Genomic DNA, 57,671 nt, shown 5'->3' on the forward strand with positions numbered 1-57,671 from the left:
GTCGGCGCGCATCCTGCTCGCGGGCGTCGGCGGTATCACCGAATCGGACATCACCCTGGCGGAGGCCTCGAAGGCCGTCGTCATCGGCTTCAACGTGCGGGCCCACAAGGAAGCGCGCGAGTCGGCCGAGCGGAACGGCGTCGAGATCCGCTACTACAACATCATCTACGACCTCGTGGATGACATTAAGTCGACCCTCTCGGGCATGCTGCCGCCGACCCTTCGCGAGGAGCGTCTCGGCGAGGCCCAGATCCTGCAGATCTTCGACGTCTCGAAGGTCGGCAAGATCGCCGGTTGCCGCATCACCGACGGTGTGGTCCAGCGTGGGGCGCATGTCCGACTGATTCGCGACAGCGTGGTCATCCACGAGGGCAAGCTCGCCCAGCTGAAGCGCTTGAAGGACGACGCGAAGGAAGTCACCGCCGGCTACGAGTGCGGTATGTCCTTCGAGAACTTCCAGGATATGCGGGCCGGCGACACCATCGAATGCTACCGGGTCGAGGAGATCCGCCGCACGCTCTGAGCGGTTGATTCGCTTCCGAATACCAGCGGGGTCGCGACGAGGTCGCGGCCCCGTCGTGCATTTTGGAGCCCGCACGCGTTTCTTCCGCGGAAAGACGACGCGGAAACTGACGCGACGGGCCTATATCCCGGACGGCGAACTGCGCTAAGAGGGTCGCCTTCGACGTCCGCTTCGTTTCAGCCGGCTCGGCGTTTCCGTGCGGCGGCACCTCGATGTTCCGTTTCAGCGACGCATCGTCCGCGGCTTCCGGCGCGCCGGTGTCGAACCGTTTCGACGAGAAGACGATCAGAACCCGACATGGCCCAGAGACAGACCCCCACCGGACCCTCGCAGCGCCAGCAGCGCGTCGCCGAGCTGATCCGCCACGCCATCGCCGAGGTTCTCCAGCGCGGCGATATCCAGGACCCGGTGCTGAGCGCCCACGTCATCACCGTGCCGGAGGTGCGGATGTCACCGGACCTGAAGCTCGCCACCGCCTACATCATGCCGCTCGGCGGCCTCGACGAGGCGCCGGTCCTGGCCGCGCTGGCCCGCAACAAGAAGGCGCTGCGCCAGGAGGTCGCCCGACGGGTGAACCTCAAATACGCCCCCGACCTGCGCTTCCTGCGCGACGAGACCTTCGACGAGGCCGACCGGATCGACGCCCTGCTGCGGACTGATAAGGTGCGCCGAGACCTCGAATCGCCGGATGCGGAGAAGGACGACGGCGCCTCGGACCCCGATGCCGCCTGACGCGCAGCGCGCTTGAGCGGTGCAGGGTCTCCGGCCCGCGGCGGCGGAGACACCGAACAGCGAACCCCGACCGGGACGGATGACGGCGCAGGACGTGCCGCCCGCCCCCTATGATCATTGACCGAGGACCCCCATGATCAACGAACCGACCGTCGAGCGCACCGAGGGCTCAGCGCTGCCGAATCCGGCGGACCGGCCCGTGGCCGCCGAGGGCCGGCGACCGCCGCGGGGCGCGCCGCGTCCCGATCGGCCGAAGCGCCGCGACGTCAACGGCTGGGTGATCCTCGACAAGGGCGTCGGCATGACCTCGACCCACGCGGTCGCGGTGGTGAAGCGCGCCTTCAACGCCAAGAAGGCGGGCCATGCCGGCACCCTCGACCCCCTGGCCTCCGGCATCCTGCCGATCGCCCTGGGCGAGGCGACCAAGACGGTTCCGTTCGTGATGGACGGGCGCAAGGCCTACATCTTCACCGTGACCTGGGGCATCGAGACCGACACCGACGATGCCGAGGGCCGGCCGGTGGCCACCAGCGAGGCGCGCCCGACCCGGGAGGCCGTCGCGGCGGCGCTGCCGACCTTCATCGGCGCCATCGAGCAGGTGCCGCCGCGCTACTCGGCGATCAAGATCGCGGGCGAGCGCGCCTACGACCTCGCCCGCGACGGCGAGGAGGTCGTGCTGGTGGCCCGCCCGGTCCAGATCGACCATCTGGCGGTGGTGGAGCACAGCCCCGAGCGCACGGTGATCGAGGCCGCCTGCGGCAAGGGCACCTATGTCCGCGCCATCGCCCGCGACCTCGGCCGCCTGCTCGGCTGCTACGGCCACGTCTCGGCCCTGCGCCGCACCCGGGTCGGCCCCTTCACGGAAGCGGATGCCTGCCAGGTCGCCGCCCTCGAGGAAGCCGGGCCGGACGGCAATGCCGGCCATCTCCATCCGGTCGAGACCGCCCTCGATGCGGTCCCGTCGGTGCCGGTCTCCCGCGACATGGCCCTGCGCCTGATGCGCGGCCAGCCGGTGATCCTGCGCGGGCGGGACGCCCCGGTGGAGGGCAAGGCCTTCGCCACCTGCGGCGGCATCCTCGTGGCGGTGGGCGACGTCGAGCGCGGCGAACTGGTGCCGCACCGGGTGTTCCACCTCGGCGGAACGGCCAACCGCCCGGCCTGAGCAGGGCGTTCGCCCCCTCCCCCCGGAGAGGGTGACCGCGGGCGCGCACAGCAGCGGCACGCGCAGGCCCCCTCCTTCGTCCGGCGACCGCCCCGCGCCGCCGGTCCCCGTCACCGCCCCCGAGCGCGGAACCCGAAGGGACGCGCCACAGGCGTGCCATCCCGGGCTCCGCCGCGCGGCCCCGGGCCGACGTGACGCGGCTCCGTCGTCCAACCAGAGCGACCGCCCCCCCGCAGGACGGGGGGTGCCGTCGCGTCGTGTCGAGTCGTTGCGCGCGGCGCCCTCCATGAGCCGCGTTCCGGGCCTTCGATCTCCGACGCGCCGCCCGTGGTCGCTGCGGCTTCGGCAGGCACGCACCGCACCGGCACCCGTCTCTCCAGTTCAGGGCGCGCACCGGTGTCGGACTGCTCCAATCCATCGAAACATTTTAGCCTGAGAGTCTCATGCCGAGACAGTCTAGGCCGGTGGTTTAACACCCTTTTCAATGGCAAGGCCCCCATGATCGTCGGCCTGCTCCGCGATCGCGCGCCCGCGGACAGCATGGCCCGCAATGAGGATCCGAGCGCCGATCCATTGGAGAACCATCATGTACGTGAGCGAAATGTCCGCGCGGTCCAGTTCCGTCCTCTCGCTGCTGCGGGAGCTCGGACGGCCTCCCTCGGCGCAGCCGGCCTCCGGTGATGCCAACGACCTGATCAAGACGGCCCAGGGCCTGTCACCCGCTCCGGGCCCTGCCGCCCGACAAGCCTCGGGCGCCGCGGTCATCTTCAACGTCACCCAAGCGGAGCGGGACGCGGCAGCGCAGAGGGCGAAAGAACCTCGCTCCATCATCATCGCTATCGGTCAGAGCCAAGTCGCCGAGCGGTTTGACAACTGGGGGGCCGTGGAAGACCGTATCCGTAGCGACCGCACAATGACCGACAAGGAGAAAAATCTACAACTTGCAGCGATCAAGGATGAGCCGGAGAATGATAGATATCGAAGTGAATTCGCTCAATCAGATTTCTACATTGCCCTTCTATCTGGTGAATTCAAGCGCGCGATGGACGCTGCTGTCGAGACAGATCGCGCGAATGACATGGCAGAGGCTGCAGAATTCTTTAAGACTTACATTTCCGGGCCGCCGGTCCTCAGTCTCTCACGCAACGCCGATGCCTGATAGCCGCGGACGAAAGGCATTTTAAGACATCAGATCCTGCGCGGCGTGCGCGCAGGATCTGCCAAGCTTACGAAATTACGACCATCGCTGATGCGCTTAATGAATAAGATGTCGTTTGCCGTGATCGCCGTGGGCGGGACCCCCGACAACCAGGCCTCCGACCCACCGCCGACCTGAAGCCGCGCAGACCTCGAGGCATCGAGAACATCGACCGTCAGGATTGAAGGGCCGCGCGCGACGGTATCGGCGCCGCCCGGGCCGTCCCACATGAGATCGATGCCGCCACCGGCGACGGAGCGGAAGGCGGCCGCGTCGAGCGCGGCGGACAGCTTTCGTCAGCCCAGGCTGCGGGATCAGGGGTCCCTGGATCGCCCTGTCCCGCGTCCCTGATGTCATCGCCCCCCGTCGGACCGCCGCTTCCAGGCCAGGCCAGCCCGCGAACCGGACGTCCCGAAGGCGGTCGATCTGCGCAGCCGGGACGGTCGCGAACGCCGCCGCGCTCCGGTCCTCGCAGGGGACCACGATGTCGTGCGAGTCCCGCCCCTGCCGTTCCCCGTCCCGGCGCCGCGCGAACCGTCGGGCTGGAGGCGTCACCCGCGCAGGCGGCCCGCGGGATGCGGGGCAAGTCCGCGACGATGTCGGCAACAATCCGGGGGGCTGCGCACTAAACGCGCTCCGCGTGCTTGGGACAAACCGGTGAGTCAGGCCTCCGCCCGCACACGCAGCCGGTGCCAGCAGGTGCAGAGATAGCCTTTGTGGTTCCAGACATCGTCCGGCAACGCCGGCTGCGTTTGGCCGGCGGCATCCCAGGCGCGGACGGCGAGCTCGTGTTCGCCTGGCGGCAGATCCAGGTCCACGCTCCAGAAGGTCCAGGCGAACGGCGCATCCGTCTCGTGCTCGAGGTCGGCCTGCCTCCAGGACCGGCCTCCATTCCCGGAGACATCGACACGGACAATGGCCCTGTCGCCACTCACCGCGTAGCCGCGGACCCGGTTCGGCCCGGCCTTGAGGGTGGCGCCGCGGTCCGGCTCGCAGATCGCCGCGTTCAGCGGCATCGTGTCGATGGTGTGCCCCCGAGTGGGGTCCGCGCTCTCCGCGGTCACGTCGGGCGGGTACAGCTTGTAATCGTCGGCCTGAATCGGGTTGTCGGACGGGTGGCGCTGCACCGCGAGGCGGCGGAGCCATTTGGGGCTGCGCACGCCGGCAAAGCCCGGCACGACGGCGCGGACCGGGAAGCCGTGCTCGGGCAGCAGAGGCGCGCCGTTCATGGCGTGGGCGAGCAAGGTCTCGGGCGCCATGGCCTTGGCGAGGGGGATCGAGGCTCCGTAGGGGCGCCCCTCGACGCGGTCGTGGCTCTCGAAGGCCACATGGAGACCGGCGTCGCCCGTGACCCCGAACGCGCGCAGAACGTCGCCGAGCCGGACGCCGGTCCACGCCGCCGTTCCGATGGCCCCGGCATCCCAAGGATCGCCGGAGACCGGGGCAACCGCACGCAGGTCGGCGCGACGATTCCCGGCGCACTGCATCGTGGCCGTGACCGTGACTTCCGGGAAGCGGATCTGCAGGTCGTGCAGCGACAGCTCGCCCGTGACACCGTCTCCGCCATCGACGGTGAGCCTCCAGGTTTCCGGTTCGAGATCCGGCAGGTCGCCATGCGAGCGGACATAGAAGTCCTCCGCCGGGGTCCGGTAGGCGGCGCGGAGGCGGCCGAGGGGCGGTTCGGCATTGTAGGGCTGGTCGCCATGGACGATCAGGCGAGCCTTTCGCTCAGAGGGGCTCGACATCGCGGCTTCCGTTCGGGTGAGGACACGGACGTGAACGCGCCGGCGGCGGTAAGGCTCAATCGCGGACCCGGGGGATGACGCCGCGCGCGGAGCGGCGTCGCGCGCCATCGCCCCGGGGCCGACGAACGGACGGTCCGGAAACGCGCAGGGCCTCGTCGGGATACCCGGTCGGGGTCGCAAGCCGTCCCGCGCCGGGTCGAGCGGATCGGGTGCCGTTCCCGGCGCAGGGCCAAGTGAGGGTCAAGTCAGGGTCAAGTCAGGGCCATCGGTCGGCCCGCGCGGCGCGCCCCGCCTCACGCGCCCCGGATCGGCAGCCCCGTCTCGATCACCCGGGCCCAGAGCGAGGCGCCGTAGGGCGCGGCGGCGTCGTTGAAGTCGTAGTCGGGGTGGTGCAGGCCGGCGCTGTCGCCGTTGCCGAGGAAGATGTAGGCGCCGGGGCGGTGGGCGAGCATGTAGGAGAAATCCTCCGCCGCCATCATGGGCGCCACGGCCCGCTCGATCCCGGCCTCGCCGACGAGCTCCGCCGCCACGTCGGCGATGAAGTCCGTCTCCGCCGGATGGTTCTCGGTGATGGGATAGCCGCTGTTGAATTCGATGGTGCCCGTGGCGCCGAAGCCCCGCGGCACGTGGGTGACGATCGCGCTGATCCGGTCCTGGACCAGGGCCCGCATCGGCTTCGAGAGCGCCCGCATGGTGCCCCGCAGGACCACGCATTGGGGCAGCACGTTGAAGGCCTCCCCCGCCTCCAGGGCGCAGACCGAGACCACCGCGCTCTCCAGGGGATCGACGGTGCGCGACACCACGGATTGCAGGGCCGTGATCACGTGGCTGGCCACCAGCACGCTGTCGATGGCGTTGTGCGGCTGGGCGGCGTGGCCGCCCCGTCCCGTGATGGTGATGGTGAAGCGGTCCGTGGAGGCCATGATCGGGCCCGGCCGGATGGCGAAGGTGCCCAGCGCCTGGCCCGGGATGTTGTGCATGCCGTAGACGGTCTCGACGCCGAAGCGCTCCATCATGCCGTCGCGGACCATGGCCTCGCCGCCGCCGCCGCCCTCCTCGGCCGGCTGGAAGATCAGCACCGCCGTGCCGTCGAAGTCCCGGGTCTCGGCGAGGTACTTCGCCGCCCCGAGCAGCATCGCGGTGTGCCCGTCATGCCCGCAGGCATGCATCTTTCCCGGCACCGTGGAGCGGTAGGGCAGGTCGCGCGCCTCCTGGATCGGCAGGGCATCCATGTCGGCGCGCAGGCCGATGGCCCGGTTCGAGCCGTGGGCGCGGCCCCGGATCACGCCGACGACGCCGGTGCGGCCGATGCCGGTGGCGACCGTGTCGCAGCCGAAGGCCCGCAGCTTGTCGGCGACGAAGCCGGCGGTGCGGTGGACGTCGTATTGCAGCTCGGGATGCGCGTGGAGATCCTGGCGCCAGGCGGCGATCTCGTCCGCGAAGGCGGCGATCCGGTCGAGGACGGGCATGGACAGCGACTTTCGAGAGGCGACGGCTCTCAAGGGGGGACGCGCCGGGGTTGCGACGCCGTTCACCCAGCAAACAAGAGGCCAGGAATGCGGTCAACGCTTCCCGCGTCGCGAAGGCGCCCCTTCGGGGTCGCGCTCCCCCTGCCGCGGTGTCGCGCCGGTCAAGCCCTTGCCGGTCAGGCTTTCGCCGCCCAAGCCCTTGCCGGCCAAGCCCTGCCGGCCGCTGGCGAGGTCGTCGAGGATCGGGCAGTCGGGCCGGGCGTCGCCGCCGCAATGGGCGGCGAGGTCCTCCAGGGTGCGGGCCATGCCGTCCAGGGCGTCGATCCGGCGCCGCAGGTCCGCCACGTGGTCGAGGGCGAGGCGCCGCACCTGGGCGCTCGCCCGCGAGCGGTCGTGCCAGAGGGCGAGGAGCGCCCGGATGTCCTCCATGGTGAAGCCGAGGTCGCGGGCCCGGCGCACGAAGCGCAGGGCGTGGAGGTCGGCGCCGGTGTAGAGGCGGTAGCCCGCGGCCGTCCGGCCGGCCGGCGCCAGCAGGCCGGTCTCCTCGTAGTAGCGGATCATCTTGGCCGAGACGCCGGTGGCGCGGGCGGCCTCGCCGATGGTGATCGCCCCCGCGCTCATGCCCCAGCCCCCGGGGTCGCCGCCCCCGGAATCGTCACCCTGCCGCCGGCCCGGCGCAGGCGCAGGGCGTTGGCGAGGACGAAGACGCTCGACAGCGCCATGGCGCCGGCGGCGAGGACCGGCGAGAGCAGCGGCCCGCCGACGGCGTGGAGCAGCCCCGCCGCCACCGGGATCAGCGCGACGTTGTAGGCGAAGGCCCAGAACAGGTTCTGGCGGATGTTGCGCATCACCGCGGCCGAGAGCCGGAGGGCGCTGACCAGGCCCGAGAGGGCGCCCGACATCAGCACCACGTCGGCGGCGTCCACCGCGATGTCGGTGCCGGTGCCGATGGCGATCCCGACATCGGCCTCGGCCAGGGCCGGCGCGTCGTTGATGCCGTCGCCCACGAAGGCCACCGCGCCGTGGCGGGCGCGCAGGGCCTGCACCGCCGCGACCTTGCCGCCGGGCAGGATCTCGGCCGCGACCGACGCGATGCCGAGGGTGCGGGCCACGGCCTCCGCGGCCGCCTGCCCGTCCCCGGTGACCATCGCCACCACGAGGCCGCGGGCGCGCAGGGCCGCCACGGCGTCCGCCGCGCCGGGCTTGATCGGGTCCGCCACGGCCATCACGGCGGCGAGGCGCCCGTCGAGGGCGACGTAGAGGGGGCTGCGGCCGTCCCGGGCGAGGCGGTCGGCCTCGGTCTCCAGGGCCCCGGCGGCGATGCCGCGGCGATCAAGGAAGCGCTTGGCCCCCACCACGACCGTGCGGCCCTCCACCGTGCCGGCGATGCCGTAGCCGGGCTCCGCCGCGAAGTCCGTCACCGATCCGAGGGCCAGGCCGCGCGCCGCGGCCCCCGCCACGAGGCTGCGGGCGACGGGGTGCTCGGAGCGGGATTCGAGGCTCGCGGCCAGGCGCAGGGCCTCGTCCGCCGCGATGCCCGGCGCGGCGACGAGGTCGGTGAGGGTCGGGCGGCCGAGGGTCAGCGTTCCGGTCTTGTCGAGGGCGACGACCCGGACCGCGCACAGGCGCTGGAGCGCGCCGCCGTTGCGGAACAGCACGCCGAGCTCCGCCGCCCGGCCGGTGCCGACCATGATGGAGGTCGGGGTCGCGAGGCCCATGGCGCAGGGGCAGGCGATGATGAGCACCGCGATGGCGTTGACCAGCGCGAGGCCGAGGGCGGGGGCGTCGGCGGAACTCGGGCCGAAGGCGAGCCAGCCCGCGAAGGTCGCCGCCGCGGCGGCGATGACCGCGGGCACGAACCAGCCCGTGACCCGGTCGACCAGGGCCTGGATCGGCAGCTTGGCGCCCTGCGCCGCCTCGACCATACGGACGATCCGGGCGAGCACGGTCTCGGCTCCGACGGAATCTACCCGCAGGTCGAAGCTGCCATGGGTGTTGAGGGTGCCGCCCACCGCCCCGTCGCCGGGCGCCTTGGCCACCGGCACCGGCTCGCCGGTGATCATGCTCTCGTCGACGTAGCTCGCCCCGGAGACCAGGGTGCCGTCGGCGGCCACCCGCTCGCCCGGGCGGACCCGGACCACGTCCCCGCGCCGGAGGCTGGCCTGGGCCACCTCCGTCTCGACGCCGTCGCGGATCACCCGCGCGGTGGCGGGGCTGAGGCCGACCAGGCGCGCGATGGCCGCGCCCGTCCGCCCCCTGGCCCGCGCCTCGAGGGTCCGGCCGAGGAGGATCAGCGTGACGATGAGGGTCGCGGCCTCGAAGTAGAGATGGGCCGTCCCGGGCGGGAGCAGCTCCGGCGCCAGGACCGCGACCAGGGAATAGAGGTAGGCGGCGCCGGACCCGAGGGCCACGAGGGCGTTCATGTCCGGATGGCCGCGGACCAGGGCGGGCAGGCCCTGGCGGAAGAAGCGGGCCCCGGGTCCGGCGAGCACCAGGGTGGCGAGTCCGGCCTGGATCCAGCCGGCCCCGGCGCCGAGCGCGCCGTGAACCGCGTGGCCGAAGCCCGGGACGAGGTGGCCGCCCATGTCGAGGAGGACGACGGGCGCCGACAGGACGGCCGCTGCGACGAGGTCGCGGCGCAGGCCCGCCCCCTCCCGCGCCTGGCGGGCCTCCCGGGCCGCGACCGGTGCCTCGCCCGGGGCCTGCGGCTGGTAGCCCGCCTTCACGACCGCGGCCTCCAGGTCCCGGCGCGCCACCAGCCCCTCGGGGTGGCGGATCTCGGCGCGACCGGTGGCGAGGTTGACAGCGACCGCCGTGACGTCCGGGACGGCGCCCAGCGCGCGCTCCACCCGGCCGACGCAGGAGGCGCAGGACAGCCCGGCGATCTCCAGGGCCGTGACGGTCTCCGGCACCCCGTAGCCCGCCCGGGCGACGGCCTCCACCGCCGCGGCGCCCGGCCCGGGCAGACGCAGCTCGGCCCAACCGGTGGCGAGGTTGACCGAGACCTCCTGGGCCCCGGGCAGCGCCCGGAGCGCCCGCTCGACCCGCCCGACGCAGGAGGCGCAGGACAGCCCCTCCACCGGAAAGCCGAGGCGCCGGCCGGGCGTGGGAATCGCGGAATCGAGGAGCGGGCGCTTGTCCATGTCCCCCATGTGGGGGTTCCCATGGTGGGAAGGTCAAGGGGGTGGGTGGCGGCCGCCCGGCGCGCCCCCCGCGCGTCGCGCCGCGGCGGCGCGACGGACGGACGCTAGGCCGACACGGGAGGGGACACGTTCAGGTCCCGGTACCAGGCGTCCATGCGATCCACCCTGAGCGCCTGCGCGTTCGTGCCGGCCGCCCCGCGCAGTTCGCCCCGAAGCCGGTTCGGGGCGACGCCGTAGAAAGCCTCGGTATTATGCAGCAACCTAACCCAAAAGCGCTGAGGTGAGCACGAGCGCCCGAAATTTAGAGACCCGTGTTCATCCGCACTGCGTCTCAAAGCGTGACCGTATAAGCACATAACTCCAGAGAGTCGGATTTTACGCTTTCTGTTAACCGCCCATTCCATCCGAGGGGATTGGCTTAGCCGTTCACACAAGGTGTCTTATCGGCATCGTGATGCGGCACCTGTGAACTTTGGGGAGAAGTTTCTCGTTGTGTGTGCGCGGTATGGCATTTACGACAAGGAGCGTTCCTGTTTTGTTCTCGAACCAAGAGGCCACCATGCTCGTTAAGTGCACGAAGATAGCCGACGGCCCAGGGCCTTCCGAGGCCGTCGTTAGCATCGTAACGGTCAATGGCCCTAGCGAGGAAGTGGCTTTGTCAAGCCGCCACTTTCAAAACGGGACCATTAACGTGGGCGCTCCTTTAAATGTGCAGAAGGGGCAGTATCTTATTGAACTTCCTCGCGAGTCGGCCTCTGGTCGCTGGCGTATATGGATCCCTGAGTCAGAGGTTGTCTCAGACAGGGTTCTGCAGACTGCGTAAAACCAAATAGTCGGTGGGCGCCAAATGATCCTTACAGATAGAGAGATTGAAACGGCGCTTAAGAGTGGTCAGATCATCATATCGCCGCAGCCAAATTTGGATGCGGCACTAAGCTCAACTACGCTTGATCTCACCTTATCTGACCGATTTGCAACCTGGAAAAGCATGCCAGGAACAACTATACACCCCGGTCAGCCGGGGTATTCTTATATAAACTTGCAATAAATGCAGGACAAAGTTCAGCAGAATAGCTTTACTCTTAAGCCAGGCGGCTTTGTACTCGGCTGGACGCTTGAAGAAGTTGAGCTGCCCTTTAAATCCCGTATCGCGGCGCGAGTAGAGGGCAAAAGTTCTCTTGCAAGATTGGGTGTCGGTATTCACGTCACTGCACCGACTATTCACTCTGGATTTAGCGGGAATATCCAGTTAGAAATTTTTAATTCAGGCTCAAACACGATTGTCCTTGATCAAGGCATGGCGGTTTGTCAGCTTATTTTCGAGCAGACTTACGGGACGCCAAATAAGGGCTACGGCGGAATTTTTGCTGGGCAGAAATCTTCTGGCTCCTAGTTCCCAAACGTCTCAAAATCTGACGTTTTGCCTTTTACCCCTTCCAATAATTCGTCCCTGCTGTAGGGCCCGCGTTAGGGATTGGGTAAGGGGATAGGCGACCGCCTTTCGTAGCATCATATCCCGCTCATCCCAGCGCTTGGCGCAGATGATCGCCAAGGCAATTCCTCGCGTTGTGAGTGGCTTGCTAGCCTCGGCAATGGCTTTCTTGGCCAGCGTGAACATCTCCCCATAAGCGGAACAGCCGGTTGAGATGGGCGTAGGCTGGGAAGCGCGTCTGCGTGGTGGGCGAAAGCTTAGAGGGAGAGGACGGCCGTTACGGCTGATAGGTCGCTCTCTGCCGCTCGAAGCTAGTCGCGAAGCATCTTGATATGCTCTTCGATCTCGTCTCGCTTAGCAGGAAGCGTGTTGACGATCTGAGGGAGGGCCATATCGAGCCGCCTTCGCGCGGTGTGCCGCTGCTAGTAACCCTTCCAGACCTTCGACGGGGCGTGCGTAAAGGCAGCGCCTGCGATGAGGGCGTACCGCTCACCGTTGCTCACGCGGCGGTGGTTCTCGCCCCAAGCCATCTCGCCAGCGTAGGCGGCGAGGTAGGGGCCGGCGACGTGGTGATGCACGCCCATCTCAGCGCGGCGAAGGCGGGAGAAGAACGACTCAGCCTGGATTGGTGCAGGCGGCGTCAGCGCTGTACGCTTGCTGGTGATAAATGAGGTGGGTCTTGAACGAGGCGTGGAGGCGATCCCAGCCCTTGGCCTCATCGGCGTGAAAGACGCTGCCGGGGGCAACGCGCTCAACGATGGTCGGCACGAACGTGTCCCCCAGCCGGTAGGTGGTCGAGCCGCTCGCCCGGACGAGGTCGTGGTAGGTCCCGAAGGCGTTCGGAACGTCGTTCCTCAGGACCGTCCGGTGGGGCACGATCCGGCCGGCAGCCACTGGAATCGACGTGTCTTTCCCGAGCGACGGGTCTCCCCTAAGCGACGGGTCTTGCCTGATCGACGGGTCTTGCCCGAGCGACGTGCCTTCCCTGATCAACGCCAGAGCTCCCGCGGATCGTCGCGCGACCGCATCGGAGATGCGACCCACGTCCGTTCGCGGGCGAGCATCGTGATAGGCGATCGACGGCGCGGTGCAACCACAGGCTCGATCCTCGGGCCCGCACGAGCGCCGCCTCCCCCTACCGCCGCCGGCCCCAGATGCCGGCGCGCTCGGAGCGGGCCTGCTCCTCGGCGGCCAGGAGGTCGGCCGGCGCGTCCTCGGCGGCGCGGGCGCCGCCGGCCGTGAGGATCAGGGAGGCGAGGTCGTCGCCGTCGATCTGGCAGCGGAGCTGCTCGGCGGCCGCCTCGGCACCGGCCGCGGCGGTGCACGTCACCTCGCGGCGGCGCAGGTAGCGCGCGAGCTGCCGGGCGAGCGCCCCGCCCTCGCCCTCGACGCCGAGGAGGCGGACGGTACGGCCGCGGAAGGCCAGGGTGCCGGTATCGACCACCTCCGGCACGCCGCGGATGCCGGGCGCGGCGGCGCTGGCGGCGGTCTCGCGGGCGGGCGCCGGCTCGGCCCGGGCCGGCTCGCCGCGGGCCGCCGAGGGGCGCTTGCGGCCCTTGGCCAGCTGCGCCGTCGCCCGCTGGACGAAGTCGTGGAAGATGCTCGCCGGGAGATCGCCGCCGCCGACGCGGTTCATGGAGGAATTGTCGTCGTTGCCGACCCAGACGCCGACCACGAGGTCCGGCGTCATGCCGATGAACCAGGCATCGCGATAATCCTGGGTCGTGCCGGTCTTGCCGCCCACCGGTAGGCCGGCGACCCGGGCCGCCTTGCCGGTGCCGCCGTCGACCACGGCCTGGAGGGAATCGAGCATCATCGCCCGGGCCTCGGTGGGGATCGCGGTGCCGCCCTTGGCGTCGGCGCGCAGGTAGAGCGGCTGCGGCTGGGCGCCCCGGATGGCGTGGACGCTGTGCGTGTCCACCGGCGCGGCCCCGGCCAGCACCCCCGCATAGGCGCGGGTCATCTCGAGCAGCGTCACCTCAGCCGAGCCGAGGGCGAGGCTCGGCACGTTGGGCAGGTCCGCGGTCACGCCCATCCGGTGGGCGGTGGCGATGACCGCCGGGATGCCGACCTCGTCGGCGAGCTGCGCCGCCACGGTGTTGATCGACTGCGCGAAGGCGCTGCGCAGCGGCACCGCGCCCTTGAACCGACCCGTCGCGTTCTGCGGCTCCCAGTCGCCGATCTGGATCGGCCGGTCGACCAGCACCGTGTCGGGGTTGAAGCCGTTCTCGTAGGCCGTGAGGTAGACGAAGAGCTTGAACAGCGAGCCGGGCTGGCGCTTGGCCTGGGTGGCACGGTTGAACTGGCTGTCCTCGTAGTCGCGCCCGCCCACCAGGGCGAGGAGCGCGCCCTCCTTGTTGAGCACCACCATGGCGCCCTGGCTGGCCTTCTTCTTGGCCCCCTCGGCATCGAGACGCCGGGCGATCACCCCCTCGGCGAGGCTCTGCAGGTCGAGGTTGAGGGTGGTCCGCACGGTGACGTCGCCCGGTGCGTCGGCGAGCTTCTTCGACTCGGCCGAGACCATGTCGAGGAAGTAGTTGGTGCCAGGCGGCGTCTCGGGGGGCGTCCGCAGGGTGATGGTCTGGGCCCGGGCCTTGTCGGCCTCGGCCGCCGTGATGGCGCCGGTCTCGACCATGGCCTGCAGCACCACGTCGGCGCGCTCCTTGGCGCCGCCGAAGTTCCGGGTCGGAGCCAGCTGCGAGGGCGCGCGCACGAGGCCGGCCAGCATCGCGGCCTCCGGCAGGGTCAGGGCCTTGGCGCCCTTGCCGAAGTAGCGCCGGGCGGCGGCATCGACGCCGTAGGCCCCGGCGCCGAAATAGGCGGTGTTGAGGTAGCCGAGCAGGATCTCGTCCTTCGACATCGTCGCCTCGACGCGCAGGGCCAGGAACGCCTCCTGGATCTTGCGCCGCAGCGACTTCTCCTGGTTCAGGGAGACGAGCCGGGCATATTGCTGGGTGATCGTCGAGCCGCCCTCGCGCACGCCGCCGCCGACGGCGTTGCGGTACACCGCGCGCAGGAGGCCGCGGGGGTCGATGCCCCAGTGGGAGCGGAAGCGTCGGTCCTCGATCGCGATGATCGCCTGGCCGAGATGGGGCGGCATCTCCGCCGCCGTCAGCTTCTGGCCCTGGAAGGCCCCGCGGGTGGCGAAGACCCGGCCGTCATCGGCCTCGACGGTGAGCGCCCGCTGCCCGGCCTCCGGCACCACGCCGCCCAGGGGGGGCAGGGTGGCGAAGCTGTAGAGGACGAGGCCGGCCAGGACGACCATCGGCAGCAGGACGACCGCCAGGGCGGCGGCGAGCCAGGGATGCCGGCGCAGGCGTGCGGGCAGGCCGGCGGCGCGGGCCGGCGGCTCCCGTGCAGGCTCGGCCGCGGGCGTCGGTCCCGCGGCGGGCGCGGCGTGGGCGAGGGGTTGCGGGCCGGCCGGCGTGCGGGGGCGGATGCGGTCGGCCCATCCCTGCCAGGCGGGCCCCGCCGCCCGCGCCGCGCCGGCGGCCCGGCGCCCGGCCCCCCGCGCCGCGCCCATGGCGAGCACGCCGAGCTGGCGGCCGAGGATCCGGGCCGCCGCCGCGGCTTCCCGCGCCGCGGCGCGCGTGTCCTCGGTCTCCGGCCCGCCGGCGGGGCGTGGTCCAGGGGCCGGCTGGGGCGGGTCGACCCGCTCGGGGCGCGGGCGGTCCGGGTCGGGGGAGGTCATCGCGGGCCATGGTCACGGGGGGCGGCGCTCAGCAGCGAAGCGCCGCGCGGTGTCGGGTCGGTTCTAGACCATCTCGCGCGGGCAAAGCTACGCCGTTCCGGGACGCCCCAGGGGGCCGGGCCGGCCCGCCTCCGCATGGCGGCCGCGCAGGCGGAAGGCCAGCAGGACCAGCAGGAGTCCGAACACCATCGCGTAGCTGCCGATCCACCAGGTCAGCACCAGGACCGACAGGCCGGGATTGATCAGGAGCGCGATGCCGAACAGGATCGAGACGCCGCCGCCGAGCACCAGCCACCAGCGCCCGTAATGGGCATGCAGGCGGAAGCCCGCCGCGACCATCAGGCCGCCGGTGACAAGGGCCCAGAACGCCACGAGATAGACGAAGGCCCAGACGGCCGCCGCCGGCACGAGCACGGCCGCGACGCCGACGACGATGTCGAGGAGCCCTTCGAGGAGGAGGAACCCCCAGCGCGCGTGGCGCTGGGCGGCCCGCACCGAGGCGACGATTCCGACGATGCCGTCCACCAGCATGTAGGCGGCGAAGAACAGCACGAGGGAGAGGACGAAGGCGCCCGGCGCCACGAAGGCGATCAGCCCGAACAGGATGGCGACCACCCCGCGCAGCGCCATCAACCACCAGTTGCGAGCCAGCACCGTACTCATCGCGTCGACACGCGACCCCGCGTCGCGGCGATCAAGGCCGCTCGGACCGGCGGCACCCGGTGGCGACAGGGGAGAACCGGCGGTTATACGCGCCTCCTGCAGCTTGCGGACGGACCGCGACCCGGCCCCTCGATCCCGAAAACGCGCGCCGGATTTCGGACGTTCCGTCCGGTCGCGGACGCGGTCCGCAAATGTGATCCCCCTCCGGAACAATCGCCTGCGCTACTTCTTGTTGTCGCCGAGGCGGGAATTTCGGGCGGCGCGGTTTCGACCGCGCGGCCCCTGGACGCGTTCGGACGATCAGTCGATGCTTCAGGATCAGCAGGCCGTGGGGAGCCAGCCCGCACGGGGCGAGTCGGTGCGGCCATCCGATGCGGACGGCGCCCGAGCGCAGGCATCGAACGCGCGGGCGCCCGGAGAGGCGCCGCCGGGGGATACCGGACCGCGCGACCGCGCCGGCGGGGCCGCGCCCGCCTCCACCGGCGAGACCGATCCGACCCAGGAGTCCGACGGGACCGCGGACAAGAAGCCGAACATCCTGCGCCGGCATCCGTTCTGGGCCCTCGGCCTCGCGGTCGCGGTCGTTGCCCTGGCGGCCGGGGCGTATGTCTATTGGCTGACCCGCCTGCACCCGTTCGAATCCACCGACGACGCCTTCGTCGATGCGCGGCAATTCTCCATCGCGCCGAAGGTCGCCGGCTACATCGTCGACGTGCCGGTCACCGACAACCAGCATGTCGAGACCGGGGCCGTCCTGTTCCAGATCGACCGGCGCGACTACGAGGTCGCCCTGGCGCAGGCCCGGGCGCAGGTCGCCTCGGCGGAGGCCTCGATCCGCAACTTCGACGCGCAGATCGAGGGCCAGAGGGCGCAGGTCTCGGCCTCCCAGGCGGAGGTCACCCAGGCCGAGGCCTCGTTGAAGTTCGCCCGGGAGGACGCCGCCCGCTACCGCGACCTCGCCGAGAAGGGTGCGGGCACGATCCAGCGCTCGCAATCCTCCGCCTCGACCCTCGACCAGCAGCAGGCCGCCTACGACCGCGCGAAAGCCACCCTCGTCGCGGCGCGCACCCAGGTCGGCGCGCTCGCCGCCCAGAAGGCGGGGGCCGAGGCCAGCCTCGCTACCGGTCAGGCCCAGGTGGCGCAGGCCGAGCTCAACCTCGGCTACACCACCGTCACGGCGGCCCAGCCGGGCCGGATGGTGCAGCTTTCGGGGGCCAGGGGACAGTTCGCCCAGGCCGGGCAGACGCTGTCGACCTTCGTGCCCGACGACATCTGGGTGATCGCGAACTACAAGGAGACGCAGATCACCGACATGCGGCCGGGCCAGCACGCCGACATCGCGATCGACGCCTACCCGGACCGCAAGATCAGCGGGCACGTCGATTCGGTGCAGCCCGGCTCCGGCACCGCCTTCAGCCTGCTTCCGGCCCAGAACGCCACCGGCAACTACGTGAAGGTGGTCCAGCGCATCCCGGTGAAGATCGTGGTCGACCAGTGGCCCACCGACGTCGCCATCGGGCCCGGCATGTCGATCGTGCCGCGGGTGCACGTCCGGTGACGGGCATCGCGCGATGAGCGCCGCCGCGGCGGAGGCCGGCGGAGCCTCGGACGCCTCCGCCAAGGCCCCGGGCGGGCACAACCCCTGGGCCATCGCCCTCGTGGTCTCGCTGGCGACCTTCATGGAGGTGCTCGACACCACCATCGCCAACGTGGCCCTGCGCTACATCTCCGGCGGCCTCGCGGTGGGCCCGGACGAGGCGGCCTGGGTGGTGACGAGCTACCTCGTGGCCAACGCCATCGTGCTCACGGCCTCGAGCTTCCTCGCCAAGCGATTCGGGCGAAAAGCCTTCTTCATGTGGAGCATCGCGCTCTTCACCGTGGCCTCGGTGCTGTGCGGCTTCGCCTGGAACCTCGAATCGCTCCTGGTCTTCCGGGTGCTCCAGGGGCTGGGCGGGGGCGGCATGGCGCCGCTGGCCCAGTCGATCCTGGCCGATTCGTTCCCGCCGGCGAAGCGGGGCCAGGCCTTCGCCCTCTATGGGCTCGCCGTGGTGGTGGCCCCCGTGATCGGCCCGACCCTGGGCGGCTGGCTCTCCGACAACGTCTCCTGGCACTGGTGCTTCCTCATCAACGGCCCCATCGGCCTGATCGCCCTCGGACTGATGCACGTGCTGCTGGAGGACCCGAAGGGCGCCGTGGAGGAGCGGCGGCGCCTGCGCCGCGAGGGCGTGCGCTTCGACCTGGTGGGGTTCCTGCTCGTCGCCACCTTCCTGGGGGCGCTCGAGGTCGTCCTCGACGAGGGCCAGCGCAAGGACTGGTTCGGCTCGAACTTCATCGTGGTGTTCGCGGTGATCTGCGTCGTCGCCTTCGTGGCGATGATCCCCTGGGAGCTCACACGGAAGAACCCAGTGGTGGATCTCCGGCTCCTGGGCAGCCGCCAGTTCGGCGCCTGCTTCCTGGTGATGATGGCCACGGGCGCGATCCTGATCGCCACGACGCAGTTCGTGCCGCAGCTGGTGCAGGAATATTACGGCTACACCGCCACCCTCGCCGGCCTCGTCCTGGCGCCGGGCGGCCTCGTCACGGTGTTCATGATGCTGGTGATCGGCCGGATCTCGGGGAAGGTGCAGCCGAAGTACCTGATCGCGCTGGGCGCCGCGATCGTCTCCGCGGCGATGTACGACCTCACCCGCCTCTACGGCGACACCAGCTTCTGGTTCTTCGCCTGGTCGCGCATCTATATCGGCATCGGCCTGCCGATGATCTTCATCTCGATCACCGCCGCTTCCTACGAGGGCATCGAGAAGGGCCAGACCGACCAGGCCTCGGCGCTGATCAACGTGGCCCGCAACGTCGGCGGCTCGATGGGCGTGAGCCTCGCCCAGAACGTGCTCGCCTACCGGCAGCAATTCCACCAGAGCCGGCTCGGGGAGAGCGTCTCCAGCGCCAACCCGAACTACCAGGAGACCCTGCGGGCGGCGACGCAGTACTTCCAGGCCCATGGGGCGTCCGGCGTCGAGGCGCAGAACCAGGCGATGGCCTGGATCGGCCAGCAGCTCCAGACCCAGGTGGCGTACTGGGGCTACATCGACGTGTTCTGGTCGCTCTGCCTCGTCTCCGGCGCGGCGGTGCCGCTCGCGATGATCCTCAGCAAGGTCAAGCTCGGCGGCGGCGCACCGGCCGGGCACTGAACCAGGCCGCGTCTGGGCTCACTCGGCCGGTGTGGTCGCCTCGGTGACGTGGACGCGTCCGGCCTGGGCCGGGACGGGGACCGCGTCGGTCTCGATCTCCGTGAGGGTGACCTCGGATTTCAGCTCCGGGGCAGCGAGGGCGGCCACGCCCTCGTAGCGGTCGAGGCGGCGGTCGATCATGCCGCCGATCTTTTCGCGGACCTCGGCGACCGTGAGGCTGCGGCGGCCCTTGCCGGCCTTCTCGGTGAACAAGCTGCGGTTCGCTTTCGCCGCGGCCTTGAACACCTGCTTGGCGACCTGGCCCGGCTTCTCGGCGGTGAGCTCGAGGAAGCGGCCGGCGCTGGCGGTCCCGAGGAAATGCGCGAAATAGAGCTCCGCGGTGGAGAGGTCGCGGCCGATGCGCTGCTCGATCCGGCCCTTGTCGCGGTTGATGAGCTCGCCCGCCATCAGGGCGGCGACGTAGGGGTCCTGGCGCAGGCGCAGCACGCGGGTCCGCGTCGCCTCGTCGGCGATCGTGATGGCGCTGCCGCGCCCCTTCACCGCCGCCGCCTCGTCGGCGAGCCCATGGCGGGCGCCGTAGGTGCGGATCAGCTCGAGCCAGGTGCCCGACAGGAACTGGAACAGGCCTTCGGCGGAGGAGGTCGAGGCCTTCACCTTGGTGGCGAAGCTCGATTCCTTGTCGGCCAGCGCCATCATGTAGACCGGGTCGACGCCGGTTTCCGTGGCGGCCCGCAGGATGGTGTCGACGATCTCGCGCGGCACGGCCATGTCGCCGAAGCGCAGTCGCTCGGCGCCGGAGGCGTCGCGGCTCGGGGCGAGGGCGGCGAGGTCGCTCTCGATCAGCGACAGCGTCGCGGGTTCCTGCTCGACCACGGGAACCCCGGCCCAGTCGGACGCGTTAGGGGTCTCGGGAACAGGTGCGGACTGGTCCCGGACGAGAGACTGCGCGGTGATGGCGCGCTCGTCGATCCGGTCATGGGCCGCCGCGGCGGGTGCCAGGGCGTTCTGCGGCAACGCGCCGCCCAGTAGCACGCCGGTGACGAGCGTCGCGAGGGTCCGGCGGCGGAGAGTGGCGAAGGTCCGGCGCGTCCTGCGCTCGGTCCGCGGCAGCCACGCCACGGTCGGGTCTGCGTCAAAGGTCTCGTTGGGCACGAGACGGCTCACGTCGTCGGCGCAGAGCGCCGGCTCCGGGAAAACCCCCATCATTGGTCCTTGTTCGTACCGCTGCCTTCGTCGGGCGCGGCTTCGTTGTCGTTCAGCGAGGGGACGTCTCGCCGGTTGCTGTGACCAGAATGGGACAGCTCCGTGATTCAACGATGGCAGGCTTAACGTTGGGTTAAGCCATTGTATTTACGAATTTTTAATGGATCGTTCGGTGGCCGTTCAGGTGCACCGCGTCAAAAAGGCGTCCTGGCCAGGGTTGGAACGCAACCCCGGAAGCCCAGTTAGTGAGGGCTGAGCGGAACGGCCCCCAGGTTGGGACAGGCTCCCGTTCGCCTGAAGAAGGAAGCCGTTTCCCAATGAGCATGCAGACCGGTCGCCGCGTCGGCGTTGCGTTCGTTGGCATGGGTGGCGCTGTCGCCACCACCGCCATCGCAGGCATCGAGATGATTAAATCCGGATCGAACCGCCTCGATGGCCTGCCCCTGGCGGGCGTCCCGGTCGCCGGGATGGCCGACTACAAGGACCTCGTGTTCGGCGGATGGGATCTGAACGACGATGACCTCGCCTCCGCCGCCACCGGCCACGGCGTTCTCACCGCGCAGGATATCGAGAATGGCGCCCAGGTCCTGAAGGGCATCAAGCCCTGGCCGGCCGTCGGCAGCGCCAAGTTCTGCAAGAACATCGAGGGTGCCAACCGCATCGTCGCCAAGGACCACCGCGAGGCAGTCTCGGTCATCGCCAACGACCTGCGCCGCTTCAAGGCCGAGAGCAATCTCGACGAGGTCGTGGTCATCAACCTCGCCTCCACCGAGCGCTGGCCCGATCTGTCCGACCCGACCCTGAACTCGACGGCCGCCTTCGAGAAGGGCCTCGACAGCAGCGACGAGTCGATCAGCCCGGCGATGCTCTACGCCTATGCGGCGATCAAGAGCGGCGTGCCCTACGCCAACTTCACCCCGAGCGTGGCCGCCGATGTGCCGGCCCTGCTCGAACTGGCCAAGGAGATGAACGTCCCCGTGGCCGGCAAGGACGGCAAGACCGGCCAGACCATGATGAAGACGGTCCTGGCCCCGGCCCTCAAGGCCCGCGCCCTGCACGTGGACGGCTGGTTCTCCACCAACATCCTCGGCAACCGCGACGGTCTGGCCCTGAACGACAAGGACTCGCTCCAGTCGAAGCTCAACACCAAGGGCACGGTGCTCGACTCGATCCTCGGCTACCCGGTCGAGGACCACCTCGTGCACATCCACTATTACCGCCCCCGCGGTGACGACAAGGAAGCCTGGGACAACATCGACGTCAGCGGCTTCATGGGCCAGCGGATGCAGATCAAGGTCAATTTCCTCTGCAAGGACTCGATCCTGGCCGCCCCCCTCGTCATCGAAATCGCCCGCGTCCTCGAGCTCGCCAAGCAGCGCGGCGACGGCGGTGTCCAGGAGCAGCTCTCGAGCTTCTTCAAGGCCCCGATGGTGAAGAACGGCCACGGCCCCGAGCATGACTTCGGCAAGCAGCAGACCATGCTGCTCGAGTGGCTCGGCACGCACTGATGTCGACGCAGACGGAGGGCGCCGGTCCCGCGGCCCCGCTGGCGCTTCGCGCCCTCCTCGTCGAGGTCAACGACCTCAAGCGCGTGCACGCCGCCGGGCGGACGGGCTCCATCGCCGAGCGCCTGTTCGCGCAAGGCTGGGGTGCCCTCACCGGGGGCGCCGCGCCGGAGGCCGTCGCCCTCGACATCACAGCCAAGGCCCTCGCCGCGGCCCGCCTCTGCGATCTCGACGCCGCGTTCCTCAGCGCCGCCGGGCTCGACGAGCGGGCAACGGCGGATGTCCTGGTGGCGGGTTTCGACGCCGTCAGCGACAGCGTCGCCTCCAGCCTGCGGGACCGCCTCCGGGCGGCCCTGCGCGCGCCGGAAAGCTTCGTGCCGGGTCCCCTGCCGGGCTTCGTCGCCGCCCTGGCGCATCAGCCCCGCGCCGGCGTCACCTGCCCCGGCAAGCCCCGCATCCTGCTGGAGCCGCCGGAGAACCATGCCGAGCATTGCCTGATGGTGGCGGTCTACGGCGTCGTGCTGAGCCCGTTCTACCGGGCCGACCCGACCCAGGTCTTCCTCGCTGCCATGGCCCATCACTTCCACAATGCCGCGATGCCGGATGCCGGCTTCACCGGCGAGATGCTGTTGGGCGACCACCTCCTGCCGATCATGGCCCGCACCACGCAATGGGCGCTCGACGAACTCGACCCGGCCCTGCGCGAGACGGTCGAGCGGGCGCGCAGCGTCCTGCCCGACGACGCCACGGCGGAAGGCCGGGCCTTCCACGCGGCCGACTGCATCGACCGCGTGCTGCAGATCGCCCAGCACCTGCGGGCCGCGACCCTGACCATGGGCACGGTTCTCGACGAGATGGAGCTTGTCCATGCGGGTCCGGTGAAGGGCTTCCACGACCGCGTGCTCAAGGACATGCAGATCCCGTGATTTCACCTCGCGACCGCGCGGGCGCCCCGTCATGATCCCCTTCGATCTTCGCTCGCCGGAAACCGGCGAGCCCCTCAAGGCCGATACCCCCCACTCGCTGCGCGAGGCGGCGAGCGGCGCGCGCTGGCCGGTGATCGACGGCATCCCCTACCTGCGCACCAACCGCACCGACCTCGTCGCGCAGACGCTGAAGCGGCTCGATGCCGGCGAGGCGGACCTCGCCGTCGAAGGTCTGCTCGCCGACCAGGACGACTGGTGGACCGGGCCGCCGGCCGACCCTCTGGAGCTGCACGAACTCGTGCGCGCGCGGGACAAGCATTCCCTGCGCGATGCGGTGCGGCTCCTCGGCTGGGGCCGGGTCGGCGACTACTTCCTGCATCGCTGGACCGACCCGACCTTCCTGGCCGGCCTCACCCTGCTCGAAGCGCACTGGAACAACCCGGTCTGCGTCTTCGAGTTCGCCTGCGGCATCGGCCACTACCTGCGCGAATTCCAGACCCGCGGCATCAAGGTCTCGGGCGCCGACGTCGTCTTCGCGAAGCTCTGGGTCGCGCGCCACTGGGTGGTGGGCAAGTCGGCACAGCTCGTCTGCTTCGATGCCCATTCGCCCCACTGGCCGATCCCGGACGCGCCGGTCGACCTCGTGGTCTGCAACGACGCCTTCTACTTCCTCGACCGCAAGGCCGAGGTACTGGAATGCCTGCGCCAGAATGCCGGCGACGACGGCTGGCTCGCCGTCAGCCACATCCACAACAGCGACCGACCGGGCTTCTCGGCGGGTCGCGCCGTCTCGGCGGCCGAGATCGACGAGCTCTTCCCCGACGGTCTCGTCTACGACGACGACGACCTGACGCGGGCCATGCTGGAGCGGCGCGCCCCCTCCCCCCGCAAGCCCCAGGACCTGACTGGCTGCGAGGCCTTCTCGGTGGTGGCGGGTCCCGGCATGCGCCCGGCCCCCCGCCCCGTGATCGACGGCATCACCGTGCCGCGCCCGGGCCGGACCCTGCGCCTCAACCCGCTCTTCGTCTCCGAGGGCGGCGCGGAACACGCGATCCGCTGGCCCTCCGAGCGCTACGAGGCCGAGTACGCCGCCCGTGCCACCTATCCGTCGACCTATGCCGGGCCGGACAGTCTCGACTGGCAGGGCGACCTCGATTCGCCCGAGGCCGACCGGGTCCGCGACCGGACCTATGTCGACCTTCCGGAGCGCTGGTGATGGCGTCGGAGCAGGACCCCGTCGCCTGGGGCATCGTTGGCTACGGCTGGGTCGCACGCGACTACATGGCGCTGGGCATCCGCGCGGCCGGGCATCGGCTCGTCGCCGTCGCGGATCCGGGCGAGGCCTCCCGCGCGGCGGCCGAGGCCGAGGGCGCCCGGGCCTATGCCCGGCTCGAAGACCTCGTGAACGATCCGGAAATCGAGGCCGTCTACGTCGCCACCCCGAACCATCTGCACCGGGAGGCGATCGAGGCGCTAGCAGGCTCCGGCAAGGCAATCCTGTGCGAGAAGCCGATGGCGGCCTCCCTCGACGAGGCCGAGGCCATGGTCGCGGCGCTGCGCGGCGGGGAGACGTTCTACGGCACCGCCTTCGACCAGCGCCACCACCCGGCCCACCGGGCCATGCGGGACGCGATCCGCGCGGGCCGGCTCGGGACCGTCACGGCGATCCGCATCGTCTATGCCTGCTGGCTGCCGAGCACGTGGACGTCCTTCGCCGGCCAGGACAACTGGCGCATCGATCCGGCCAAGGCCGGCGGCGGCGCCCTGATGGATCTCGCTCCGCACGGCCTCGACCTCGTCGATTTCCTCCTCGACGAATCGATCCACGACCTCGCCGCCCTGACCCAGGCGCGGGCGCAGGACTACGCCGTCGACGACGGCGCCCTCCTGATCGGGCGCACCCCCTCCGGCGTCCTCGCCAACCTGCACGTCGCCTACAATTGCCCGGACGCCCTGCCCCGCCGCCGCCTCGAAGTGACCGGCACCAGGGGCCTGCTGACGGCCATCGACACGATGGGCCAGGTGGCGGGCGGCAGCCTTTCGTTCACCGACGGGTCAACCGGCCTGTCCGACACTCTGCCCTTCGACGGGGAGGCCTCGCCTTTCCTCGAACAGGTGAAGGCCTTCGGCTCGGCCCTGCGCCGGCCGGCGGAGCGCGAGGCCTACAGCGCGACCCGCGACCTTCACACCATGCGCTTGCTGGCCCGCGCCTACGCCGCGTTGCCCTGAGGAACGGAACACCACGACCGTGAACGAGCAGGACCAGGACGACCGCGCCCGCCACAGCCGGATCAAGGCGCCGCGCGCCTACACCCACGGCGCCCCCCGCCGGATCGAGGGCCTCCCGGCCGCTTTGCCCGAGCCCGTGCGCGCCTATCTCGACATCCTGCCGGAGGGCCGCATCGTCGGCTTCCCCCTGGCGCCCCTCGACCGCACCGGCATCCCGGTCTGGTTCGTGTCGCTGTTCCTCGACGACCCGTTCTTCGTCGGCGCCATGCCGAGCGGCATCGGCTACGGCGCCACCGACGACGAGGCCATCATCGGCGCGGTGGCGGAGATCGCCGAGAACCTGATGCCGTCGCTCGCGGTGATGCCGCGCAAGAAGGAGCGCGCCAGCTACGACGACCTCGTGCGCGTCTACGGCGCCGGCGCGGTGGCGGATCCCCTGACGCTCTGCCTGCCGGCCGGCAGCCCGGTGGGGCGCGGCACCACCCTCGAATGGACGCCCACCCTCCGCGCCCGCAGCGGCGAGACGGTGCTGATGCCGCTCGACATCGCCGCCACCGACTATTTCGAGCTGTCGGAGGGCTACAAGCCCTTCACCAACCTCATCACCAACGGTCTCGGCGCCGGGCCGGACGTCCCGTTCGCACTGGGCCACGGCCTGCTCGAACTGTTGCAGCGCGACGGCAACGGCCTGCTGTTCCGGGCCCTCGACCAGGGCGTGATGCTCGATCTCTCGGAGGGCCTCGGCCCCGAGACGCGCGGCATGCTCGACCGGCTGGACGAGCTCGGGATCAAGGCCCTGCCGAAATTCGCCACCGACCAGTTCGGCCTGACCAACCTCTACGTCGTCGGCCACGACCGCAACCTCGCCGACACGCCGGTGCCGATCGCCCTGTCGGCCTGCGGCGAGGCCTGCGATCCGGACCGCGAGCGGGCGCTGCGCAAGGCGCTCCTCGAATTCCAGGCCGCCCGCGTGCGCAAGGCCTTCGGCCATGGGCCGCTCTCCTTCGCCGAGCGGGTCACGCCCCCGGGCTACGTCAAGGCCTTCATCGACAAGGCGCTGCCGAGCCTCGATCTCGAGGAGAGCCGCGCCCTCAAGGCGATGCTCGAATGGATCGTGCAGCCGCCGGAGGGCATCGCCGCCACCCTGCGCGACACCGTCTATTCCGAGCGCTCGACCAAGCGCTTCACCGACCTGCCGACCACGGAGGCGCCGGACGGCCACGCCCGCGGGAGCATCGCCCGCGAGCGCCTGGAGCAGGCCGGCTTCGACGTCCTCTACGTCGATTGCTCGCCGCCCGGCGGCGGCGTCGGCGTGGTCAAGGCCATCGTGCCGGGGCTCGAGGTCGAGACCATGAGCTACCACCGCATCGGCGCGCGCAACACGCAGAAGCTCATCGACCGCGACCACCCGCTGATCCGTTTCGGCGCGGCCACCGACACCCTCAAGCCCGTGCGCCTGACCCCGGAGGCGATCGAGCACTTCGGCGGCCAGCCGCTGTTCGACACCGCCCTGGCCGACCGGATCGTCGGCGCGCACTACCCGCTCTACCGCGAGCCGGAATCGCACCACGCGCCGTTCCGTCTGGCCCAGCAGGGCCGTGCCGCATGAGCCTGCGCTTCGCCTACAACACCAACGGCACCGCCCATCACCGCCTCGACGATGCGATCGATCTCATCGCCGAGGCCGGCTACCAGGGCGTAGCGCTGACCCTCGACATCCACCACCTCGACCCCTTCGCCGAGAGCTGGCGGCCGGAGGCGCAGCGCGTGTCGAGCCGGCTCCAGCGCCTCGGCCTCGGCTCGGTGATCGAGACCGGCGCGCGCTTCCTCCTCGACCCCAAGGCCAAGCACGAGCCGACCTTGGTGAGCGGCGATGCCGCCGGCCGGGCCCGCCGGATCGGCTTCCTCAAGCGCGCCGTCGACATCGCGGCGATCCTGCATTCCGAGGCGGTCTCGTTCTGGGCCGGCGTGCCGAAGCCCGGCATCGATCCGGCCGAGGCCCAGGGCTGGCTGCGGGAGGGGCTGACCGAGATCGTCGCCTACGCCGCCGCGCAGAACGTGGTCGCCTGCCTGGAGCCCGAGCCCGGCATGCTGATCGAGACCCTGGACGACTACGCCGCCCTCGACCTGCCGGGGCTGAAGCTCGCCCTCGACACCGGCCACTGCCTCGTCACCGGCGAGCGCGACCCGGCGGTGGCGGTCGCGGAATTCGCCGACCGCCTCGGCACCGTGGCGATCGAGGACATGGCGCGGGGCGTCCACATCCACCTGCCCTTCGGCGAGGGCGACATGGACGTGCCGGGCGTGCTGGCGGCCCTCGACGCGATCCGGTTCGACCGGTTGATCTGCGTGGAGCTCTCCCGCGAGAGCCACCGGGCCGACCTGATGGTGCCGGCCTCGCTGAAATACCTCCGCGATTGCCGCAACCCGAACCCGGGAGCCTCCGCGTGAGGATCTGCTTCGTCTCGCGCCGCTACTTCCCGGCGATCTCCGGCATGAGCGTCTACGCGCAGAATCTCCTGCGCGAGCTGGTCGAGGCCGGCCACGACGTGACGATGATCTCCCAGTACCGCGGCGACGCCTTCGGCACTCGCGTCTACGGCGGCGGCCCGCCCCCCGCCGTGCCGGGCGTCACCGTCATCGGCCTGGAACAGGTGGGCGAGCAGGAGAGCGGCGATTTCGAGCGCGACATCGACACCATGGTGGCGACGATTCGCGCCGAACACGCCCGGAAGCCCTTCGACATCCTGCACGCGCAGTACGGCTACCCGACCGGCTGGGCCACGCTCCTGGCCTCGCGGACGATCGGCGTTCCGAACGTGGTCTCGATCCAGGGCGGCGACGGCCACTGGGTCGGCTCCTGCTGCGAGACCCACCGGGTCGCCATGTGCGAGGTGCTGGCCCATGCCAACGCCCTGCTGATCGGCGGCGCCTCCTTCGTCCAGGAGGTCTGCGACCGGCTCGGCTCGGACCCCGCCCGCTTCACCATCGTGCCCGGCGCCGTCGACACCGCGCGTTTCACGCCGGGGCCCGGCGACCATCCCGGACCGGTGCGGCTGTTCTATCACGGCCGCGTCGACCGCCGGAAAGGCGTGCTCGACTTCATCGACGCCCTGGCGCTGGTGCGCGCCCGCGCGATCCCGTTCGAGGCGATCATCTCCGGCATCGGGCCCGACGTGGAATCCTCGAAGGCCCGCGCAGCGGACTTGAACTTCTCCGAGGCCGAGATCCGCTTCACCGGCTACGCCGACTACGACACCGTGCCGGACCTCTACCGGGCGGCGGACGTCTTCGTGTCGCCGACCTATGCGGAGGGGTTCTCCAACACGATCCTGGAGGCGATGGCGGCCGGGCTCGCGGTGGTCTCGACCCACTCGGTCGGCGTCTCGGACTGCCTGCGCGACGACGAGAACGGCCTCCTGGTCCAGCCGGGCGACGTGCCGGCCCTGGCCGAGGCCCTCGCCCGGGTGATCGAGGACGCGCCCCTGCGCAAGCGCCTCGCCGCGGACGGCCTGGCCGAGTGCCGCCGGGTCTATTCCTGGCGCGCGGTGGGCCGGCAGATCATGGAGGTCTATGCCGGCATCGCCCGGGCGCATCCGGCCACCGACTTTCCGACGGTCTTGCCGCACGATCCGTCCTGCCGCTTCCGCGCCGAACCGCACCTGCTCTGAGCCGATGCCCACCGCCCTCGCCCTGTCGCCCCATCTCGACGACGCCGCCTTCTCCTGCGGCGGCCTCCTGCACGCGCTCGGTGCGGCGGGCTGGGACGTGGCGACCGTGACGGTGTTCACCGCCTCGGTGGCGGACCCGACGGGGTTCGCCCTCGCCTGCCAGACCGACAAGGGGCTCGGGCCGGAGGTCGACTACATGGACCTGCGCCGGGCCGAGGATACGGCGGCGATCCGGGCCCTCGGGCTGGCGCGCCCGCGCCACCTGCCCTTCCGGGAGGCGCCCCATCGCGGCTACGCCTCCGCCCCCGCGCTGTTCCAGGACGTGCGAGCGGATGACGGGATCGTGCCGGACCTGACCGGCGCGTTCCGGGCGCTCCTGGCCGAGATGACGCCCACCCTGATCCTGGCGCCCCAGGCCATCGGCGGCCATGTCGACCACGTCCAGGTGGTGCGCGCCCTCGATGCGGCCGAGCCCGCGGCACCGATCCTGTGGTGGCGCGATTTCCCCTACACGGTGCGCGACCAGACCCCGAAGGAGCCGCTGCGTGCGCGCTTCGCCCACCTCCCGGAGGCCGAGATCCGCTTCGGAGCCGAGGGCCGCGGCGCCAAGGCCGAGGCCTGCGCCGCCTACGCGACGCAGCTCGGCTTCCAGTTCGGCGGCCCCGAGGGCCTGATCCGGCGCCTGGCGCAGAAGGACGGCCGCGAGCGCTTCCGCCGGCAGGGCGCCCTGCCCGAGAGCCTGAGGCGCCTCGTCGCCGATGTCGGCTGAGGCGCCGCCCGCCGAACCGAAGAGCCTGCGCGACCCCGCCGCCCTGGCCGCGCGCAAGTCCCTGCTCGCCAGCCCCCACATCGCCCCGATCCGCGCCCTCGGCCGGCAGATCGCCGCGGCACAGGGCGCCGAAGTCCCCGATCCCGATCCCCTCGACGGCGGCGTCGCGGCCCGCCTGCTTCTACTCCTGGAGACGCCCGGTCCGAGCATCCGCGGCACCGGCTTCGTCTCGCGGGACAACCCGACCGGCACCGCCGCCAACCTCTTCCGCTTCCTGGCGGAGGCCGGGATCGCCCGCCGCGACACCCTGATCTGGAACACGATTCCGTGGGTGATCCACCCCCCTGGGGCCCTGAACCGCGCGCCGCGCCGGTCCGAGGTGCGGCAGGCCCTGCCCTGCGTGGCGCCCCTCCTCGCCTGCCTGCCACGGCTCGGCGTCGTCGTACTCTCCGGGCGGGTCGCGGGCTTCGCGCGGCCGGAGCTCGAAGCCCGGCGCCCGGACCTGACGCTGATCCCGATTCCGCATCCGAGTCCGACCTATGTCTGCACCGCCCCCAGCGTCGCCGCGCGCATCCGGGCGGGCCTGAGCGAGGCGCAGGCGTGCATCGCCGGTGGGCATTGCGCCTCTCTCGCTGGCAATTGCCGGCCGATGCCCCTAAATGCGGGCGACGGGCCGTGGTCCGGCACAAGCTCGGGTTGACCCATGCCGCCGATGCGGCCGTGCGCGGGGAGCCCAGCGGAGGCGGACGCCGACACGATGAATTTTGCAGGACAGCAGAAGCAGGTCGAGACGGCCGAGGCGCTCGCGCCCGAGGCAGCCCCGATCGACGCGACGGAGACCGAGGCGGCGCCGGTGAAATCCGGCATGCGCGGTCGCTATGCCTGGCTCGGCACCATTGCCAGCCTCGCCATCCTGGCGGGCTCGCTCTTCGTCCTGTGGAAGCTCGTCGAGACGGTCACCTGGGCCGAGATGCACGCGGCCTTCACGGGTGCTTCGGCGGAACAGCTCGGCTTCGCCTTCCTGTTCGTCGGCGTCAGCTACCTCTTCCTCACCTGCTACGACGCCCTGGCGCTGCGGCAGCTGAAGCTGAAGGTGCCGTACCGAACGACGGCCCTGGCCTCGTTCACGAGCTACGCCGTCAGCTTCACCCTGGGCTTTCCGCTCCTGACGGCGGGGACGATCCGCTACTGGATCTATTCGAGCAAGGGCCTGGGGGCGGCCAAGATCGCCGCCCTGACGGTCATCGCCGGCTTCACCTTCTGGCTCGGGATGGGCGTCGTCCTGGGCTTGAGCCTGATCGCCGAGGCCGGCCAGCTCGCCGCCCTCACCTTCACCAGCATCGCGCTGAACCAGGGGGTGGGCTTCGGCGCCCTCCTCGCCGTGGTGGCCTACCTGCTCTGGGTTTCCCTCAAGCGCCGGCACGTGCGGGTGAAGAGCTGGCGGCTCGAGCTGCCGGGCGCCTCGGTCTCCCTGAGCCAGATGGTGGTGGGCATCGGCGACGTCTGCGCGGCGGCCGCGACGCTCTACGTGCTCCTGCCGGCGGGCACGTCCATCGGCTTCACCACCTTCGTGGCGATCTACGTCCTGGCGGCCATGCTGGGCATCGCCTCGAACGCGCCGGGCGGCATCGGGGTGTTCGAGGCGACGATCCTCCTCGCCCTGTCGAGCCTGCCCCGCGACCAGGTGCTCGGATCGCTGCTGCTGTTCCGGGTCTGCTACTATCTCGTGCCCTTCGTCATCGCCCTGGCCATGTTGACCGTCTACGAGATCGTCAAGCGCACCCGGGACGCCAGGGCCTGAGGCGCGGGGCTGAGCCGGGAGAGTCCGCATGGCACGGGGCGCGCGCCGATCGTCCTGGACCGCCGCCGCCATCGCGACGGTGGGGCTCGGGGTGTTTGCGGCCGGACGGGGGACCCTCGACGCGCCGATGATCGCGGCCTCCCTGGTCGTGCTCTGCCTCGGGGGCGTCATCGGCAGCCTCGGGCGGGCCCGCGTCGTGCGGATGCCCGAGAGCCCCGGAACCAGCCGCCATTCGGTGGCAGAGGCGCTCCTCGCCAACATTCCCGATCCCGTCATCCTGGTGGACCGGCGCGCGGTGGTGATCGAGGTCAATCCCGCCGCCCGGGCCCTGCTGCCGGCCCTGAAGCTGCGGCATCCGCTCTCCTTCGCCCTGCGCGCCCCCGACGTCCTCGACGGGATCGAGGAGGTCCTGCGCACCGGCGCCTCGCTCAAGACGCTCTACGCCACGCGCGTCCCCACCGAGCGCGCCTTCGAGGTTCAGATCGGCGCCCTGCCGATGCCGGACGGGGTCGTGGGGGGGGTCTTGGGAGGCCAGCCCAACGTGGTGCTGTTCCTGCGCGACCTCACCTCGGCCCGCCGCCTGGAGGCGATGCGGGTCGACTTCGTCGCCAATGCGAGCCACGAGCTGCGCACGCCGCTGGCCTCGCTCCTCGGCTTCATCGAGACCCTGCAGGGCCCGGCCCGCAACGACCCGCCGGCGCGCGAGCGCTTCCTCGGCATCATGAAGACCCAGGCGCAGCGGATGGCGCGCCTCGTCGACGACCTCCTGTCGCTGTCGCGGATCGAGCTGCGCGAGCATGTCCCGCCGACGCGCCCCGTCGACCTGACCCGGATCGCCCGGCAGATGGTGGATACGCAGGGGCCGCTGGCCCGCGACCGCGGCGTGATGCTGAGCGCCGCCGTCGAGGGCGCCTTCCCCATCCTGGGCGAGCGTGACGAGCTGCTGCGGGTGGTCGAGAACCTGATCGAGAACGCGGTGAAGTACGGCGGCAGCGGGGGGCGCGTCGAGGTCGCGCTCCGGCGCCAGACCGATGCCGCCAGCGGGCGGACGAGCGTCGAGCTCGCCGTGCGCGACTACGGGCCGGGGATCGCCGCCGAGCACATCCCGCGCCTGACCGAACGGTTCTACCGGGTCGACGTCGCCTCGAGCCGCGACCAGGGCGGGACCGGCCTCGGCCTCGCCATCGTCAAGCACATCGTCAACCGGCACCGGGGCCGCCTGCTGATCGAGAGCGTGCCCGACGAGGGCACCACCGTGCGGGCGATCTTCCCGGCATACGAGGCCGCCGAGACCCCGGACGTCCTGGCCGAGCCGACCTGAGGCCGGAGCTTGGCGGGAGGGCGGCCTGAGGCCGGAGCCTGGCGGGAGGGCGGCCTGAGGCCGGCAGCCTAGCGGAACGGCGGCTCGTCGAAGCTGCGCAGCTTGCGCGAATGCAGGCCGTGGCGCTCGGCCCGCAGGTTGTCGAGGGCGGCGAGCCCGATCAGCAGGTGCTCGGCCACCGCGCGCTCGTAGAAGGCGTTGGCGGCGCCCGGCAGCTTGATCTCGCCGTGGAGCGGCTTGTCGGAGACGCAGAGCAGGGTGCCGTAGGGAACCCGGAGGCGATAGCCCTGGGCCGCGATGGTGCCGCTCTCCATGTCGACCCCGATGGCGCGGGAGAGGTTGATGCGCCGCCGCTCCTGGCTGAAGCGGAGCTCCCAGTTGCGGTCGTCGTAGGTCACGACCGTCCCGGTCCGGAGCCGGCGCTTCAGGGCCTCGCTCTTCTCGCCGGTGACGTGGGCGGCCGCGGCCTGCAGGGCGAGCTGCACCTCGGCCAGCGCCGGCACCGGCACGTCGGGCGGCACCAGCTCGTCGAGGATGCGGTCGCGGCGCAGGTAGCCGTGGGCGAGGACGTAGTCGCCGATGGTCTGCGACTGGCGCAGGCCGCCGCAATGCCCGACCATCAGCCAGCAATGCGGGCGCAGCACCGCGAGGTGGTCGGTGATGGTCTTCGCGTTGGACGGGCCGACGCCGATATTCACCAGGGTGGTGCCCTGCTGGCTGCCGTCGGGGCCCCGAGCCACGAGGTGGTAGGCCGGCATCTGGTACTTGTGCCAGGGCGAGGCGGCGATCAGCGCCGCCGGATCGACGGTGGCGGCCTCCGCCCGCGAGACGCTGACGCCGCCCGGCAGGATCAAGCGCTCGAACCCGTCGTCGCCGCGCGCGAGGCGCTCCAGGCCGTGACGGATGAAGCCGTCGACGTAGCGGTGGTAGTTGGTCAGCAGGATCCAGGGCTGCACGTCGCCCCAGTCACTGCCGGTGTAGTGCACCAGGCGCCGGAGCGAGTAGTCGGTCCGGATCGCGTCGAAGAGCGCCAGCGGGCGCGGCGCGTCCGGCAGGTCGTGCCAGAGCCCGTCCGCGATCTCGTCGCCCACCACCGAGAGCAGCGGCACCGGGAAGTAGGTGGCGAGGTCCCGCGGGGTGACGCCGCCGCGCCCGAGATCGGCTCCCGGCTCGATCACGTAGGGATAGGGGATCTCCTGGGCGCTGAGGCCGACCTCGAGGGTGACGGCGTAGTCCCGCACCAGGGGCCGCAACTGCTCCAGCAGGTAGCCGCGAAAATGGTCCGGCTGGGTCACCGTGGTGGCGTAGGTGCCCGGTGCCTGCAGCTTGGCCGTGGCGCGGGAGACCTGCGGCATCGGCCCGGTCGGCTGGTAGGTGAGACGCAGCTCCGGATAGCGGAACTGCAGCCGCTCCGTCGCGTCCGGCGGCGGCCCGCCGTCGAGGTAGCGCGCGAGGGCCGAACGCAACGCCTCGATCGCTCCCGCATGGAGGGACGCCAGGCGGTCCACCGCCGTCTCGGGATCGGAGACGGACTCCATCGGTCGCAACTCGTCGCGGATCACGGTGACTCCTGCCAGGCGCTCGGTCCCCAGGGTCTTACACCCGGCGAACCCGGGAGGCGAACGCGGTGCGGACCGGGGATTTTTCCAACGCTATCGCGACCTGGGCGATTCCAAATTGCCCTTCGGTTCCGATACAACCATTTCGTTACGGCTCCGATTCCCTTAACATATGCGATGTATCCGCTTTGCCTCGAAGAGACGAAGATTGGATCCACGGACTGGCATAAGCGGCGACGACAGGGGGAACAGGGCGTCGATGCTCACAGTCATCGGTTGCTTCATTATCGAACACGATCCGTGGCTGCTGACGCTCGCGGCGATCATTTGCGCCCTGGCGTCGACGTCTACGATCGCGCTTCTGCACCACGCGAAGCAGACCCGGGTCGGCCGGCGCAGCGGATGGGTCGCGGTGGCGGCCGTCGCCGGTGGCTCGGGGATCTGGGCGACGCATTTCCTCGGCATGCTGGCCACCGATCCGGGCCTGATCCCGGCCTATGCGGTCGGGCTGACGGTGCTCTCGCTGGTGTTCGCCATCGTGGTGAGCGGGCTGGGCCTGGCGATTGCGGTGTTCTGGCGCGCCCGCAGCGCCGCCCTGGCCGGAGGGGCCGTCGTGGGCCTCGGCATCGCCGCGATGCATTACACCGGGATGGCCGCCTATCAGGTGGCCGGGCGCCTGGTCTGGAACCCGGCCCTGGTGGCGCTCTCGGTCGCGGTGGGCGTCGGGCTCGCGATGGCGGCCCTGTGGATCGGGCTGAGCAGCCGGCGGGCACGGGGCCGGGTCGTCGGGGCCGCCCTCCTGGCGGGCGCGATCGGCAGCCACCACACCCTCGGCATGATGGCCCTGTCGATGGTGCCGGACCCCTCGGTGATCGTCCCCGAGGAGACGGTCCCGGCGCTCTGGCTCGCCCTGCCGGTCGGGCTGGCGAGCCTGACGATCCTGATCATGGCCTGCACCACCCTGGTGCTCGACCTGCGCGACCGCCAGCGCGAGGTCTATCGCGGGCGCCTCCTCAGCCTCGCCAACGCGGCCGTCGAGGGCCTGGTGATCTGCCAGGACGGGGTCATCGTCAGCGCCAACGACAGCTTCGCGGATCTGGCCGGCGGCGAGGCGAAGGCCCTGGCCGGGTTGCCCCTGGCGCAGTTCGTTCCCGACAGCGCGACCCGCACCAGCCTCGCCGACAACCCCAACGACGTGGTCGAGGGGACCCTGTACCGGCTCGACGGGTCCGACCTCCCGGTCGAGCTCATCATGCGCCCGGTCGCCTACGGGCGGACGCCGCACGTCGCCCTGGCGGTGCGGGACCTCACGACGCGGCGGCGGGCCGAGCGCCAGATCCGCTTCCTCGTCGGGCACGATCTCCTCACCGGACTGCCCAATCGCCGGCATTTCCAGGACGGCCTGGATCGGGACATCCGGCAGGCGGGGAGCGGGCACCTGGCGCTCCTCCACATCAACCTCGACGGGTTCAAGGAGATCAACGACCTCTTCGGAAACCCGATCGGGGACGCCACGCTCGTGCGGGTCGCCCACCTCATCGGCGGCCTCCTCGACGAGACCCAGACGATGGCGCGGATCGGCGGCGACGAGTTCGCCGTGCTGACGCCCTGCACCCACGCGGTGGCGGCCGGCCGCCTCGCCGAGGCCATCCGGGCCACCCTCCAGGCCGCGGCCGAGGGGGCCCCCCAGGGCGAACCCGTGCCGGCCGCCACCATCGGCATCGCGGTGTTCCCGGACGACGCGCGCGACCGCAACGACCTCGTCAACGCCGCCGATACGGCGCTGCTCCTGGGCAAGGCCGAGGGCCGGGGAAACTACCGCTTCTTCGAGGCGTCGATGGGACAGGATGTCCGCGAGCGCCGCCTCCTCGAGAAGCAGTTGCGCCGCGCCCTGGCGGAGGACCAGCTGCGCCTGGTCTACCAGCCGCAGATCGAAACCCGCTCCCGGGCCGTGATCGGCTTCGAGGTCCTGCTGCGCTGGCACCTGCCCGGGCGCGGCCTGGTCTCGCCGGCCGTCTTCATCCCCATCGCGGAGGAGAGCGGACTGATCCGGGAGATCGGCGCCTGGGTGCTGCGGGAGGCCTGCCGGGAAGCCGCGCGCTGGGAGGTGCCCCTGTCCGTCGCGGTCAACGTCTCCGGCGTCCAGGTCCATGATTCCGGCTTCGCGCCGGCGGTCCGGGCAATTTTGGCCGAGACCGGCCTCGATCCGGGGCGCCTCGAACTCGAGATCACCGAGACGGCCCTGATCCGCGATCCCGACAGGGCCCTGACCAACCTGCGCCAGCTGAAGGCGCTGGGCCTGCGCCTCGCCATGGACGATTTCGGCACCGGCTACTCGTCCCTCTCGAACCTGCGGCTGTTCCCCTTCGACACCATCAAGATCGACGGCTCGTTCATCGCGGCCGTGGATTCGAACCCGCAGGCGGCCGCCATCGTGCGCTCGGTCCTCGGGCTCGGTGCCGGACTCGGCCTGCCGGTCATCGCCGAAGGGGTCGAGACCGCCGAGGAGCTCGGCTTCCTCGTCGCCGAGAAGTGCCACGCCGCGCAGGGCTACTTCATCGGCCGACCGGGCCCGATCAGCGGCTTCGGGCAGCAGACCCGCGGCGCGCGGCAACGGTCGCCGGTCGCAGCCTGACCGGCGCCGACCCGCTTGCTGCCGAGCGGGACTTGCTGCCGATCCGGACTTGCTGCCGATCCGGACTTGCCCGAAACGAGAGGCCCGGCGGCTCGGCCCGCGCCGGAGGAGAGGCGCCGCGCATGAACGACGAGACCGGACATCGTCCCGGCGAGGTGGCGATCCCGCTGCCCGAAACCTTCGACGCCGGGCTCTACTTCATCGGCCGCGTCCGCACGCCCTGGGCGACGCGCGGCGCGTGCCCGAAGAACGGGCTGAAGACCGACGCGGTCTGCACGCTCGCCGTCGATGCGCCCTTTGCCGAGGCCCTCCAGAACGTCGAGGGCGCGAGCCACCTCATCGTCCTCTACTGGATGGACGAGGCCGCCCGGGACCTGGCGCTGCAGCGCCCCCGCCACGCCGAGGGCAGCCGGGGCACTTTTTCCCTGCGCTCGCCGGTGCGCCCCAACCCCATCGCCCTGTCGGTGGTCGAGCTCCTGGAACGGGACGGCGCGACCCTGCGGGCGCGCGGCCTCGATTGCCGCGACGGCACCCCGCTCCTCGACATCAAGCCCTACTTCGCGACGACGGATGCGCGCCCCGGCGCCACGGTGGAGCGGGCCGGGACGACGCCGCGCTGACGCGGCGCCCGGCCGTGGATCCGCGGATCAGCCCGCGGGTGTCGGCGCCTCGGCGCCGTGGACCCGCCCGTCCGCGCCGTGGATCTTGCGCGGGGCGCCCTTCGGCGGCGCCTTGATCCGGTACCAGCCGACATAGAGGGCGGGCAGGAAGAACAGCGTCAGGAAGGTCGCCGCCAGGATGCCGCCGATCATCGCGTAGGCCATCGGTCCCCAGAACACTTCGCGGGCGATGGGGATGAGGCCGAGGCTGGCGGCGGCGGCCGTGAGGAGGATCGGGCGCATGCGGTGGCAGGTGGCGTCCACCACCGCATCCCACGGGGGAAGCCCGTCGCGCTCGTACTCGTCGATCTGGGTGACCAGGATCACCGAGTTGCGCACGATGATGCCGATCAGGGCCAGGACGCCCAGGATCGCCACGAAGCCCATCGGCTTGTTGAAGGTCAGCAGCGCGAGCGCGACGCCGATCAGCCCGAGGGGCGCCACGCTGGCCACCAGGAAGAGCTTCTGGAAGCTCTGGAGCTGGATCATCAGGAACATCGCCATGGTGAGGAGCATCACCGGCGCCACGGCCGCGATCGGGCCCTGGCCCTTGGCGCTCTCCTCCACGGCGCCGCCCACCGCCAGCACGTAGCCGTCCGGCAGGCTCGTCCGGAACGCGGTGATCTGCGGGTCGAGCTGGCTCACCACCGTGGCCGGCTGGGTGTGGTCCGAGATCGAGGCCCGCACCGTGATGGTCGGCAGGCGGTCGCGGCGCCAGACGATGGGCTGCTCCAGCTCGTACCCGATGGTGGCGAAGGCCAGGAGCGGCACCACGCTGCCGTTGGCCAGCGGCACCTGCAGGCTCTGCAGGGTGTCGAGGGAATTGCGCTCCACGGCCTGCGCCCGGGCGACCACGTTGACGAGGTAGATCGAGTCGCGCACCTGAGTGATCGACCGGCCGCCGACGATGCCGTTGAGGAGCCCGGCGATGTCCTCCGAGGTGACGCCGAGCTGGCGCGCCTTGTCCTGGATGATGTCGACCTTGAGCACCTTGCCGGGCTCGTTCCAGTCGAAGGTCGGCACGTCGAGATGCGGGTTGGCGCCGACAATGTTGCCGAGGGTGAGCGCGTAGGCCCGCAGGGTCTGCAGGTCGGGGCCGCTGAGACGGTACTGCACCGGCCGCCCGACCGGGGGGCCGAGGTCGAGGGAGTGGATGAGGAAGTCGGTGCCGACGAACTTGTCGCGCGCGAGCGCGTCGAGCTTCAGCTTCATGCGCTCGCGCGCCTCGATCGACTTCGTCTCGATGACGATCTGGCCGAAGAAGGCGTTGCCGAGCTGCTGGTCGAGGGGCAGGTAGAAGCGCACCGCGCCCTGGCCGACATAGGACGACCAGCGCACGATCTCGGGGTCGCCCACCAGGGTCGCCTCGAAGCGGTCCATCTGGCCCTTGGTCTCGGCGATGCTGGCATTCTGCGGCAGCGTCATGTCGACGAGGAGCTCGGGCCGGTCGGAGGCCGGGAAGAACTGCTGCTGCACGAAGCCCATGCCGACGATCGAGGCGCCGAGCATGCCGACGCAGACGATCACGGTGGTCCAGCGCCAGCGCATGGCGCCGAGGAGCAGGCCGGTGAAGATCCGCATGGACCGGCTCGGGGCGTCGTGGTCCTTGTGCTTCATCTGCTTGGGCAGGAGCTTCACGCCGATGAGGGGCGCGAACAGGACCGCCACCACCCAGGAGACGAGGAGCGAGGCGGCGATGACGACGAAGAGCGAGTAGGTGTACTCGCCCGCCGACGAGCCGTTGAAGCCGATGGGCAGGAAGCCCGCCACGGTCACCAGGGTGCCGGTGAGCATCGGGAAGGCGGTGGAGGTATAGGCGAAGGTGGCGGCCTTCTTCAGGCTGTCGCCGACCTCCAGGCGCGCGACCATCATCTCCACCGTGATCATCGCGTCGTCGACGAGCAAGCCGAGCGCGATGATGAGGGCGCCGAGCGAGATGCGCTGGAGCGTGACGCCCATGATCTGCATGATCACGAACACGATGGCGAGCACCAGCGGGATCGACAGCGAGACCACGAGGCCGGCGCGCCAGCCGAGCGAGATGAAGCTCACCGCCAGCACGATCACCACGGCCTCGACGAGCGCCTTGGTGAAGCCGCCGACCGCCTCCTCGACGATCTTGGGCTGGTCCGAGACGAGGTGGATGCCGACGCCCACCGGCAGCTCGCCTTCCAGCTTGCGCATGCGCTCCTTCAGGTCGTGGCCGAAGGTGAGCAGGTTGCCCGAGGGCTGCATCGCGATGGCGAGGCCGATGGCCGGCTGGCCGTTGAATCGGAACAGGTCGGTCGGCGGGTCGGTGAAGCCGCGGGAGATCTCGGCGACGTCCGAGAGGCGGAAGAAGCGGTCGTTCACCCGCAGGTTCACGGCGCGCAGGCTCTCCTCGTTGACGAACTGGCCGCCGACCCGGACGGAGACCCGCTCGGGGCCCGCCTGGATCACGCCCGAGGGCGCGATGGCGTTCTGCGACTGCAGGGTGCGGATCACCGAGTTGGTGTCGAGGCCGAGGCCCGCGAGCTTGCGGGTCGAGAAGTCGAGGTAGATGACCTCGTCCTGCGCCCCGAGGAGCTGCATCTTGCCGGCGCTCGGCACCTTCTTCACCTCGGCGCGCACGCGCTCGACGTAGTCGCGCAGCTGCCGCGGGGTCACGCCGTCGGCCGTGAAGGCGTAGACGTTGCCGAACACGTCACCGAACTCGTCGTTGAAGAACGGACCCTGGATGCCCTGCGGGAAGGTGCCCTGGATGTCGCCGATGCGCTTGCGGACCTGGTAGAAGATCGCCGGAATGGTTTTCGGCGGCGTCGTCTCGCGCAGCTGCACGAACACCGTGGCCTGGCCCGGCGTGGTGTAGCTGCGGCTGAAATCGACGGCATCGATCTGCTGCACCTCCTTCTCGATCCGCTCGGTGACCTGATCGAGGGTGTCGCTGATGGTGGCGCCCGGCCAGCGCGCCTGCACGATCATGGTCTTGATCGCGAAGGGCGGGTCTTCCTCGCGGCCGAGGCGCTCGTAGGCCAGGAACCCGGCCATCACCGAGATCAGCATCAGGAACCAGACGAAGGAGCGATGCTCCAAGGCCCATTCGGAGAGATTGAAGGTCTTCACGGGTTTGCTCTCGCCTCACCGGGGTGGCGGCTGATGATGGATGGCGGCGGTGCCGAGGATCAGGGCGCCTGGTCGGGCAGGCGCACGGCCTGTCCCTCCTGGAGCGAGTGGACCCCGGCCAGGACCACCCGGTCTCCGGCATTCAGGCCCGTGCCGATGCTGATGCGCTCCGGGTCGCGGCGGGTCACGGTGACGGGCCGCTTGCGCACGCTCTTCCCGTCCGGCGCGACGATCCAGACCGCATCGCGGCCGTCCTCCGTCAGCACCGCGGTGGCGGGCAGGTCCACGTGAGGGGCCTCGGCCCGCGCCAGGGTGACGGTGAGGGTCGAGCCGAGGCGGAAGGCCTCGGAGGGCTTGATCAGGGTCATGCGGATGCGCCGGGTCCGCGTGGTCTGGTCGGCGAAGGGCGCGATCTCGCGCACCCGCGCCGTCGCCGTCACGTCCGGCGCGCTCTGGAGCGCCACGGTGAACTCGGCGTCCGTGGGCATCGTCCCGACGAGCTCCTCGGGAATGTCCACCACGGCCTCGCGCTCCTCGGGGCGGGCCAGGGTCGCCACCGCCTGTCCGGCGCTGAGGACCTGTCCGACCTCGGCGCTGCGCACCGTGACGACGCCGTCGAAATCCGCGTGCAGCTCGGTATAGCCCATCTGGTCGCGCGCCCGCTGCAGGTTCGCCTCCGCCTGGGAGACGCGGGCCTGGGCCGTGTCCCGGCTCGCCACGGCGGTGTCGAGCTGCGCCTGGGTGACGTTGCCGCCGGGCAGCAGGCGCCGGCGCCGCGCCTCCGTGGCGCCGGCGTTCTCGGCCTGCGCCCTGGCGTCGGCGAGGTCCGCCTCGGCACGGGTCAGGGCGAAGCGCGTCACCACGGGATCGAGGGCCGCGATGCGCTGGCCCTTGTGGACGATGTCGCCCACCGTGACGTCGCGGGCGATCATCCGGCCGGCGATCTGGAAGCCGATCTCCGACTGGTAGCGCGGGGCCACGACCCCGGCGAAGGGGCCGAAGACCTGGGCCGCGACCGGCTTCACGACCCGGTACAGCACCGGCCGCACGGGCGGCGGCGGCGCCGTCTCCTCGGCGGCCTGGCAGGCTCCGAGGGGAAGGACGAGCGCCAGGGCGCGCAGGGCCGGACGAAGCAGGGCTGGAGAGAGCAGGGATGGGCGGATCATCGCGCCGCCTCCAGGGTCTGCGCGACGGCGACGGTCTGGCCCGGGCGCAGGAGCTGGATTCCCGCGATGACGACCTCCTCGCCGGGCTCGACCCCGCCCTTCAGCGCGATGGTGTTGGGCCCGTAGCGCTCGATCACGACGCGGCGGGGCGCGACGGTGCTGTTGCGGGGATCGCGGACCCAGACCGCCGGGCTGTTCTCCCAGCGGTAGAGGGCCGACCAGGGCAGCACGATCGCCTGGCGCGGCCGGAACTTGCCGGTGCCGATCACGACGGCGCCGAGCGTCATGGCCTTGGGCGTCTCGTCGAGCCCGACCTTGACCCGGACCGTGCCGGAGGCCGCATCGACGCTGGGCGAGATCTCGCGCACCCGGCCGACCGCCTTGACCCGCGGGTCGGCCTGCAGCGTCACCTCCACGGTCTTGCTCTCGGGGGGCGCGGCCAGCACCGCCTCGAAGATGTTGAAGACCGCGTCGCGGGGGCCGTCCTGGGCCATCGCCAGGACGGTCTGGCCGGTCTGCACCACCTGGCCGACCTCGAAGGTCCGGCTCAGGACCATGCCGTCTACGCCGGCCTTCAGGTCCGTGTAGGAGTACTGCTCCTCGGCGCTGCCGAGGGCGGCCTTGGCGGAATCCACCGAGGCCTGCGTGGTGCGCAGCTGCTGCTCGGCATCGTCGTAGCTCGGGCGGGTGGTGTAGCCGCTGGCGAGGAGCTGCTCCTGGCGCTTGAAGTTCAGCTTGGCCTGGGTCAGGAGCGCCTCCGCGGAGGTGAGCGCGGCCTGGGCGTTGTTGAGGTTGGCGCGCTGCTCCTGAGGATCGAGCTTGGCCAGCACCTGATCGGCGGTGACGTGGTCGCCGACCTCCACCAGCCGCTGCGCGATCTTGCCGTTGGTCCGGAAGGCCACGTTGACCTGGGACTGGGCCTGGATATCCCCGGTGAAGATCAGGTCGGAGGCGATCGTGGTGGCGCGCGCCACCGCCGTGCGCACGACGGCCACCGCGGGACTCGCCGGCTTGGCCGTCCCCGTCTCCGTCTCCGCGGCCGCCTCGGCGCCCCGGGCCGGCAGCAGCGTGGCGGCACAGGCCGCGAGCACGAGGGCCACGCCCCCGCACCTGCGCGGCCACACGGTCAGCCTACCCACCATCGCGTCCTCGAACTCGAAAGGCCCCACTCCGGCGTCACCCATATCGGCTCCGTTACCGACCGTCCAGACGGTTTCTTTTTTCGGCGAACCATCTTCCCGGCGCCGTCGTTCCCCGGTATCCCGTGGACGTTTCCGATCGTCTCGCCGGCCCTGGCAACGGATCTCCCGCCCTCGAAACCGCCGGTGAACCGGCCGGATTGTCGATGATGAAGGCGCGCACCCGCCGCGAAGACAGACCGGTGGTCATCCTGGATGCCGCCGAACGCCTGATCCGGCGCATGGGCACCCGGACGCTCACCATCGATGCGGTCGCGGCCGAGGCCTCGCTCAGCAAGGGCGGCGTGCTGCATCACTACGCTTCGAAGGACGCGCTGATCTCGGCGCTGGCCGAGCGCAAGCTGCGGGAGATCCGCGAGAGCGTGGCGGCCCACGAGGCGGAGCAGGGTCCGGGCCCGGCCGCCCTCCCCCTCGCCCTGATCGCGCATGCGCGTCAGGTCTATGCCGATGAGGACGGGTTTCCCCGCGCGCTCCTGCTGGCCTCGGCGGAAAACCCCGAGGCCTTCGCGGGCTTCAACGCCTTCCTGAAGCAGCGCCTCGCCCAGATGGAGGACGTGGCCTGCTGCCCGGGCGCCGGAGCGATGCTGACCTTCGCCACCCTGGGGCTGCTGCTCACCCGGACCCTGGGCTTCCACTGCCTCGAGGGCGCGGAGCTGGAAAAGCTGTTCGACGCCATGGAGAACACGGCCCAGAGCCTGCCGAAGCCGGTCCGGGCCTGAGGTCGCAGGCGACCCGCGCGTCCGCTTTCGGACACTGATGAGCGAAAGCCGACACAGGCCACCGCCGCGTATTGATGCAGACGAGTTTCGCCGCGGCGCCCTGGGCACGCTGTGATGACCAAGATGGTCAACGAAAATTCACCGACCGTCTTCCCGGCCGATACTTTCCTGCCCCCGCTCAACCCTCGCGGGGCCCGGCCGGGCAAAAGTCTGGCCGGCAGGATCTAGTTGGGATTCCCGGGATCTGTTCTGTTCGGCGATGGATGATCGCTGTACGACCCGGCGCAGCAGCGCTATGTCTTGCGGATGCCATCCGGAACGACCCCGTCGCATGCCCGAACTTCCGAGAGGCCGGCTTCCGAGGCAAGGCTGCGTCGGCTCGCGGTGCGGACGATCGCCACGCCGGAGCCACGCGAGCCGGGTGCCGGAGGGCCGATCTCGGACCGAAGCGCTCGCTCCCGGATGCGCGCCGCGTGACTTTCTCCCTGGGGTTCCTCGACGCGGGCAGCGCCACCGGCGCCGAGATCCGCGCCCACGACTGGTCGGGAACGACGCTCGGTCCGCCGGAGCGCTGGCCGCCCGCCCTTCGCAACACCCTGGCGCTGATGCTGGCCTGCCCCCAGCCGATGTTCCTGGCCTGGGGTCCCGAGCTGCTCTGTTTCTACAACGATGCCTATCGGCCGATCCTCGGCTACCGGCTGCCGCAGGCCCTCGGCCGCCCGTTCCGCGAGGTCTGGGACAGCATCTGGGAGGATATTGGCCCCCTGGTCGACGCCACCCTCGCGGGCGAGACGCGCACCCTCACCGACATGAAGCTCGACCTGGCACGAACGGGCCGGGCCGAGGAGAGCTGGTGGTCCTTCACCTACTCGCCCGTCTACGACGACGCGGGCGCGATCAACGGATTGTTCTGCATCACCGCGGAAACCACCGACCGCGTGCGCGGCGAGGCGGCCCTGCGCGAGAGCGAGGACCATTACCGCCACGCGGTCGAGCTGAACCCGCAGGTTCCCTGGACCTGCGATGCCGCCGGCAACATCACCTCCTACGCGACGCGCTGGTTGACGCTGACGGGGCAGGCGCCCGGCGACCCCCTGGGCGACGGCTGGACCCGGGCGGTCCACCCCGAGGACCTGCCGCAGGCCCTGGCCGTGTTCGGCACCTGCCTTGCCTCAGGCGAGCCCGTGGACGTCGACTATCGCATTCGCCTGGCGACGGGGCAGTATCGCTGGATGCGCGCCCGGGCCTTTCCGCGCCGGGCCGAGGACGGCTCGATCCTGCGCTGGTACGGCGTGGTCGAGGACATCCACGACCGCAAGCGGGCCGAGATGCGGCTCCAGCGACAGGAGGAGCAGCTGCGGCTGGCCACCGAGGCGGCGGAGATCGGCACATGGGACCTCGACCCGATTGGCGACACGCTGATCTGGTCTGACCGGACCAAGGCGATGTTCGGCCTCGGGCCGGAGGCCGCGGTGACGATGGACGACTTCCATGCCGGGCTGCACCCGGAGGACCTGGCGGCCACCCGGGCCGCCTTCGCCTCGGCCCTCGATCCCGCCGTGCGGGCGACTTACGACGTGGAATACCGCACCATCGGCCGCAATGACGGCCTGATGCGCTGGGTCGCCGCCAAGGGCCGCGGCGTCTTCGACGGAAGCGGGCGCTGCGTCCGGGCCCTCGGGACCGCCATCGACATCACGGCGCGCAAGTCCGCCGAGGGTCACCTGCGCTTCCAGATCGCCCTCGCGGACCGCCTGCGGACGGCGGGCACGCCCCTGGAGCTCAAGATGATCGCCGCGGCCAGCCTCGGCGCCTATCTGGGCGTCGGGCGGGCGGGCTACGGGCACCTCCTGAACGGGGGCGAAGTGATCTCCGTCGAGCGCGACTGGTGCGACGGGCGCATGCGGTCGCTCGCCGGCGAGACCCGGGTGCTGGACGCCTTCGGCCCGACCCTGATCGCGGAGCTGCGCCGGGGCCGGACCCTCGTGGTGTCGGATTGCCGGACGGATCCGCGCACGGCGGAGGCCGCGTTCCAGGCCACCTGGGACAGCATCGGCACGCGGGCTCTGATCGTGGCGCCGATGATGCGGGGGCAGGAGGGCGGAAGCCTCTCCCTCGGCGGCCTGTTCTACGTGCATTCCGCCGAACCGCGGCACTGGACCGATGCGGAGGTGCGCCTGACCATGGAGGTCGCGGCGCGGACCTGGTCGGCCTACGCGCAGGCGGAGGCCGAGGCGGCCCTGCGCGAGCTGAACGCGACCCTCGAGGAGCGCGTGGCGGGACGGACGGCGGAGCTGGAGCAGACCCACGAGGCCCTGCGGCAGGCGCAGAAGATGGAAGCGGTCGGCCAGCTCACCGGCGGGGTCGCGCACGACTTCAACAACCTCCTCACCATCATCCGATCCTCGGTCGACTTCCTGCGCCGGCCGGACCTGCCCGAGGCGCGCAAGAGCCGCTACCTCGACGCGGTCTCCGAGACCGTCGACCGGGCCGCCAAGCTGACTGGCCAGCTGCTCGCCTTCGCACGGCGCCAGGCACTCAAGCCCGAGGTGTTCGAGGTCCGGGCGCGGCTGGTCGCCGTCGCCGAGCTCCTCGAGACGGTGACGGGCGCCTGCATCCAGGTCGTCACCGCCTTGCCCGACGAGACCTGTCACATCCGTGCGGATCTCAGCCAGTTCGAGACCGCGCTGATCAACATGGCCGTCAATGCCCGGGACGCGATGGCGGAGCGGGGCACCCTGACCATCCGGCTCGAATGCGGCGCGCCGCTGCCACCCCTGCGCAATCACGGCGGCAGCGCGAGCCGGTTCGCCGCGATCTCCCTCACCGACACCGGCAGCGGGATCCCGCCGGAGCATCTCGACCGGATCTTCGAGCCGTTCTTCACCACCAAGGGCGTCGGCAAGGGCACCGGACTCGGGCTGTCCCAGGTCTTCGGCTTCGCCAAGCAATCCGGCGGCGACATCGCGGTGCGGAGCGCGGTCGGGGCCGGAACCACCTTCACACTCTATCTGCCCGCGGTGGCAGCCGACCAGATTCCGGCCCCGGCCCCCGTGACCGCCGAGCACCCGGCCGTCTCGGGGGACGGCCTGCGCGTCCTCCTCGTCGAGGACAACCTGGAGGTCGGCCGCTTCGCGCGCCAGATCCTGGAGGATTTCGGTTACCTGCCGACCTGGCATACCGATGCCGAGAGCGCGCTGGCGGAAGTCGAGCGCGACACCACCCCCTTCGACATCGTGGTCTCGGACGTGGTCATGCCCGGCATGGGCGGTGTCGCCCTGGCGCAGGAACTGAAGCGGCGCCGTCCGAAGCTGCCGGTGCTGCTCGCCTCCGGCTACAGCCACATCCTGGCGCAGGAGGACGCCCACGGATTCGAGCTCCTGCACAAGCCCTATTCCGCCGAGCAGCTGGGCCGGACGATCAATCGGATCGTCGCCCGCCACGCGGTACCGTCGGACTCCTGAGGTCGCCGGCGCCGCGCCGCGAAGACCGAAGACGTGCCCGCTCAGGCCGCCCGTTCGGCCATGGCTTCGAAGACCAGGGCGTGACGGGCCGCGAGCACATCGATGTCGGTGGCGTAGCCGCCACCGATCACCCCGACGAAGGGGATGCCCCGCCGATGTGCCTCGCCGACGACGAAGCGGTCACGCGCCAGCAGGCCCGCATCGGTGAGGTCGAGACGGCCGAGGCGGTCGTCGCGATGCGGGTCGACGCCGGCATTGTAGAACACGATGTCGGGGCGCAGGGCATCGAGCAGCGGCCCGACATGGGCCTCGAGCACCGCGAGATAGCCGGCATCGTCGACGCCGTCGGGCAAGCCGACATCGCGGTCGCCGGCGATCTTGCGCGTCGGATAGTTCTTCTCGGCATGGATCGAGAGGGTGAACAGGTCGGGCGTCCCGCCGAGGCAGTCGGCGGTGCCGTCGCCCTGGTGGACGTCGCAATCCACCACCAGGGCCCGGGCGATGCTGCCCTCGGCGTGCAGGGTTCGGGCGGCCACCGCCACGTCGTTGAAGATGCAGAAGCCGGCGCCGGTCTCGCGCCGGGCGTGGTGGCTGCCCCCGGCAGTGCTGCCCGCGAGGCCGTGCGCCAGGGCGAGGCGGGCGGCCAGCAGGGTGCCGCCCACCGAGGCGCAGGAACGGGCCACCACCGAGGCGCCCACGGGCAGGCCGATATTGCGCTCGATCTCGCGGGAGACGTCCAGGGCGAGCACGGCCTCCACGTAGGCGCGCTCGTGGGCGGCGACGAGGAGGTCGGCCCCAGCCGGCTCCGGCCGCGCGAAGCCGCTCGGGACCAATCCCCGTTCCGCCAGGAGCTCGGCCAGGCGCCCGTACTTGCGCATCGGGAAGCGATGGCCCTCCGGCAGGGTCGCTTCGTAGGCCGGGTGGAAGACGATGGGCAGGCTCATCGTGACAGGCTCATGGGAGATCCGCGATCAGCCGGTCCGCCAGGGCGAGCCCGCTGTCATGGGCGGCCTCGATGCGCGGCCCGAGGCAGCCGTCGCCGGCATAGCCGAGACGCTGGACCGGATCGTAGAGGCAGGGCGCGCCGCAGGTCTCCTCCACGAGGGCGTAGCGCCAGCGATGGGCGCGGGCCTGCAGGGAGGCGATGGGTCCGCCGAACAGGTCGGCGACGGCGGCGAGCAAGGCGGCCCGCACGGCCTCCGGGGTGTCTTCGAGATGCGTCTTCGACCAGTCGGGCGTGGCATGGACGGTGTAGGCGGCGGGCGCCGTCGGGCGCCCCGGCTTCGCACCCTCGCGGAACAGCGCGGCGACCGGTCCATCCGCGGGGCGCAGGACGTCGCCCGCGAAGGGCAGGTCCCGCCCGCAGGTCAGCATCAGCGACCAGCACGGCGCGTAGGTGGCCCGCGCAACCCCGGGCAATGCGAGGCCGCTGGCGGCGAGGAGGCGCAGGGCCTGCGGGCCCGGCAGCGTCAGGACGACCGCGTCGAAATGCCGGTCCTCGCCGGCCTCCGCCAGCGTCAGGCGCCAGCCCCGGTCGGCCCGCGCCAGGGCGGTGACGGTGCGGGCGACCTGCACGTCGAGGCCTGCGAGGAGATCGCGCACGGGCGCGGTCATGTCGGGTACGGCGGTGACGCGGCCGGGCGCCTCGTAGGGCGCGACGAGGCCGCGGGCTTCCCAGTCGGCCAGGCGGGCGCGGAAAGCGGGGCCGTGCGCCCGCATCACCTGCGCGCCGTGGTCGAAACTCAGCCCGCTCTCGCGGTCGCGGCGGTTCGCCATGCGGCCGCCCGGCTGCCGGCCCTTGTCGAACACCGCGACGGAGAACCCGGCCTCGTGGAGACGGCGTGCCGCGCTGGCCCCCGCCATCCCGGCCCCCACGATCGCCACTTGTGCCGGTATCGCCATCTGCGCCGGTCCCGTCACCCGTGTCCCCCCTCGTGATCCGAGATTGTCATACGACTGAAGCAGCACGGCTGTTAGGGGCGCTGTGCAGTCCGGGACGCGACGCGGTGTCCAGCCCGCGCTGGGCTGCGATGTCGGGGCTTCGCGGACGGGAGACGTCGCGGATGTGGGATCAGGCGATGCGGGAGCTGTCGGAGCCGGGCGCTGCGGTCGCCCTCTGGCTCTGCGTCGCCCTGACCCTCATCAACCTCGCCGGCATCGCGGTGGCGGCCCTGCGGATCGGCCGGCGCAACGGCGCATCGGTGTTTCCCGAAGGTGCCCCCCTCTCCCTGGTGCGGCCGGTCTGCGGCGTCGAGGCCTTCAGCGAGGAGCTGCTGACGCGCGGCTTCCATCTCGCCTATCCGGACTACGAGCTGATCTTCTGCGTGGCGCACGGGGCCGACCCCATCGTGCCGCTGCTGGAGCGCCTGATGGCGGCGCATCCGCGGGTGCCGGCCCGCCTGATCGTCGGCGACGAGCGGATCAGCGACAACCCGAAGCTCAACAATTGCGTCCGTGGCTGGGAGGCGGCCCGCCACGACTGGGTGGTGCTCGCCGACTCGAACGTCGCAATGCCGCCGGATTACCTGCAGCAGCTGCAGGCGGCGTGGCGCCCGAACACCGGCCTCGTCTGCTCAACACCGATCGGGGCCCGCCCCACCGGCCTGTTCGCCGCGGTGGAATGCGCTTTCCTCAACACCCTGCAGGCGCGCTGGCAATATACCGGCGAGGCCCTCGGCCTCGGCTTCGCCCAGGGCAAGAGCATGCTCTGGCACAAGCCCTTCCTGGAGGCCCGCGGCGGTATCCGGGCCCTGGCGGCTGAGATCGCCGAGGATGCGGCGGCGACGAAGCTCGTGCGGGCGGCGGGCGCGCAGGTCCACCTCGTGGCCGCCCCCTTCGACCAGCCCCTCGGACAGCGCACCCTTGCGGAGGTCTGGTCCCGGCAGCTGCGCTGGGCCCGCCTGCGCCGGGTCACCTTCCCGCTGTTCTTCGCCCCCAAGATCGGCTGCGGCCCGCTCCTGCCCTTCGCCCTCGCCCTCGCGGCCGCGCCCTCTCTGGCATTGGCCGGCCTCCTCCTCGGGCTCGCCGCCCTGTGGTACGGGGCCGAAATCGGCCTGGCCGCCCGAGCGGGCTGGTACCGTCAGCCCCGGCTTCTCCTCGCGTTCCTGATCCGCGACACCCTGGTGCCCGCCCTGTGGGTCAGCGCCTGGATGCGGGGCGCCATCGTCTGGCGCGGCAATCCGATGGACATCCGGACGAAGGCGTCCGAGCCGTCCGGCCGCAGCCCCTGGCGTCGCCTGCGGGCCCGCGCCAGCGCCGCCTGAACGCGCCGGTGTGGGCCCTCCGCCCCGGGGGATGAGCCCGCAGCGCTCCTGGACACACGCGGTCTTGGACATACGCGCTCTCGGGCGGCAGCGCTTCCGGACGGCAGCGCTCTTGCTTGAGGCGCTCCGCCCGCGGCGGGCGAGCGGACGGAGCCTGGGCGTTGCAGACCGAGACGAACGGACTTCACAAGGGCCTGAACGCCTTCCACCTCTGGGGCATCGCGGTCGGGCTCGTCATCTCGGGCGAGTATTTCGGCTGGAGCTACGGCTGGGCCTCCGCCGGGACCCTGGGCTTCCTCATCACCACCATGGCCGTGGCGGCGATGTACGTCGCCTTCATCTTCAGCTTCACCGAACTCACCACGGCGATCCCGCAGGCCGGCGGACCCTTCGCCTACAGCCGGCGCGCCTTCGGGCCGGTGGGCGGCTGCATCGCCGGCTACGCCACGCTGATCGAGTTCGTGTTCGCCCCGCCCGCCATCGCCCTGGCGATCGGGGCCTATCTGAACGTGCAGTTCCCCGGCCTCGATCCGAAGCACGCGGCCCTGGGTGCCTACCTCGTCTTCATGACCCTCAACATCGTCGGGGTGCAGATCGCCGCGACCTTCGAGCTGTTCGTGACGATCCTGGCGGTGGCGGAACTCCTGGTCTTCATGGGCGTCGTGCCCCGGCCTTCGCTTGGTCGAACTTCGCCGCCAACGGCTGGGCCGGCGCGGACCGGTTCGGCCTGCCGGCGATCGGCGGCATGTTCGCCGCGATCCCGTTCGCGATCTGGTTCTTCCTCGCCATCGAGGGCGTGGCGATGGCCGCCGAGGAGGCCAAGGACCCCAGGCGCACCATCCCCATCGCCTACATCACGGGCGTGCTGACCCTGACGGCCCTGGCCTTCGGCGTGATGATCTTCGCCGGCGGCGCAGGCGATTGGCGGATCCTCAGTAATCTCAACGATCCCCTGCCCCAGGCGATGAAGGGCGTGGTGGGCGAATCCAGCGGCTGGCTGCACATGCTGGTCTGGCTCGGCCTGTTCGGCCTCGTCGCCTCGTTCCACGGCATCATCATGGGCTATTCGCGCCAGATCTACGCCCTGGCCCGCGCCGGCTTCCTGCCCCGCGGCCTCGCCCGATTGCACCCGCGCTTCCGCACGCCGCACATCGCCACCCTCGCCGGGGGCGTCTTCGGGATCGCGGCAATCTACAGCGACAACCTCGTGACCCTCGCCGGCCAGTCGCTCACGGCCAGCATCGTCACCATGGCGGTGTTCGGCGCCCTGGTGATGTACGGGATGAGCCTGGCGAGCCTGTTCCGGCTGCGCCGGATCGAGCCAGGCCTCGCCCGTCCCTATCGCGCGCCGCTCTACCCGGCGGCGCCCGCCTTCGCGCTGGTCATGGCGGCGATCTGCTTCGTCGCCCTGGTCGTCTACAACCCGGTGATCTTCGCGATCTTCCTCGTCCTGATGGGGCTGGCCGTGCTCGCGGCGAAGGGCCTGGCGACCCCGGACCCGGTGGCCGTGCAGCCTATCTCCGATCCAGTCCCCTGAGGGCGAAGGAAACGTCAGCCCGCTCGCCACCAGAACCTCGGCCCCTCGGGGACGCCTCGGCCAGGGCCGCCAGTCCAGGCCCCGGAGCGTCACCCGACGCCCTTCCTTCAGGAGAAGCGAAAATCGAGGGAGCCAACCCGTTCCGGGGCGCCACCCTGTGAAGGCCCTGAGGGACGTGGGCTAACAGTAACGCGCGCACCCCTTTACCAGATACTCTGAAGGCTATCCTCGCTTCGGGCCGCGATCGCAGTTGACATTTTTACTGCTAGACGTTGTCTATTCAGATCAAACACCTGCGGCGGATGCCAGATGCCCTTTTTATCCTCTTTGGCATATTTCGGCGAAGTGGAAGTGAAGCCGGAAAAACCCGCTGTCTTAAACAACGTCGATTGTGTATATACGCCCTTCCCGCGAGATGTCTTTTTCGCCGGCGATCCGTCTTGGGGTGTTTATACGACGGATGGCAGTCTCATACTTGAGGCAGCCTACCGGCGCGGCCCAGAACTGCAATTGATCGGCCAAAGCCCTGCACGCGACTTGAGCGGTCGGAGCCTCGATGTCGAACAGGCCGAGCACATTTATTTCGGGGCCTTGATCCCGCACTACGGCCATTTTCTCGTCGGCAGCCTCGCGAGAGCGTGGTTCGCCGCGCAGCCGGACAACGTCGATCGGCCTCTGCTCTGCCACTCCGACCATGCGATCCACGACCATTTTCGCGGGTATATGGGCGTGCTCACGTCCGCGCTCGGCTTGAAGCCCGAACGGTTCGTGGCGCCAACGAACGAGGTCCACTTCCGGAATCTGACGATCCCCGCTCCTGCATTCCTCGAACAGAAACTCGCCCACGAGGCATTTCTTCCCCCCATGCGCCGGATCGGGGACGTCCTGGGAACGGGTGCTTCCTTGGAGAGCGAGCCCCGACCGGTCTGGCTCTCCAAATCCCGCATGGGTATCAATAGCGTCGCCTACATCGCCAACGAGGCCGAACTGGAAGAGGTTCTGGTCTCGTTCGGATTCGATATCGTTTACCCGGAACAACTTACCCTTCCGCAACAGATCGATCTATTTTCGAATCGCCAGAATATTTTTGGTTTCGCCGGGTCGGCATTTCACAACCATATCTTTTCGCGGCAAAGACCTCAAATAACTTGTATAAACTTGGATAAATTCATCAATACGAATTTCTTAATACTCGACAAACTCAACGCCTCAGACACAAGATACCTCTATCCGTTCGATAATATCGAGAATATAGAGATTTCTGGCTATATCTGCTCCCGGAAGATCAAAGATATAAACCGGTTCGCCCGAGAGCTTTTGGAAATTTCCAGCCTCCCGACGCGCAACAAAATTCCCGGACTCGCCTTTGCAGACAACTCGCTCACGGGTTCAGCTATGATTTACAATGCCAATTGCTTGCCCGATCTCGCCGGAGAAAGCTATCGGGACACATTGATCAAGCTTCATCACGAGCTGAGCCCCGCAGCCTATCTGGAAATCGGCACGCTGACCGGAGGAACACTGGCGCTCTCGCGATCCCCATCCATTGCGATCGATCCCAAATTCCAGATCACCTCGGAAGTGATCGGCGAAAAATCCGTGTGTCTGTTCTATCAACTGGAGAGCGATACATTCTTTCGGGATTATACACCGAAGGCGTTGCTGGGATCCGCCCTCGATTTCACGTTCCTCGATGGGATGCATCACTGCGAGTTTCTGCTCCGCGACTTCATGAACGCGGAACGACATTCGGCGCCGTTCGGTGTCATCGCCCTTCACGACTGCATTCCGGTCGAGATACCCATGACGGATCGAACCCAGAACGGAACACCGCCGATCGCACCGCACAGGGGCGGCTGGTGGACCGGCGACGTCTGGAGGACGGTTCTCGCGCTCAAGCGTCACCGGACAGATCTCAACATCCTCTGCTTGGATTCCGCACCCACGGGACTTGTGCTGATCTCACGCCTGGATCCAACCTCGACGCTCCTCAATGATCGCTACGATTCGATCGTCAACGACATGCTGGCGATGGATCTTGCCACGATGACGGTCGCCAAATTCATGCAGGAAGTGGAGGTCACGCCCACCGCGGCATACCATTCGCCCGGATCCCTGGCGGCAGCCCTGCGGCGATAGCCCCCGATCCGGAAAGGCTTGGCGGACCCTCTGCGGCCAGCCCATCATCGGGGGCGCCTCGGCCGACACCGGTGGCGGCGGGGGCCCTCGAACCCCCACGCCTCTCGGCGTTCGAATTCGACCCGGACGCCTCTACCATTCCACCGCGCGGGTCTGGTGGTCTCCGATCCGGTGCGCTTCGCGATCGTTCTCGTGCTGTCTCGTTCGGGTGGCGCCCGCCATCCGCGCCGCGAAGGGGATGGCGACCCCGGCCTTGATGGCCGGCAGGCCGCTTCACGATCGGTGCTGCGAGTTCGAAATCCGACCGGGAGTCGTAGAGGGCTGCCACGCCGCCGGAGCGTTCAGCGGATCGAGGGTGTCTAGCGGAGGCGGAGAGCTCCACCGGACATGCGGGAACACCCCCACAAGCAGCCGGACCCAGATCCGATCCCCGATCTACTGAACCTTCACCCCGTTCTCGTCGATCATCTGCTGCAGATGGCGTTTGACGATGCGGGCGCTGAAGGGCTTCTCGATGAAATGGGCCTGATCCGGCATGTCGCCGAGGACCGGGCGGGTGATGCCGGACGAGACCAGGATGGCGATGTGGGGATAGGTCCGCGCGGTCTCGCGCGCCAGGGAGAAGCCGTCCTGCGTGCCGGGCATCCGCACATCCGTGAACAGAACGGACACATCCTGGTGGCAGCGGCGCAGCAGGTCCAGGGCCTGATCGGCGGTCTGAGCCTCGAGGGTCGCGTAGCCGGCCCGCTCGAGAATATCGACCGCATCCATGCGGATCAGGCCGTCATCCTCCACCACGAGAGCGTGAGAGCCTTTGGAGGAGGTCGGGTAGGTCATGAACCTCAATGCTTCGCTGGCGAGAAAAGGTCCGGCCTAGCGGCTCTTTTGCCGCCACCTGCCCCAAGCGACCCTCACGTCCAGCGCTCCAAGCCGGCGGACCCTACGCGCCTTACTCCTCCGCTTCAATCCCGCGCAGGGGTGCGGCCAGGGTACAGACCAGGCCAGTGGGCGCGTAGACGGTGCGCACCGCCCCGCCCACGGCGCCGGCGAGGCCCCGCTCGATCAGGCGGCTTCCGAAGCCCCAGCGCGTCGGGGTGGCCACCGCGGGGCCGCCACGCTCGGTCCAGCACAGGGACAGCATCGGTTCGGGTCCCTCGGTCTCGATGGTCCAGATCAGCGCAACCGACCCCTCGGATCGGGACAGCGCCCCGTATTTGGCCGCGTTCGTCGCCAGTTCGTGGACCATCAAGGCCAGGGAGAGGGCGGCCCGGGAGCCGACCTGGACGAAGGGACCGGCCAGGTGCAGCCGCTCCGACCGGGCATCGTCGTGGATCTCGAGAGCCGCGCGGATGATCGCCTCGATGCTGGCGCTCTCGCGGGTCCCGCTGAGGAGCAGGTCGTGGGCCTTGCTCATCGCGATCAGGCGGTCGGCCAGCACGTCCTGCGCGGTCTCGAGGTCGGGTGCGCTGCGCAGGGTCTGGGTGGCGATCGCCTGGACCATGGCCAGCATGTTCTTCATGCGATGGCTGATCTCGCGATTGAGCACCGCCTGCTGCTCCTCGGCCCGCAGGCGCGCGATGCCCACCTGGACGCGATCCGCGACGTTGCGGACGAAGGCGACCTCCTCGTGCCGCCACGGGCGCGGTGCCGCGCTGTGCACGAAGAACAGGCCGACGCTGCGGCCCCGCTCTCGCACCGGGACGTTGAGCATCGCGGCGACATTGATCCGGGAGAGGAGCGCGGCCGTCTCCACGGTGCGCGGATCCTCGGCCACGGCGTCGACCACGAGGGTTTCCCCCCGCGAGAGGCAGGGGCCGAGGGTTTCGTGGTCCATGAACCGATGGCGCCCGACGAGGCTGTCCGAGCCGACGGTGGTCCAATCGCGATGGATGGTGATGTGCTCGCCGGCCGCGTCGAGTTCGCCGTATCCGGTGCGGCTGGCATCCAGGGTTCGGCCGACGATCTCCGCCGCCCGGTGCGTCATCGCCGGAATCGAGGCCTCGTTCCGCAGGAAGTCGCCGAGTTCGATCAGCGCGGCGCGCCGGAGCGAGGCCGCGCGGGCATAGATCTCCTCGGCCTTCACCAGGGCGATCTGCCGACGCTCGTTGATCAGGGTCGTCACCTGACGCGCCAGGCGCCGGAGACCGTCCGCCTGATCCTCCGTCAGGCCACCCGGGCGCGGCTGGTGGTCGAGCACGCACAGGCTGCCGAGCACGCGGCCGCTGGGCATCCGCAGCGGGGCGCCGGCGTAGAAGCGGATATGCGGGTCTCCCGTGACGAGGGGATTCCGACAGGTGCGGGGATCCGCCATCAGGTCGGGGATCACGAGGAGGTCGGGCTCGCTCAGGGCGTAGACGCAGACGGAGGAATTCAGATCCGTCTCGCATCGCGGAAAGCCGACGCGCGCCTTGAACCATTGCCGGTCGCTGTCAACCAGGCTGATCAGGGCGACGGGCGATCCGCACAACAGCCGGGCGAGTTGAACGACGTCATCGAACGCCTGCTCCGGAGCCGTGTCGAGGATGTCGAGCGCGGCAAGCTCAGCAAGCCGCTGCGGATCGGATGTATCCGGCCTGATACCCTGATCGAGATGATAGCTCATGAAGGGAACGTTCCCGGCGGTCAGCCGTTGTATCCTCCGTTTCGGGTGAAGTCACTTAGCCCTTGTTGGCGCGATGGCACCGCTTAATGGCACCGATGGGTGAGGTCCACCTGGGCTCAGGCCGGGACTGTCGCACAACGTAGGCGCATGCGAAACCGACACCTGCGTCGGACCGCCTGTCCGACAGGTTATTCCGCGCGTCGGACCGCTTGTCCGACAGGTCATTCCGCAAGACGCAGGCACCTTCGCCGGCCGTCCGGTGGCCGAAACGCGAATCACTGCGGACGTGAGTCGCGCGGGAAATGCCGGGCCGAGCGTGCGGGGCTCTGGTATCAGGAGTTCCCTGCCGGCTCTCCAACGCCCATCCATGAAGATCGCGATACTCGAAGCGGGCACACCCCCCGACCGGCTCGCCGGCCGATACCCGGGCTACGGGCGGATGACGGCCGAAAGGCTGTGCCCCGGCCACGACGTCTCGGTGTTCCGGGTGAACCAGAACGACTGGCCCGTCGATCCCGACGCCTTCGACGCCACCCTCGTGACGGGCTCGCCGGCCGGCGCCTACGATCCCCTGCCCTGGATCGGAACACTGATCGCCTACCTGCGTGATCTCGATCCAACAAAGCCGCTCGTCGGACTCTGCTTCGGGCATCAGGTCATGGCAGCGGCCTTCGGCGGACGGGTCGAGAAATCAGCGAAAGGCTGGGGGATCGGGCTGCACAGCTACGACATCCATCGGGCGGCCGACTGGATGGATGGACAGGCCCGGGTCTCCGTTCCGGCCATCCACCAAGATCAGGTGGTCGCGGCGCCGCCGGGCAGCCGAACCCTGGCGGGCAGCGCCTTCACGCCCCACGGCATCCTCGCCTATGTCGACCGGCACGCCCTCTCCGTCCAGTTCCATCCGGAATTCACGACCGACTATGCCCGTGCCCTGATCGCAGGCCACCGTCCGGGCGACCTCGACGAGACCGTCCGCACCCGGGCCCTGGCTTCCCTCGATGCCCCCGACGACAGCGCGCGCGTCGGCCGATGGATTCGACGATTCCTCGGCGATCCCGCTTGACAGGGTTGTCGAACCCCAGCGTGACGCTGCCCCTGGCAAGGGAATTCCACGACCTGTCCCCGTTCTGCACAGGTCATTCACAAAGGGTTTGACCCCGGCTCCGCGAGAATGTTCCTGCTTTGTCCCGGAGAGGGACAAGGCCGATGACCGCAGCACAGATCGCCGAGATCGCGTCCATGAGCGAGGCCGA

Annotated in this window: 41 protein-coding genes and 2 pseudogenes (2 of these 43 only partly in view); 27 read left to right on the forward strand and 16 right to left on the reverse strand. The window is 70.3% G+C overall.

The window, feature by feature from the left end:
- From infB to CRT23_RS17320, 4 genes are all read left to right on the forward strand, one after another.
- A protein-coding gene (gene infB, locus CRT23_RS17305) for a translation initiation factor IF-2 (protein WP_103710658.1) crosses the window boundary here: on the forward strand, positions 1-523 show its 3' end. It extends 2,393 nt beyond the left edge of the window; the window shows 523 of its 2,916 coding nt (coding positions 2,394-2,916); its start codon lies off the left edge, out of view; the stop codon is at positions 521-523.
- A gap of 297 nt (positions 524-820) precedes the next feature.
- Positions 821-1,255 carry a 30S ribosome-binding factor RbfA gene (rbfA, locus tag CRT23_RS17310; RefSeq protein WP_055948176.1) on the forward strand — a complete coding sequence of 145 codons (435 nt, stop codon included), beginning with the start codon at positions 821-823 and terminating at the stop codon, positions 1,253-1,255.
- A 133-nt stretch (positions 1,256-1,388) separates the two neighbouring features.
- Positions 1,389-2,417 (forward strand): tRNA pseudouridine(55) synthase TruB, encoded by a 1,029-nt coding sequence (gene truB / locus CRT23_RS17315; RefSeq protein ID WP_082512830.1) that lies wholly within the window; start codon positions 1,389-1,391, stop codon positions 2,415-2,417.
- Between the two features lie 586 nt (positions 2,418-3,003).
- On the forward strand, positions 3,004-3,576 hold the full coding sequence (locus tag CRT23_RS17320; RefSeq protein ID WP_103710659.1) for a hypothetical protein: 573 nt from the start codon (positions 3,004-3,006) through the stop codon (positions 3,574-3,576).
- Between the two features lie 701 nt (positions 3,577-4,277).
- Here CRT23_RS17320 and CRT23_RS17325 read toward each other — a convergent pair.
- From CRT23_RS17325 to CRT23_RS17340, 4 genes are all read right to left on the reverse strand, one after another.
- Positions 4,278-5,360: a molybdopterin-dependent oxidoreductase gene (locus CRT23_RS17325; protein WP_103710660.1), complete on the reverse strand. Its 1,083-nt coding sequence runs from the start codon at positions 5,358-5,360 to the stop codon at positions 4,278-4,280.
- 293 nt (positions 5,361-5,653) lie between these two features.
- Entirely contained in the window at positions 5,654-6,829 is a 1,176-nt protein-coding gene (locus tag CRT23_RS17330) for a M20 aminoacylase family protein (RefSeq protein ID WP_103710661.1), read from the reverse strand.
- Between the two features lie 93 nt (positions 6,830-6,922).
- Complete coding sequence (gene cueR / locus CRT23_RS17335; RefSeq protein ID WP_103710662.1) at positions 6,923-7,450, reverse strand: Cu(I)-responsive transcriptional regulator; 528 nt, start codon at positions 7,448-7,450, stop codon at positions 6,923-6,925.
- Positions 7,447-9,972 carry a heavy metal translocating P-type ATPase gene (locus CRT23_RS17340; protein ID WP_181017381.1) on the reverse strand — a complete coding sequence of 842 codons (2,526 nt, stop codon included), beginning with the start codon at positions 9,970-9,972 and terminating at the stop codon, positions 7,447-7,449. Before CRT23_RS17340 ends, cueR begins: the two co-directional genes overlap by 4 nt.
- A gap of 1,048 nt (positions 9,973-11,020) precedes the next feature.
- Between CRT23_RS17340 and dcd the strand changes: the two genes are divergently transcribed.
- Positions 11,021-11,365 (forward strand): dCTP deaminase, encoded by a 345-nt coding sequence (gene dcd, locus CRT23_RS29170; protein WP_245436314.1) that lies wholly within the window; start codon positions 11,021-11,023, stop codon positions 11,363-11,365.
- Between the two features lie 461 nt (positions 11,366-11,826).
- Here the strand turns inward: dcd and CRT23_RS29175 are convergent.
- The 3 genes and pseudogenes from CRT23_RS29175 to CRT23_RS17360 all read right to left on the reverse strand — a co-directional run.
- Positions 11,827-12,163, reverse strand: a pseudogene (locus CRT23_RS29175) (transposase); the annotation flags it as partial.
- A gap of 376 nt (positions 12,164-12,539) precedes the next feature.
- Positions 12,540-15,095, reverse strand: a complete 2,556-nt coding sequence (locus tag CRT23_RS17355; protein ID WP_103710665.1) for a PBP1A family penicillin-binding protein — start codon at positions 15,093-15,095, stop codon at positions 12,540-12,542.
- Between the two features lie 87 nt (positions 15,096-15,182).
- Positions 15,183-15,758 carry a DUF308 domain-containing protein gene (locus CRT23_RS17360; protein WP_103710666.1) on the reverse strand — a complete coding sequence of 192 codons (576 nt, stop codon included), beginning with the start codon at positions 15,756-15,758 and terminating at the stop codon, positions 15,183-15,185.
- 307 nt (positions 15,759-16,065) lie between these two features.
- Between CRT23_RS17360 and CRT23_RS17365 the strand changes: the two genes are divergently transcribed.
- Complete coding sequence (locus CRT23_RS17365; protein ID WP_103710667.1) at positions 16,066-17,316, forward strand: HlyD family secretion protein; 1,251 nt, start codon at positions 16,066-16,068, stop codon at positions 17,314-17,316.
- Between the two features lie 13 nt (positions 17,317-17,329).
- A complete protein-coding gene (locus CRT23_RS17370; protein ID WP_103710668.1) occupies positions 17,330-18,946 on the forward strand; it encodes a DHA2 family efflux MFS transporter permease subunit in 1,617 nt (538 codons plus the stop codon).
- An 18-nt stretch (positions 18,947-18,964) separates the two neighbouring features.
- On the opposite strand, the gene CRT23_RS17375 is transcribed toward CRT23_RS17370, so the two are convergent.
- Positions 18,965-20,152, reverse strand: a complete 1,188-nt coding sequence (locus CRT23_RS17375; protein ID WP_103710669.1) for a transglycosylase SLT domain-containing protein — start codon at positions 20,150-20,152, stop codon at positions 18,965-18,967.
- Positions 20,153-20,466: 314 nt separating this feature from the next.
- On the opposite strand from CRT23_RS17375, the gene CRT23_RS17380 reads away from it, so the two are divergent.
- From CRT23_RS17380 to CRT23_RS17430, 11 genes are read left to right on the forward strand one after another with little or no spacing between them, the layout of a single operon-like run.
- Positions 20,467-21,657 (forward strand): inositol-3-phosphate synthase, encoded by a 1,191-nt coding sequence (locus tag CRT23_RS17380; RefSeq protein ID WP_055948149.1) that lies wholly within the window; start codon positions 20,467-20,469, stop codon positions 21,655-21,657.
- On the forward strand, positions 21,657-22,580 hold the full coding sequence (locus CRT23_RS17385; RefSeq protein ID WP_103710670.1) for a hypothetical protein: 924 nt from the start codon (positions 21,657-21,659) through the stop codon (positions 22,578-22,580). The genes CRT23_RS17380 and CRT23_RS17385 overlap by 1 nt, the downstream gene beginning before the upstream one ends.
- 31 nt (positions 22,581-22,611) lie before the next feature.
- Complete coding sequence (locus tag CRT23_RS17390) at positions 22,612-23,796, forward strand: methyltransferase domain-containing protein (protein ID WP_103710671.1); 1,185 nt, start codon at positions 22,612-22,614, stop codon at positions 23,794-23,796.
- Positions 23,796-24,809, forward strand: a complete 1,014-nt coding sequence (locus CRT23_RS17395; protein ID WP_103710672.1) for a Gfo/Idh/MocA family oxidoreductase — start codon at positions 23,796-23,798, stop codon at positions 24,807-24,809. The genes CRT23_RS17390 and CRT23_RS17395 overlap by 1 nt, the downstream gene beginning before the upstream one ends.
- Before the next feature lie 19 nt (positions 24,810-24,828).
- The gene (locus CRT23_RS17400; RefSeq protein WP_103710673.1) at positions 24,829-26,418 is read left to right on the forward strand and encodes a YcaO-like family protein; all 1,590 of its coding nucleotides are present in this window, start codon (positions 24,829-24,831) and stop codon (positions 26,416-26,418) included.
- Complete coding sequence (locus CRT23_RS17405; RefSeq protein ID WP_103710674.1) at positions 26,415-27,260, forward strand: sugar phosphate isomerase/epimerase family protein; 846 nt, start codon at positions 26,415-26,417, stop codon at positions 27,258-27,260. Before CRT23_RS17400 ends, CRT23_RS17405 begins: the two co-directional genes overlap by 4 nt.
- A complete protein-coding gene (locus tag CRT23_RS17410) occupies positions 27,257-28,480 on the forward strand; it encodes a glycosyltransferase family 4 protein (RefSeq protein ID WP_103710675.1) in 1,224 nt (407 codons plus the stop codon). The genes CRT23_RS17405 and CRT23_RS17410 overlap by 4 nt, the downstream gene beginning before the upstream one ends.
- A gap of 4 nt (positions 28,481-28,484) precedes the next feature.
- Entirely contained in the window at positions 28,485-29,249 is a 765-nt protein-coding gene (locus CRT23_RS17415; protein ID WP_103710676.1) for a PIG-L family deacetylase, read from the forward strand.
- On the forward strand, positions 29,239-29,949 hold the full coding sequence (locus CRT23_RS17420; protein ID WP_103710677.1) for a uracil-DNA glycosylase: 711 nt from the start codon (positions 29,239-29,241) through the stop codon (positions 29,947-29,949). The genes CRT23_RS17415 and CRT23_RS17420 overlap by 11 nt, the downstream gene beginning before the upstream one ends.
- Before the next feature lie 57 nt (positions 29,950-30,006).
- Positions 30,007-31,050, forward strand: coding sequence for a lysylphosphatidylglycerol synthase domain-containing protein (locus CRT23_RS17425; RefSeq protein WP_103710678.1), 1,044 nt, complete (start codon positions 30,007-30,009; stop codon positions 31,048-31,050).
- A 28-nt stretch (positions 31,051-31,078) separates the two neighbouring features.
- Entirely contained in the window at positions 31,079-32,371 is a 1,293-nt protein-coding gene (locus CRT23_RS17430) for an ATP-binding protein (protein ID WP_103710679.1), read from the forward strand.
- A 68-nt stretch (positions 32,372-32,439) separates the two neighbouring features.
- Here the strand turns inward: CRT23_RS17430 and CRT23_RS17435 are convergent, their stop codons facing one another.
- Positions 32,440-33,909, reverse strand: coding sequence for an AMP nucleosidase (locus tag CRT23_RS17435; RefSeq protein WP_210202087.1), 1,470 nt, complete (start codon positions 33,907-33,909; stop codon positions 32,440-32,442).
- 280 nt (positions 33,910-34,189) lie between these two features.
- Between CRT23_RS17435 and CRT23_RS17440 the strand changes: the two genes are divergently transcribed.
- Positions 34,190-36,565: an EAL domain-containing protein gene (locus CRT23_RS17440; protein WP_103710681.1), complete on the forward strand. Its 2,376-nt coding sequence runs from the start codon at positions 34,190-34,192 to the stop codon at positions 36,563-36,565.
- 122 nt (positions 36,566-36,687) lie between these two features.
- The gene (gene tsaA / locus CRT23_RS17445) at positions 36,688-37,185 is read left to right on the forward strand and encodes a tRNA (N6-threonylcarbamoyladenosine(37)-N6)-methyltransferase TrmO (RefSeq protein ID WP_103710682.1); all 498 of its coding nucleotides are present in this window, start codon (positions 36,688-36,690) and stop codon (positions 37,183-37,185) included.
- 27 nt (positions 37,186-37,212) lie between these two features.
- Here the strand turns inward: tsaA and CRT23_RS17450 are convergent, their stop codons facing one another.
- From CRT23_RS17450 to CRT23_RS17460, 3 genes are read right to left on the reverse strand one after another with little or no spacing between them, the layout of a single operon-like run.
- Positions 37,213-40,326 (reverse strand): efflux RND transporter permease subunit, encoded by a 3,114-nt coding sequence (locus CRT23_RS17450; protein ID WP_103710683.1) that lies wholly within the window; start codon positions 40,324-40,326, stop codon positions 37,213-37,215.
- 59 nt (positions 40,327-40,385) lie between these two features.
- Positions 40,386-41,492 (reverse strand): efflux RND transporter periplasmic adaptor subunit, encoded by a 1,107-nt coding sequence (locus tag CRT23_RS17455; RefSeq protein ID WP_181017379.1) that lies wholly within the window; start codon positions 41,490-41,492, stop codon positions 40,386-40,388.
- Entirely contained in the window at positions 41,489-42,592 is a 1,104-nt protein-coding gene (locus CRT23_RS17460) for an efflux RND transporter periplasmic adaptor subunit (protein WP_245436315.1), read from the reverse strand. The genes CRT23_RS17455 and CRT23_RS17460 overlap by 4 nt, the downstream gene beginning before the upstream one ends.
- Positions 42,593-42,837: 245 nt before the next feature.
- Here CRT23_RS17460 and CRT23_RS17465 point away from each other — a divergent pair, with 245 nt between their 5' ends.
- A complete protein-coding gene (locus CRT23_RS17465) occupies positions 42,838-43,410 on the forward strand; it encodes a TetR/AcrR family transcriptional regulator (RefSeq protein WP_055948107.1) in 573 nt (190 codons plus the stop codon).
- Positions 43,411-44,036: 626 nt separating this feature from the next.
- Positions 44,037-46,874 carry a PAS domain-containing protein gene (locus CRT23_RS28890; protein WP_245436317.1) on the forward strand — a complete coding sequence of 946 codons (2,838 nt, stop codon included), beginning with the start codon at positions 44,037-44,039 and terminating at the stop codon, positions 46,872-46,874.
- Between the two features lie 41 nt (positions 46,875-46,915).
- Here the strand turns inward: CRT23_RS28890 and CRT23_RS17480 are convergent, their stop codons facing one another.
- Positions 46,916-47,818 (reverse strand): histone deacetylase, encoded by a 903-nt coding sequence (locus CRT23_RS17480; RefSeq protein ID WP_103710684.1) that lies wholly within the window; start codon positions 47,816-47,818, stop codon positions 46,916-46,918.
- Between the two features lie 10 nt (positions 47,819-47,828).
- A complete protein-coding gene (locus CRT23_RS17485) occupies positions 47,829-48,776 on the reverse strand; it encodes an FAD-dependent oxidoreductase (protein WP_055948098.1) in 948 nt (315 codons plus the stop codon).
- A 176-nt stretch (positions 48,777-48,952) separates the two neighbouring features.
- Here CRT23_RS17485 and CRT23_RS17490 point away from each other — a divergent pair, with 176 nt between their 5' ends.
- The 3 genes and pseudogenes from CRT23_RS17490 to CRT23_RS17500 all read left to right on the forward strand — a co-directional run bounded on the left by CRT23_RS17490 (position 48,953) and on the right by CRT23_RS17500 (position 53,813).
- A complete protein-coding gene (locus tag CRT23_RS17490) occupies positions 48,953-50,137 on the forward strand; it encodes a ceramide glucosyltransferase (RefSeq protein ID WP_103710699.1) in 1,185 nt (394 codons plus the stop codon).
- A 161-nt stretch (positions 50,138-50,298) separates the two neighbouring features.
- Positions 50,299-51,674: pseudogene (eat, locus tag CRT23_RS17495) on the forward strand (ethanolamine permease).
- A gap of 309 nt (positions 51,675-51,983) precedes the next feature.
- Positions 51,984-53,813: a glycosyltransferase 61 family protein gene (locus tag CRT23_RS17500; protein WP_103710685.1), complete on the forward strand. Its 1,830-nt coding sequence runs from the start codon at positions 51,984-51,986 to the stop codon at positions 53,811-53,813.
- 435 nt (positions 53,814-54,248) lie between these two features.
- Here CRT23_RS17500 and CRT23_RS17505 read toward each other — a convergent pair whose 3' ends face one another.
- Entirely contained in the window at positions 54,249-54,650 is a 402-nt protein-coding gene (locus CRT23_RS17505; protein ID WP_181017380.1) for a response regulator, read from the reverse strand.
- A 112-nt stretch (positions 54,651-54,762) separates the two neighbouring features.
- Positions 54,763-56,415, reverse strand: a complete 1,653-nt coding sequence (locus CRT23_RS17510) for a GAF domain-containing protein (protein ID WP_103710686.1) — start codon at positions 56,413-56,415, stop codon at positions 54,763-54,765.
- A gap of 367 nt (positions 56,416-56,782) precedes the next feature.
- On the opposite strand from CRT23_RS17510, the gene CRT23_RS17515 reads away from it, so the two are divergent.
- A complete protein-coding gene (locus tag CRT23_RS17515; protein WP_103710687.1) occupies positions 56,783-57,481 on the forward strand; it encodes a GMP synthase in 699 nt (232 codons plus the stop codon).
- A gap of 143 nt (positions 57,482-57,624) precedes the next feature.
- Positions 57,625-57,671: the 5' end (the start) of a hypothetical protein gene (locus tag CRT23_RS17520; protein WP_055948078.1), read on the forward strand. The gene runs 163 nt beyond the window's last position; 47 of the gene's 210 nt are visible here — the first part of the coding sequence; it begins with the start codon at positions 57,625-57,627; the stop codon falls past the right edge of the window.

Source organism: Methylobacterium sp. V23 (assembly GCF_002917135.1).
In the GTDB taxonomy this organism is placed as follows: Bacteria; Pseudomonadota; Alphaproteobacteria; order Rhizobiales; family Beijerinckiaceae; genus Methylobacterium.

What these genes read in the sequence shown, in the direction of transcription:
- CRT23_RS17340 (WP_181017381.1), bottom strand. Translation starts at nt 9,972, where the DNA reads ATGGACAAGCGCCCGCTCCTCGATTCCGCGATTCCCACGCCCGGCCGG.
- truB (WP_082512830.1), top strand. Translation starts at nt 1,389, where the DNA reads ATGATCAACGAACCGACCGTCGAGCGCACCGAGGGCTCAGCGCTGCCG.
- CRT23_RS17420 (WP_103710677.1), top strand. Translation starts at nt 29,239, where the DNA reads ATGTCGGCTGAGGCGCCGCCCGCCGAACCGAAGAGCCTGCGCGACCCC.
- CRT23_RS17370 (WP_103710668.1), top strand. Translation starts at nt 17,330, where the DNA reads ATGAGCGCCGCCGCGGCGGAGGCCGGCGGAGCCTCGGACGCCTCCGCC.
- CRT23_RS17465 (WP_055948107.1), top strand. Translation starts at nt 42,838, where the DNA reads ATGATGAAGGCGCGCACCCGCCGCGAAGACAGACCGGTGGTCATCCTG.
- CRT23_RS17510 (WP_103710686.1), bottom strand. Translation starts at nt 56,415, where the DNA reads ATGAGCTATCATCTCGATCAGGGTATCAGGCCGGATACATCCGATCCG.
- CRT23_RS17330 (WP_103710661.1), bottom strand. Translation starts at nt 6,829, where the DNA reads ATGCCCGTCCTCGACCGGATCGCCGCCTTCGCGGACGAGATCGCCGCC.
- CRT23_RS17405 (WP_103710674.1), top strand. Translation starts at nt 26,415, where the DNA reads ATGAGCCTGCGCTTCGCCTACAACACCAACGGCACCGCCCATCACCGC.
- CRT23_RS28890 (WP_245436317.1), top strand. Translation starts at nt 44,037, where the DNA reads ATGTTCCTGGCCTGGGGTCCCGAGCTGCTCTGTTTCTACAACGATGCC.
- CRT23_RS17355 (WP_103710665.1), bottom strand. Translation starts at nt 15,095, where the DNA reads ATGACCTCCCCCGACCCGGACCGCCCGCGCCCCGAGCGGGTCGACCCG.
- CRT23_RS17365 (WP_103710667.1), top strand. Translation starts at nt 16,066, where the DNA reads ATGCTTCAGGATCAGCAGGCCGTGGGGAGCCAGCCCGCACGGGGCGAG.
- CRT23_RS17440 (WP_103710681.1), top strand. Translation starts at nt 34,190, where the DNA reads ATGCTCACAGTCATCGGTTGCTTCATTATCGAACACGATCCGTGGCTG.
- CRT23_RS17395 (WP_103710672.1), top strand. Translation starts at nt 23,796, where the DNA reads ATGGCGTCGGAGCAGGACCCCGTCGCCTGGGGCATCGTTGGCTACGGC.
- CRT23_RS17385 (WP_103710670.1), top strand. Translation starts at nt 21,657, where the DNA reads ATGTCGACGCAGACGGAGGGCGCCGGTCCCGCGGCCCCGCTGGCGCTT.
- CRT23_RS17380 (WP_055948149.1), top strand. Translation starts at nt 20,467, where the DNA reads ATGAGCATGCAGACCGGTCGCCGCGTCGGCGTTGCGTTCGTTGGCATG.
- CRT23_RS17430 (WP_103710679.1), top strand. Translation starts at nt 31,079, where the DNA reads ATGGCACGGGGCGCGCGCCGATCGTCCTGGACCGCCGCCGCCATCGCG.
- CRT23_RS17435 (WP_210202087.1), bottom strand. Translation starts at nt 33,909, where the DNA reads ATGGAGTCCGTCTCCGATCCCGAGACGGCGGTGGACCGCCTGGCGTCC.
- cueR (WP_103710662.1), bottom strand. Translation starts at nt 7,450, where the DNA reads ATGAGCGCGGGGGCGATCACCATCGGCGAGGCCGCCCGCGCCACCGGC.
- CRT23_RS17425 (WP_103710678.1), top strand. Translation starts at nt 30,007, where the DNA reads ATGAATTTTGCAGGACAGCAGAAGCAGGTCGAGACGGCCGAGGCGCTC.
- CRT23_RS17490 (WP_103710699.1), top strand. Translation starts at nt 48,953, where the DNA reads ATGCGGGAGCTGTCGGAGCCGGGCGCTGCGGTCGCCCTCTGGCTCTGC.
- CRT23_RS17500 (WP_103710685.1), top strand. Translation starts at nt 51,984, where the DNA reads ATGCCCTTTTTATCCTCTTTGGCATATTTCGGCGAAGTGGAAGTGAAG.
- CRT23_RS17325 (WP_103710660.1), bottom strand. Translation starts at nt 5,360, where the DNA reads ATGTCGAGCCCCTCTGAGCGAAAGGCTCGCCTGATCGTCCATGGCGAC.
- CRT23_RS17515 (WP_103710687.1), top strand. Translation starts at nt 56,783, where the DNA reads ATGAAGATCGCGATACTCGAAGCGGGCACACCCCCCGACCGGCTCGCC.
- CRT23_RS17455 (WP_181017379.1), bottom strand. Translation starts at nt 41,492, where the DNA reads ATGATCCGCCCATCCCTGCTCTCTCCAGCCCTGCTTCGTCCGGCCCTG.
- CRT23_RS17480 (WP_103710684.1), bottom strand. Translation starts at nt 47,818, where the DNA reads ATGAGCCTGCCCATCGTCTTCCACCCGGCCTACGAAGCGACCCTGCCG.
- CRT23_RS17320 (WP_103710659.1), top strand. Translation starts at nt 3,004, where the DNA reads ATGTACGTGAGCGAAATGTCCGCGCGGTCCAGTTCCGTCCTCTCGCTG.
- CRT23_RS17505 (WP_181017380.1), bottom strand. Translation starts at nt 54,650, where the DNA reads ATGACCTACCCGACCTCCTCCAAAGGCTCTCACGCTCTCGTGGTGGAG.
- CRT23_RS17375 (WP_103710669.1), bottom strand. Translation starts at nt 20,152, where the DNA reads ATGATGGGGGTTTTCCCGGAGCCGGCGCTCTGCGCCGACGACGTGAGC.
- rbfA (WP_055948176.1), top strand. Translation starts at nt 821, where the DNA reads ATGGCCCAGAGACAGACCCCCACCGGACCCTCGCAGCGCCAGCAGCGC.
- dcd (WP_245436314.1), top strand. Translation starts at nt 11,021, where the DNA reads ATGCAGGACAAAGTTCAGCAGAATAGCTTTACTCTTAAGCCAGGCGGC.
- CRT23_RS17390 (WP_103710671.1), top strand. Translation starts at nt 22,612, where the DNA reads ATGATCCCCTTCGATCTTCGCTCGCCGGAAACCGGCGAGCCCCTCAAG.
- CRT23_RS17485 (WP_055948098.1), bottom strand. Translation starts at nt 48,776, where the DNA reads ATGGCGATACCGGCACAAGTGGCGATCGTGGGGGCCGGGATGGCGGGG.
- CRT23_RS17415 (WP_103710676.1), top strand. Translation starts at nt 28,485, where the DNA reads ATGCCCACCGCCCTCGCCCTGTCGCCCCATCTCGACGACGCCGCCTTC.
- tsaA (WP_103710682.1), top strand. Translation starts at nt 36,688, where the DNA reads ATGAACGACGAGACCGGACATCGTCCCGGCGAGGTGGCGATCCCGCTG.
- CRT23_RS17360 (WP_103710666.1), bottom strand. Translation starts at nt 15,758, where the DNA reads ATGAGTACGGTGCTGGCTCGCAACTGGTGGTTGATGGCGCTGCGCGGG.